The sequence below is a fragment of the Streptococcus minor DSM 17118 genome, from assembly GCF_000377005.1.
Taxonomy (GTDB): domain Bacteria; phylum Bacillota; class Bacilli; order Lactobacillales; family Streptococcaceae; genus Streptococcus; species Streptococcus minor.
This window is the reverse complement of sequence record NZ_AQYB01000030.1, coordinates 57,672-108,596: the sequence shown is the minus strand read 5'-3', so window position 1 is coordinate 108,596 and position 50,925 is coordinate 57,672. Positions and strand designations below refer to the sequence as shown.

Genomic DNA, 50,925 nt, shown 5'->3' with positions numbered 1-50,925 from the left:
GGTTTAGGATTAGGTTTAGGATTGGGTTTAGGATCAGGCTTAGGATCGGGTTTTGGAGTGAATGCCCATCTGCCCACAAAGCGGATGTTGTCATTTTCGATACTTATCTTTTCCTTATCGTATCCAACAAATGTCCAGCTTCCATCTGCTAAAGTGATTGCTTTTGTACTTGGTTGTTTGGCTACGATTACTTGACCACTAGAGTAGGTCTTGGTATCGTTTGGTAAGAGTTGACTAACTTCTTTTGGTAATTTCTTATTGCTATCTTGGCTGATAAATTGGTAGCTGACTTTGTAAGTTGGAGTTGGTTTACTACCTTTGTAGATGATTTTCTTCTTCATCGGGGTTTTGATGACTTCAGTAGTTGTTGGCTGTCCGACTGGTTGTCCCTTGAAAGTTTTCTGGGTGTAGGTGATAACCTTTTTGCCAGGGAATCCCTCTACGATACGTATCTTGCCAATTTCCAATTGAGGATCAACTCTTTCCTCACTACTGATTGGAATGGGGAGGGTTTCAGTCCAAGTTTTTTGACCATGGACTGGCTTTTTACCATGATAGACAATGCGAGGCTTCATGTCTTGAAGGACGGTCTCAGTGACAGTTGGTTGGCCAATCTTGACACCATCCTCAGTCTGCCAAGTACGGCTAATCTTCTTTTGCCCTTCTGTACCAGGCGTAATTCTGGTCTCTCCTTCCCAGAGGGTGGGATCGTCTTGATGGTTATCGGTGATGGGAATTGGAAGGAGCTCTTCTTCAGTAACTTGGCTCATTAAGGGCTGATAGATGGAGTTGCGAAAATCGTTTGTCTCCTGAAGATAGGACTGGAAAATGTGTAATTTTAGATTGTCCACAGCACTGACACCTTCAGCAAGAGGGCGTTGGTTTTTTTGATTGATCTTCATCTTTGCCAAATCTTCCTCTACTGCCTGAATCATCGCTTGCTCTATCTCGTTAAAGTTAGCAAATCCTGTGATTGGCTTGAGGCGATTAGCTTGGTCGATTCTTCGCTGGAACATGCCTTGCTTGAAAGAGACGAGGTTACCGTTGAATTCTCCTGCTAGGATGGCTGTTAAGGCTGCTTGATCCGTACCCCCGTATTGGTTGGAGAGGTAGGCTACCATACCGTTTTTATAACCATACTCCCCTAGCAAATCATAAGCATTTCTTCGGAAACTAATATCCCCCACAGAGCCAGCATTGTTTTGTAGGGCAGCATAGATGGGTTGAAAAAGAGGGATTGTATAATACCCATTCGGTTCAACTGTACCAGTTGCTTTGATGCCTTGGAAGGTGAAGCGACTGGAAATCATACCTTGTGCGATGAGGTCATGGACGGTATGAAGTGTCTCAGCTTGCTCTGGACTTATGACTTGGATAGAATCCTTGACCTGATTGCTAGCGCGTCTAGGATTATTATCTGGAATCAAGGACATTTGATAGTAGAGTAAGGCCTTATCACTGGCAGGTTTAGTCAAGCTAGCTTTAGCTTCTGCATAATCTAAAGTGTAGATAACATCTAAGACGCCTTGCATGTAAGTTTGCAGGTCTGCTTCTGTTTCAAAGCGACTAGGAGAAGCATTCTGGACACGAGAGTCACCTAGTTCGTAGGCGAAGTTAAGGTTGAATATAGGTTTGTAGCTGCTAGCACCGATACTAACATCTTGGCTCTCAAACAAACCTCTGGCAAAGACTTCAGGTCCTTGACCGGTCCGCGTTCCCAGCCCATTGAACCAGACAGTTTTATCCAATAGATGGGTTACTTCATGAGTAAAGGTTTCTTGGCCTTCTTGGGTCAAGGCCTTATGTATAAAATAGGAAAAGCTTTGACTACTGGTTGAGGCTTCAGCCGCTACTTGAAAGTAGCTACGATAAAAATTGAGTGGAGTTATAAATTCTCGAACCCCTCTTAAGGCTTTCTCCCCTGTTGAGGGTGACCAGAGAGTCCGCGCACTTTGACCAGGCTGCCCAAGGGCTTGCAGGCTATCAATGACAATGATGGAGCTAGCTAGCAACTCATCTTTTTTATCTGTTATACGATACCAAGTATCAAAGAACTGTTCTTGCTGTTGGGCGATTTTTTGGAGCTGGGTCTGAAATTTCTCGCCACTTCCAACTTGTGCAGCGTCCATATATGTCCCCACTGCTCCGTAGGTGACAGAGGACATGGTGCTGATAGCATAGACACTATCGGGGCTGACCGTTAAAAGTGCAATTAATTGTCGAGCTAGGCGGGGATTGTACCGCATTTTTTCATATATTCTAGTGTCAGCCCGTAAACTATTTGTTTCCAAAATAACGGCATGGCTCGTTTGTGTAAACCAATTGGCGGGCTCTAGTTGAGGAACGAACATAGCCACCATTCGATCCAGCCAGTTCTGCAATCCTGTGTCAGATGTATAGGGAGCCAATTTTTTACTAAAAGTCTGATTGGCATTACCTAGTTCAAGATCGATATAAGACACTTGTCCCAGTTGGATCAACCGCTCAATAGCTGAGGAATTTACTCCGCCAATAAACTCTGGGTGAAGGAGTAACAGATGTTTAGCACTGATTCCATTAAACTGGAAGGAATATTGTCTCTCCAGATAGGTTAAACCTAGTAAAATTTGTAATTTATGCTGCTCGATTCGTTGGATATCAACTTGTTCCGAACGTTCGAAGACAGCCGTTAAGAGGGAATCAAGGTTATGTTGGACGTTAGTAAAAGCCTCGCGCATGTCCAACTTATCCAGATAATAGCGCCGTAAGCTAGTAGTGATTTCTTCTGGACTTGGTTGTCGTCCCAGTTGTTTCCGTAGTTCAGTTGTGATAGCAAGTCGATCAAAGGACCGTTCTCGTGGTTGAAGGAAGGTATAGGCATCATCATAGCTCACCTGTGCGAAACTACCAAGAACTTGTTGGACTTGTTGCGCTGCTTGTTTATTTTTAGGAATATAGCGATTTTGCTCAGTAGGGCTTGTAATGGTGACTTGTCCATCTTCCCCTAAAAGAGCAATCTGTGCATTGGATTGTTGGCTAGTATTGAGTTGAATATCTCCCTTAGCATCCAGTGGCAGTATAGCGACATATCCCGAATCTATTCGGCTCGTTTCGGAATGCTGTAAACCACTTTCTTGTACTGCCTGGACTTTGGAATCGTGGTTCTCAGCTTGAGTAGAACTTTCCTCAAGAGAGGTTTCTTGGCTACTTTCCTCAACAGTGGCTTGATTGGTGTCTGTATTGTCCTCTTGGGATGGGGTAGTTTCAAGAGATAAGTGTTCACTATCCTCCTCCATTGCCAAGACCAAGTGTGAACCGCTAGTTAAAATGGGGGGCAGACAAAATAAAATCAGAACAAAGAGAGTGAGAAATCGTGAAAAGTAGGCGCGCTGTGGCATGAAGAGACGGTCCTTTCGTCAAAAAATTAGATAATTTGATTGTAGCATAGAAACCTAGCTGATTCTAGAAAAAATACTCAAATGTACTTATTATTTTTTTACTTTTAACAAACAATGTGGTCAGAACAATGTTTATTAAATAGTCTTCTTGATGATGAAAATAGTTTCTCTGCTGCGAATTAGTGTATAATAAGAGTAATCTAGTTCTGAAGGAGAAAATATGAAAATACGTGGTTTTGAGCTGGTTAGCCAGTTTACAGATGAAAATTTATTGCCAAGGCGTGAAACAGCTCATGCGGCGGGCTATGATTTGAAGGTAGCAGTGGAGACAAAGATTGAACCCGGGGAGATTGTCCTTGTTCCGACAGGGGTTAAAGCTTATATGCAAGCGGGAGAAGTTCTCTACCTCTTTGATCGCTCCTCCAATCCCCGTAAAAAGGGCTTAGTGCTTATCAACTCAGTTGGGGTGATTGACGGAGATTATTATGGTAATCCAGATAATGAGGGCCATATCTTTGCCCAGATGAAAAATATCACAGATGAGCCAGTTGTCCTAGAAGTGGGTGAGCGCGTTGTCCAAGGTGTCTTTATGCCTTTCTTGGTGGTTGATGGCGACGATGCAGATGGTGTAAGAACTGGTGGATTTGGATCGACAGGAGATTAGGATATGCGGCTATTCAGTGCTTATCTGCAAGTTTCCTTGCTATGAAACGACTGATTACTGCGAGCTATTTGAAGTAGAATGATAAGGAGAAATACCATAGCTAAGAAAAAAACAACCTTTGTCTGCCAAAATTGTGAATACCATTCGCCCAAGTATCTGGGACGTTGTCCCAACTGTGGCACCTGGTCCTCTTTTGTAGAAGAGATGGAGGTGGCAGAAGTCAAAAATGAACGGATTTCCTTGACAGGCGAGAAAAGCCGTCCTATGAAAATCAATGAAGTATCCTCTATCCAAGTGACCAGAACCAAGACCAATATGGAAGAATTCAACCGCGTCCTTGGTGGAGGTGTTGTACCAGGTAGTCTGGTATTGATTGGTGGAGATCCGGGAATTGGTAAGTCTACCCTACTCTTACAGGTTTCTACCCAGCTCTCTACTATCGGTACAGTCTTATACGTATCAGGAGAAGAGTCTGCTCAGCAAATCAAGTTGCGAGCGGAGCGTTTGGGCCATATTGATAGCGAGTTTTACCTTTATGCAGAAACCAATATGCAGTCTATCCGATCAGAAATTGAGAAGATTCAGCCTGATTTCCTCATTATCGACTCCATCCAGACCATCATGAGCCCGGATATTTCCAGTGTTCAAGGCTCTGTCAGCCAAGTTCGCGAAGTGACTCATGAGCTCATGCAATTGGCTAAGACCAATAATATTGCTACTTTCATCGTGGGACACATGACTAAGGAAGGTACTCTTGCAGGCCCTCGGACTCTGGAACACATGGTGGATACTGTTCTTTATTTCGAGGGGGAGCGTCAGCATACGTTTCGTATCCTTCGTGCGGTCAAAAACCGTTTTGGTTCTACCAATGAAATCGGAATTTTTGAGATGCAGTCTCAGGGTCTGGTCGAAGTTCTCAACCCGAGTCAGGTTTTCTTAGAAGAGCGCTTGGATGGAGCAACAGGTTCGGCCATCGTTGTGACTATGGAGGGAACCCGACCTATTTTAGCAGAGGTACAAGCCTTAGTGACCCCGACTATGTTTGGCAATGCTAAGCGGACGACCACAGGGTTGGATTTCAATCGTGCTAGCCTCATTATGGCTGTTTTAGAAAAACGAGCTGGATTGCTCCTTCAAAATCAGGATGCCTATCTCAAGTCAGCTGGTGGTGTCCGTCTGGATGAGCCAGCTATTGATCTAGCAGTTGCAGTTGCGATTGCCTCCAGCTATAAGGACAAACCAACCAATGCTCAGGACTGTTTTGTCGGTGAAATCGGCCTGACTGGTGAAATCCGCCGGGTTAATCGTATCGAACAGCGCATCAACGAAGCAGCAAAACTGGGATTTACCAAGGTCTACGCCCCTAAAAATTCCTTACAGGGTATTCAAGTACCGAAAGGAATCCAAGTGGTGGGTGTCACAACACTGGCTGAAGTCCTGCAACAAGTCTTTGCCTAGGAGGTAGAAATATGAGTGTTGTCAAGATTAGGTCCCAGGAGCCAAGTGATGGACCTGCCCTCTTTCAACTCTATGCCCAGCAAGGTTGGGACAGTTTCAGTCAAGAACTGCTGGAACAACTTCTAACAGCTTCGCACTGGCTGATGTTGGAGCAAGAAGGAGAAATCATCGGTTCTGCCCGTTATCTGACCGATGGGCTCAGGACAGTTTATCTCTGTGAATTGCTGGTAAAGGCTGAATATTGGCGTCAGGGTTATGGCAGCCAACTAATGGCTGAACTCAGAAGACGCTATCCTGCCCTCCGTATTGATTTAATTTCAGGCGCAGATGCCTTCTATGATAGTTTAAAGATGACGCGCAGAGGAATGGGGTATCGTTCCAAGCCGGAGATTTAGCAGAGTCAGAATTTTGGTTTTATGTGACGGCCGAAAAAACCTGTAGTATCAACTCATTGCCTGATTTGAACCAAACCTTATTATGTTTTTCTCATGACAAAAGCATGGATTTTTGTTAGGATGGTAAACAAGATTGAGATACAAAGGAGCTGTTCATGTCTTATTTTGAAAAGTTTTTAACGACCAACCAAGCCTATGCGGCCTTGCATGGAACGGCTCATTTACCTCTGAAGCCAAAAACTCAGGTAGCCATCGTAACCTGTATGGACTCTAGGCTCCATGTAGCACCAGCCTTGGGTCTCGCCTTAGGGGATGCCCATATCTTGCGCAATGCAGGTGGCCGAGTGACAGAGGATATGATTCGCTCCTTAGTTATTTCCCAGCAGCAAATGGGAACAAGGGAAATTGTCGTTTTGCACCACACTGACTGTGGAGCTCAGACTTTTACCAATGAAGCCTTTGCAGACCATATCCAGCAGGTACTGGGGGTTGATGTAGCTGGTCAGGATTTCTTGCCTTTTACGGATGTGGAAGAGAGTGTCAGAGCAGATATGGCTATTCTCCGCCAATCGGATTTGATTCCGGATGATGTCATTATCAGTGGTGCAGTTTATGATGTGGACACAGGTTTGATGACAGAAGTTAGATAAGTAGTAGATGAGTGTTAGTTGCATTCATCTATTTTTTATTCAAACTTTTTATAAATCCTTGACAAGAAATAGCAAAAGGAGTATACTTGTACTAGTAATATAACACAAAGGAGAAAACTTATGTCAGATAATCGCATGAAATATACTATTGATAGCAATATGCAGTTTCCACTTGTGGAGATTGCTCTTGAGTCTGGGGAAACAGCCTATATCCAACAGGGAAGCATGGTCTACCATACACCAAGTGTTACGTTGAATACCAAGCTGAATGCACGAGGGGGTTCTGGAATCGGCAAACTCATGGGAGCTATCGGTCGCTCTATGGTTTCTGGGGAGTCCATGTTTATTACCCAAGCAGTATCCAATGCTAATGATGGGAAGTTGGCCCTAGCTCCAACAGCACCTGGTCAGGTGATTGCCTTGGAGTTGGGGGCGAAGCAATACCGCCTCAACGACGGTGCCTTCCTAGCTCTAGACGGTTCCGCTCAGTACAGTATGGAGCGCCAATCTATTGGTCGTGCCTTCTTTGGTGGACAGGGTGGACTATTTGTCATGACTACTGAAGGCGAAGGAACTCTCCTAGTTAACAGCTTTGGTTCTATTAAAAAATTAGAGCTTCACAATGACACGATTACCATCGACAATGCTCATGTGGTAGCATGGAGTCGTGAATTGAACTACGATATCCACCTAGAAAATGGCTTCCTACAATCTATCGGTACAGGAGAAGGTGTCGTCAATACTTTCCATGGTACAGGGGAAATCTATGTGCAAAGCCTTAACATTGAAACCTTTGCTCGCGTCATTGGAAGCCATATCGTGACGAGCTCAGGAGATGGAAGTGGTGGATCAATTCTTGGCAATCTCTTTTAAAGAGAGAGTAAATCTAGGCCCAAGCTTGATTTGCCCGGCCATCTTTGTTAAGGAAATACAATCTTGTATGACACTTGCGAGCATTGGCTTTTAGTAAAAAGGACTTGATGAATAGTTAGATGAGCCGTTGACTGCCATCCTACCATCCCAGTCCAAGACTCTACTTAGATGGTTAGAGTTAGATTGGTAGCATTTTCCTTGCTACTAGCTTAAACCAACTAGATCAATTGATTAGAAGAGCTCAGGTAACCTGGGTTCTTTCTTTGACCACTTACGGCCTAAATATGACCACTTGCTGAAAATGCCTTGTAAGTTTTTCAGGGCTTGGTATAATAGGATTAGAAAATATGCTATAAATTGCATCAGTCAAACATGGATCAGGCGCTACGCAAAGAAGATGATTCTTGCATTGTTTTTCACGCCTTTGTATCTTGTTGAAAGGAGGGTGCCATGAAGATTAGGATTGAATTGGATGATAGTTTGAATGATATTGAAGTGGTTATTCGTGCTAGTCATTTGTCGGAAGAGTTAGAACAGATTCAGCAAGCTCTCAGTCAGGTCAGTCGTCCACAACTTATTTTTTATAAGGGAAGTAGTGAATATTTCCTAGATTTGGCGGACATCCTCTTTTTTGAAACGGATGGTACCAGAATTTTTGGTCACACTCGCGATAATGCTTACGAAGTTAAGTTCAAACTCTATGAATTGGAGAACAGCCTACCGAAAACTTTTTGTAGGATTTCCAAATCTAGTATTGTCAACACACGGTCGATCTATTCGTTGGATAAATCCTTCTCAGGTACTAGCACCATCCGCTTTTACGATACCGTTAAGCAAATTCATGTATCGCGCCATTACTATCAATTGCTGAAAGAAAAGCTTAGAGAAACGAGGTAAATATAATGAAAAAATCACTTTTGGGAGCAGGTCTCATCCTGCTGGCAGCTTATATTTTGTTCAAGGATACACTCTTACTACCTGATTTTGGAATTTCTCTTTGGACTCTCCTTTTTGTCCTTGGTTTTGGTTTTTGTTCTCTCCAAAATCTTTTTCGTCGCAATTATACTAGTGCGTACGTCTGCGGAGTTATCGCTCTTATTATCTTAGAACGTCATTACAACTGGCTCAATGTAGGAACTAGCACTCTAGTACTTGCGGCAGTGTTGGTGGGAGTTGGTTTGAGCATGATTTTCAAACCCATTTTGTATCGCTTTGGCGTTCCATTCTCTAATCATGACGAAGACATTTGGGATGATGATTTTATACGTCATAAGGGAAATGATACTATTTTTGGCAATACGACACGTTATATCAATGATGAAAATCTAACTAGAGTAACAGGCGACTTAGTTTTCTCAGGAACCTCTATCTACTTTGCAAATGCAACTATCCTCGGTGATAAGGCCATCTACTCTGGCGATGCTGTCTTTTCCAATATCAAACTCTACGTGCCAAAAGACTGGTATGTTGAATTCGCAGGAGATAAGGTGTTCAGTTCTATCAAAACTCATCCTATCCATCACCCAAGTGGTAAGACCTTGGTCATTACAGGCGACTATGTTTTTAGTCACTTAGAAGTTTTTTATATTTAAGATTGGGGCGGATAACCGCCCTAAAATGAGCGTAAAAATATCTGAATTTTCTGTAAATGAGAGGTAAAGATGAAAAAACTATTACAAAACAAACTCTTTATGCTCAGTTTTATCAGTGATATGCTGTCCAATTTTGGAGATATTTTGTATTACTTAGCTCTGATAGCCTATGTGTTGCAACTACCAGATGCCAAGTTAGCTGTCTCTCTAGTCAGTGTATCAGAGACTTTACCTATTTTAACTAGTTTTGCGATGGGTTATTTTGCGGATCGTACAGCTGACAAGGTCCAAACGATAATCCAGACCCTAATCTTTCGTGTGCTTCTTTATATCCTAGTCGGCTTTATCATGGGCTTTGAGCCGGGACTTTGGGTAGTTTTGGTAGCCAGTTTCATCAACTTTCTATCAGATATTGCTGGTCAGTATGAGAATGGTCTCTTCACGCCCCTTCATTTGCGTATCGTAACCAATGAAGAGCGCTCAGATAGTTTGGCTTTTCGACAGGCTGTAGGTTCTATTCTCTATATCGGTTTTCAGTCCATCGGTGCTTTTCTTGTCACCGTTATGAGCTATCAGGCTTTAGCTTTTTTTAACGCAGCTACCTTTGCACTTTCTGCCCTCATTATTTTCCTTATCAGATCCAAGCTACAACAACTCTTTGTCGAACGACCTCTCCAACTAGACAAAAAGCCGACAAGCCTTAGTCTCTTAAAGGACATGTGGGCTAGCATGCAGCAGTCTATCAAGGAGTGTATAAAGATACCGGAAATTCGCAAGTCCCTAGTGATTGTACCCGTACTCAATGGCATTTTTAGCACTATTTCGATTTTGATAACGGTAACAATCAGTCAGGACAAAGGGTTTGTCATCCTCAACCCAGTCACTACGATTGCCCTTCTCATCACTTGTCAATTAATCGGGGGCATCATCGGTAGCATTTTGGCCATGAACTTGCTTAAAGGGATAGATATTCTAGCGGCTATTCGATTGACTGCTATCTTTGTTCCTATCTTCTTTTTCTTTCTTTCCATTCATAATATTTATGGTGTATTTTGCCTTATTTTTCTCACCATGATTCTAGCAGGAGCTATCAATCCCAAACTCAATGCTTTGATTATGAACAGCTTGCCTGAAAAAAAACTAGCCATGATTGAGGGGGGAATTTCCAGCTACTTCCAGTTGGGGACTCTTCTACTGCGTCTCTTAGTTTCAGGGCTGATTCTCTTTCTTTCAGCAGAGATTATCAGTCTGATTTTTTTGGCACTAGGGCTCTGTTTGATTTGTTATGTCTTTGGTGGGAGAAAATAGTCGGTTAGTTGATTCTTTAATGAAAAAACTTATCTAGTTCATTAAACCATGGTATACTAAGTAGAGAAAAGGAGAAAAAATGAAAAAAGTAATGTTCGGTTTGGGTTTGATTCTGGCGGCGGTATTTTTATTGTTTAAGGACTCTATCGCACTGCCGATGGTAGATATACCTCTATGGATTTTAATCTGTAGTGCAGTTTTTATCTTCGGAGCTATTTCCAGTTTATCTGAAAAAAATTACCAAGGAGCAATTGGGAGTCTAGCGATTTTGTTTATCATCCTCAATTCTTACTATGAGTGGATTGGCATTGCGACTGGTAGTTGGATTGTGGCCTTTATTCTAGGCGCTATCGGCTTACAACTACTTTTTCAAAAGGATAAAAAAGACTAGAATAGTGTATGCGAGCTAGACCCTTTGCTGAAAAAGTATGGTCAGCTTTCTTTTTTTACATTTAGTGCTATAATAGAAACAATGCAACTTTTATATAACGGAGTAAGTTATGACTAAACCTATTCGTGTGCGTTATGCACCAAGTCCAACTGGACTACTACACATCGGAAATGCGCGGACTGCGCTCTTTAATTATCTCTATGCTCGTCATCATGGGGGCACTTTCATCATCCGTATCGAAGATACGGATCGCAAGCGCCATGTCGAAGACGGTGAGCGTTCACAGTTAGAAAATCTGCGCTGGTTGGGAATAGACTGGGATGAAAGCCCAGAAACTCACGAAAATTACCGGCAATCTGAGCGCTTGGAGCTCTATCAAAAATATATTGATGAACTTTTAGCATCTGGTAAGGCCTATAAGTCTTATGTGACTGAGGAGGAATTAGCAGCGGAGCGCGAGCGTCAGGAAGCAGCAGGTGAAACACCACGCTATGTCAATGAGTTTCTAGGGATGACGGCTGAAGAAAAAGCTGCCTATATTGCAGAGCGGGAGGCGGCAGGTATCGTTCCAACGGTCCGTCTAGCTGTCAACGAAGCAGGTATTTACAAGTGGACCGATATGGTTAAAGGTGATATCGAGTTTGAAGGTGGCAATATTGGTGGAGACTGGGTCATCCAGAAAAAAGATGGCTATCCCACGTACAATTTTGCGGTTGTGATTGATGACCATGATATGCAAATTTCTCATGTCATTCGTGGAGACGACCACATTGCCAATACACCTAAACAGCTCATGGTCTATGAAGCTCTGGGGTGGGAAGCTCCAGAATTTGGCCATATGACCTTGATCATCAACTCTGAGACTGGTAAAAAATTGTCCAAGAGAGATACCAATACCCTACAATTTATTGAAGACTATCGTAAAAAAGGCTACATGCCAGAAGCAGTCTTTAACTTTATTGCTCTCCTTGGCTGGAACCCTGGCGGTGAAGAAGAAATTTTCTCCCGCGATGAACTAATCCAACTTTTTGATGAAAACCGCTTGAGCAAGTCGCCAGCAGCTTTTGACCAGAAGAAGCTGGACTGGATGAGCAACGACTATCTGAAGAATGCTCATTTTGAAACGGTCTTTGCCCTCTGCAAACCCTTTTTGGAAGAAGCGGGTCGTTTGACCGAAAAGGCAGAGAAGCTGGTGGAACTCTATCAGCCTCAGCTGAAGTCGGCAGATGAAATTGTACCATTGACGGACCTCTTTTTTGCGGATTTCCCTAGCTTAACTGATGCTGAAAAGGAAGTGATGGCGGGGGAAACTGTGCCAACGGTCCTTGAAGCTTTCAAAGCTAAATTGGAAGCCTTGTCGGATGCTGATTTTGTGACAGAAAATATCTTCCCACAAATCAAGGCGGTCCAAAAAGAAACAGGTATCAAGGGAAAAAATCTTTTCATGCCAATCCGTATCGCAGTCTCAGGAGAAATGCATGGTCCAGAATTACCAGATACTATCTATCTCCTCGGACGTGAAAAATCACTTCAACACATTGAGAACATGCTAGAAAAGATTAAATAATATACAGAAACAGCCCAAATAAGGGCTGCTTTTTATTGTTTTTCTTAATAAACAAGGTCTGTTTTTACATAAAAATTCAAAGAAGGCAATAAAAATCTTGACACGTGTATATTTATACACTATAATACTCCTTATATAGCAAAATAAGGATATAGATTTATAGGAAGAGGGTTTTATTATGACAAAAGAAAAATTAATTTTGGCCTATTCTGGCGGTCTTGACACCTCTGTTGCCATTGCTTGGCTCAAAAAAAACTATGATGTAATTGCAGTCTGTTTGGATGTTGGAGAAGGAAAAGACCTTGATTTTATTCATGATAAGGCCCTGTCTATTGGTGCTATTGAATCACATGTCTTGGATGTTAAGGATGAGTTTGCAGAGGAATATGTTCTTCTTGCTCTTCAAGGACATGCTTACTATGAGCAAAAATATCCTTTGGTATCTGCTTTGAGCCGTCCCTTGATTTCCAAAAAATTGGTAGAGATGGCCCATAAGACAGGTGCAACAGCCATTGCTCACGGCTGTACCGGTAAGGGAAATGATCAGGTTCGCTTCGAGGTAGCTATCTCGGCCTTGGACCCTTCTTTGAAGGTGATAGCACCAGTCCGTGAGTGGAAGTGGGCGCGTGAGGAGGAAATCAAGTTTGCTATCGAACATGGTGTGCCAGTTCCAGCTAATCTAGATAGCCCCTACTCAGTGGATCAAAATCTCTGGGGTCGCGCTAATGAATGTGGTGTATTGGAAAATCCTTGGAATGAAGCACCAGAGGATGCTTTTGGCATCACCGTTGCAGTAGAAGATGCTCCAGATACACCTGAGTATGTAGAGATTGAGTTCAAAGAAGGCAAGCCAATAGCCATCAATGGCCAAGAAATGAAGCTGGCAGCCCTGATTCAGAAGCTCAATGCCATAGCAGGAGCTCACGGAGTAGGGCGGATTGACCACGTTGAAAACCGTTTGGTTGGCATCAAATCGCGTGAAATCTATGAATGTCCAGGTGCAGTGACTCTCTTGGTAGCCCACAAAGAGATTGAAGATTTGACCTTGGTACGTGAAGTTTCACATTTCAAGCCAATCATTGAAAATGAATTGTCAAATCTAATATACAATGCCCTTTGGTTTAGTCCAGCGACTAAGGCAATCATGGCCTACATCAAAGAAACCCAAAAAGTAGTCAATGGTACTGCCAAGGTTAAACTCTATAAGGGCTCAGCAAGAGTTGTCGCGCGGAAATCACCAAATTCTCTCTATGATGAAAACTTGGCTACTTACACCGCCGCAGACAGTTTTGATCAAGATGCGGCCGTCGGATTTATCAAGCTTTGGGGGTTACCAACACAAGTGAATAGTCAGGTCAACAATAAATAATGTCTTTGACGGGGCTCTAGCTGACCTGAAACCACCATCAGTAGTATTTCTGGTTTGCTGTCTACTTTCAGGAAAATAGCCAATCTGACAATACTAAAATCTGCAGTTCAAAAAAGAGATAGACATGGGGGAAGTCATTGTAGGATACTTCAAGCGATGCATTTTTCGGATAAAAATCCAGATTCTCGTAGCCAACAAACTGTATCTGAATAAATAATTGTGAAGGTGTCCAAAGAGGCGTGCAAGCTTAAATGTAGTTTCTCTGTGTGGAAATTTTGAGAAATAATGCCCAGTGAGGCCAATAGGAGACTGGACTTCACGTCTAGCCTCTTTTTGTCATTTAAAAGAAAAAATGTTAGAAAGAGAAGTTATGACAAAAGTAAATCAAAAACTATGGGGTGGTCGCTTTGAGGCGGGATTGGAGAAATGGGTAGAGGAATTTGGAGCCTCTATCTCCTTTGACCAAAAGATGGCAGAATTTGACATCAAGGGTTCCATTGCCCACGTGACTATGTTGGGACAAACTGGCATCATCAGTCAGGAAGAAGCAACTCAAATTAAGGTTGGCCTAGAAGAATTGCTGACTGAGTACCAGGCAGGGGACTTGGAGTTTGATGTGTCCAACGAGGACATTCATATGAATGTAGAAAGTCTTCTAACGGCAAAAATTGGTTCAGTTGCCGGTAAGCTCCACACAGCACGTTCGCGGAATGATCAGGTGGCAACTGACATGCATCTCTACCTCAAAGCGAAATTGATAGAAGTGATAGAGAAATTACATCATCTCCGCTCTACTCTGGTAGATTTAGCAGAAGAACATATAGAGACCATCATGCCAGGTTACACCCATCTACAACATGCTCAGCCAATCTCTTTTGGACATCACCTCATGGCATACTACAATATGTTTACCCGAGATAGTGAGCGTTTTTCCTTTAACATAGAGCATACGGACATATCGCCTCTTGGAGCGGCTGCTTTAGCTGGGACGACTTTCCCTATTGACCGGGACCTCACGGCAGAACTGATGGGATTTGCCAAACCCTACAGCAACTCACTAGATGCAGTGTCAGATCGGGATTTTATCCTTGAGTTTTTAGCTAACAGTTCTATCCTTATGATGCATATGAGTCGGATTTGTGAGGAAATCATCAATTGGTGCTCCAATGAGTTCCAATTTGTCAGCTTATCAGATACTTTTTCTACGGGTTCCTCTATCATGCCTCAGAAAAAAAATCCGGATATGGCCGAGCTCATCCGTGGTAAAGCTGGTCGAGTTTATGGCAATCTTTTTGGACTTTTGACGGTCATGAAATCTCTTCCTCTAGCTTACAACAAGGACCTTCAAGAAGACAAGGAAGGTATGTTTGACACAGCAGAGACTATCACGGTAGCCATAGACATCCTAGCCGGTATGCTCAAAACCATGACTGTCAATAAGGAGCATATGGCGGCTTCTACAGAGAAGGATTTTTCCAATGCAACTGAGTTAGCAGACTACCTAGCCAACAAGGGGATACCTTTCCGTGAGGCCCATGAAATTGTTGGTAAAATGGTATTGGAATGTACCAAGGCTGGTTGCTTCCTTCAGGATGTCCCTTTAGCGCGATACCAGGAGGTTTCAGACTTGATTGAGGAAGACATTTATCTTACCCTCCAATCCAAGACAGCAGTGGAACGTCGCAATTCTCTTGGCGGAACGGGATTTTCCCAGGTTCTCTGGCAAATTAAAGAGGCTAAAAAAGACTTATGACTCCTTACAATATAGAAGTAAAGCTGGTAAACTGAGAGTTTATTGGCTTTTTTGAAAATTATGGTATAATAATAGTAATTTTGAAAGATGGAGTAACATTTTGAAAAAAAGCTATCGCGTCAAGCGTGAGCAGGATTTTAGCCAAATTTTTTCACAGGGTAAAAACGTAGCCAATCGCAAGTTTGTAGTCTATCATTTGCCCAAGGAACAGGAGCACTTTCGAGTAGGCCTGTCTGTCAGTAAAAAGCTGGGAAATGCTGTGACACGCAACGCTATCAAACGGAAAATTCGACATGTTTTGATAGAATGCCGATCCCAACTTGTACCAGATGACTTTGTCATCATTGCTAGAAAAGGTGTGGAAGAGCTGACCTACCGTGAAATAAAGCAAAACCTACTCCATGTTTTAAAGTTAGCCAAACTATACCAGGAAGGTGTACCTCTTGAAAAAGAAACTTAAATGGGCAGTACTCCTGTCCCTCTCTCTCGTCTTTCTCTCTGCCTGTGGAACTAGTCCGGTTACTAGCGAATCAACAGGACAGTGGGAACAGCTGATTTATTGGTTCGGTAGAATCATTCAATTTTTGTCCATAAACGGTCAAATTGGCGTAGGGATCATCCTCTTTACCATTTTGATTCGAGCTCTCCTACTCCCTCTTTTCCAGATGCAGATGAAGTCAACGCGTAAGATGCAAGAACTTCAACCACAGCTGAAAGAATTGCAGGAGCGCTACTCGGGGACGGATTTGGAAAGTCGCCAACTTTTAAATGATGCGACACGTCAGCTCTATAAGGACAATGACGTCAAAATGTCGGCTTCCTTTATTCCCATCTTTATCCAACTCCCGATTTTGATGGCCCTCTTTCAGGCCCTGACCCGTATTGACACCCTTAAGGTTGGTCAATTTCTCTGGCTCAATCTGGGAGAAAAGGACCCTTATTATATCCTTCCGATTCTAGCGGCCCTCTTTACCTATCTAAGCATGTGGCTGACCAATAAAGCGGCTCTGGAAAAAAACATGGCCACGACTGTTATGTCCTACCTCATGCCCCTCATGATTTTCTGGTTTGCAGTTAATGCAGCCAGCGGGGTTGCTCTTTACTGGGTCGTATCCAATGCTTTTCAGGTTTTCCAAACCTTGTTGTTAAACAATCCCTTTAAAATTGTAGCGGAGCGTCAGGCTAAAATCGAAGCTGAGAAAGAACGTCAAGCCAAGATTCGCCGCGCCCAGAAAAAAGCTCGTAAGAGAAAATAGGAGAAATCGTTATGAAATTTACAGGAAAAACAGTTGAAGAAGCTATTCAGAATGGTTTGAATGAATTGAATATCCCCCGTAAAAAAGCTCATATCACCGTTTTAGCACGTGAAAAGAAGGGCTTCCTCGGTTTTGGAAAAAAACCAGCTCAAGTAGAGATTGATGTTATCAATGAGACGACCGTGGTGAAGGCCAATCAAAAGGCTGTCCGTGGAGTACCTAGTGAAATCAATGAACTCAACGAGCCTGTGAAGAGTGTCTCAGAAGCAACAATTGACCTCGGCCGTGTGGTATCAGCTGTTAAGGAATTTGAAAAATCTGGGCAAGTTCTGGATGAAAGTATCAAGGCTAAAATTTTAAAAAATGACCAAGAAGCTAAAACTATATTGGAAGAAACAGGTCGTATTGAAATCCTCAAAGATGAAGATGTCAAACCAAGCAGTGAGACTTTTTCTGACCTAGACATCAAGGTGGAACCAAGTTATGATATCAACCAAGTTGTAGTAGCAGTCTCTGACTATGTACAGGAAATTTTGGATGATATGGATGTGGAAGCACGCATCGAAACGTCCCACAACCGTCGTACCATCAATATCCAAGTAGATACTAATGAGCCAGGTCGTGTCATTGGCTATCACGGTAAGGTCTTGAAAGCCTTGCAGCTCCTAGCTCAAAACTTCCTATATAATAGCTATGAGCGTAATTTTTATATCACTATCAATGTCAATGATTACGTAGAGCATCGTGCAGAAGTGCTCCAAGGCTACGCCCAAAAATTGGCAGAACGTGTCTTAGAAGATCAAGAAGCCTACCATACAGACCCTATGTCTAGCAGTGAACGTAAGATTATCCACCGCATTATTTCCAAAATGCCAGGTCTCACCAGCTATTCAGAAGGCAGCGAGCCAAACCGTTATGTCGTTGTAGATATTGAAGGTAGCAACGACTAAGTTTAATCTATAACTAAAATGCAACTAGAACTCCCAGACCGTGCATATGACATCTAATGATTGATGTACAGTTCACAGGATGTTAGTTGCATTTTTTATCGCGCAGAAATGAAAGCACTGCTGATAGCCATTTAGAACTTATTTTTAGTCTCTGTTAACCGTTGATTGATTGCTATATTTCTCATATTGATCATCTTTCTAACCTGCCAAAAGTTAGATAAAATCAATGAAAAATTACAGGAGAAGAAAGATTTGCTTGACAAAGTCTGGTAGTTGTTATAGAATAGTTGGGTATGTTTAGTAACTGATCAAACTAGCCGGCTAAACGAATACGAAAATCTATGAGGAGGTATTCATTGTGAAACGTACTTTTCAACCAAGTAAAATCCGTCGCGCGCGTAAACACGGATTCCGTAACCGTATGTCCACTAAAAACGGCCGTCGCGTCTTAGCAGCTCGTCGTCGTAAGGGACGCAAAGTGCTTGCGGTAGCATAATCTAGAAAAAGTCAACGGAAACTCGAGTCTGTTGTCTTTTTTTGTTCTCTCAAACGAGAAGCGTATTTTGTGTTTTGTAAAGTAAAATGTTCTTTACAAATACTATATATTGTGTTATCATCCTATATCGGAGGTGATTGAGATAGTGATTATTTTGGCAGGGATGATTGGAGTCGGAAAGACTACCTATACCACTCGTTTAGCAGAAGCTTTGGGGACAGAAGCTTTCTTTGAGCCAGTTGATGATAACCCTATTTTAGATAAGTATTATGAAGATCCGGCCCGTTATGGCTTTGTTTTGCAGATTTATTTTTTAAATAAGCGTTTTAAGTCTATCAAAGAGGCCTATCTGGCAGAAAACAATATTTTAGATCGATCTATCTATGAGGATGCTCTTTTTACCTATATCAATACTATTCAGGGAAGTATCAGCAAAGAAGAATACGCCATCTATCTGGAACTCTTGGATAATATGATGGAAGAAATCGAAGCTCTCCCTAAGAAGGCACCTGATTTACTGATTTATCTGGATGGTAGCTTTGAAACCATCATGGAAAACATCCAAAAGCGTGGACGCAGTTATGAGCAAGTGGATGATAATCCTGAACTGTTAGCCTACTATAAACTGCTTCATCAGCATTATGGTCAGTGGTATGAAGACTATCACTACGGACCAAAGATGAAGATCTCTACAGATGATTTAGATATTTCCCAAGAGGCTGATTGGCAAAAAGCTTTCGGTTTGATTGAGCAGGAAATGAAGACTTTGGGTCTAAGATAAGAATAAGGGCATTCGTGCTCTTGTTTTTCATTGGACAACAAAGAAGAAAAAAATGTTACTCTGTCTTTACAAGTGTGTTACAGAATGGTTTTTGCTTGCGTAAATCCTGAAAAGTAGATAAACTATAATAAAGTGACAGAAGGAGGAACTTTTATGAAATTGAAAAAAATTGTTTTGAGTGTGTTTGCCCTACTTGGCGCAGTGGTGCTAGTGGCCTGCGGTACATCTGCTACAAAAAATACAGCCGATTTCCAACTACTGGTGCCGGGTCAAAGTGATATTCGAAATCACATTGAATATCAGGGTGATAAGATGACCTTACTAAAATCGACAACTACTGTTCTTTATTCCGCTTTGGGTGCTAATTCTGAAGAAGATGCCAAAAAGGTGATGGAAGAGCATGGTAGTGCTGATTGGGATGGTATCAAAGGTATCACCCATGAGGTGGTGTACAAGGACGATCGTTTCATTGAAACAACATCTGTTGATTTGAACAAGGTGGATTTTGATAAATTAGGTGAGTTGATACCACTGCAGACTTCTAATGGCGAACAGGCGAAATACCTTAGCTACAAGCTAACGAAAGATAATTTCATTACTCAAGGATTTAAAGAAATCAAAGACGGTAAGTTTGAAGAATTGGAATAAAAAAAGAGGCATCGAACAAGGTTCGGTGCTTTTTCGTATCGGAAGAGTTGGATGGAATGTGTTATAATAGGTAGGAAAAATAAGAAAGATTGAGAATCATGCTAGAAATCTTTGATACTCATACTCACCTCAATGTGGAAACCTTTGATGGGCGAGTGGAAGAAGAGTTGGCCTTGGCCAAGGAAATGGGTGTGATTACCCATAATGTGGTAGGGTTTGACCGTCCAACTATTGAAAAAGCTTTGGAATTGGCAGACCAACACCCTGAAATTTATGCCACTATCGGTTGGCACCCAACCGAGGCGGGTTCTTATAGTCAGGAAGTAGAGGACTGGTTAGTCAGTCAGCTCTCCCATCCCAAGGTCTTAGCTTTGGGTGAAATCGGCTTAGATTATTACTGGATGGAAGACCCCAAAGAAGTCCAAATAGAGGTTTTCCAGCGGCAAATTCAGCTCTCTAAGGACCATGATTTACCCTTTGTTGTCCATACTAGGGATGCCTTGAAGGATACCTATGCGGTCATCAAGGAAGCTGGGGTTGGACCTCGTGGTGGTATCATGCATTCTTTCTCTGGGACTTTAGCTGAGGCGCAGGCCTTTGTGGACTTAGGTATGATGATTTCTTTCTCTGGTGTGGTCACTTTTAAAAAATCAACAGACCTACAAGAAGCAGTCAAACATCTTCCTTTAGAAAACATCTTAGTGGAAACGGATGCTCCTTATCTAGCCCCTGTGCCCAAACGTGGCCGGGAAAACCGCACTGCCTACACCCGTTATGTAGTAGATATGCTAGCTGATTTACGCGGTCTCACCGTGGAGGAAATAGCCGTAGCGACGACACAGAATGCAAAGAGGTTATTTAGAGTTGACTGAAAAAATCAAAATACAAGAAGTACTTGTAGTTGAAGGGAAGGATGACACAGCCAATCTGCATCGATTTTACGAAGTGGATACCTACGAAACAAGAGGATCCGCCATCAATGAGGATGATCTAGAGCGTATCGCTAAGCTCAATGATTTGCGTGGGGTTATCGTATTTACCGATCCAGATTACAATGGTGAGCGTATCCGCAAGATCATCATGCAGGCTGTCCCCACTGCAAAACATGCCTTTTTAAAGCAGGAGGAAGCGACTCCCAAGTCCAAGAGCAGAGGGCGCTCCTTGGGCATTGAGCATGCTAGTTTTGAGGATTTGCAAAAAGCCCTGTCAAGCATCCTTGGCACCTACGACGACGAAAACAACTTCGACATCACTAAGTCCGACCTCATCCGCCTAGGCCTCCTCATGGGTAGCGACAGCCGCAAACGCCGCGAATATCTGGGAGAGCGCTTGCGCATCGGCTACTGCAATGGCAAGCAGTTGCTCAAACGCCTAGACTTGTTTGGGATTAGTTTGGCAGAAGTTGAGGAAGTGATGGGGGAGGATGAATAAGGCGGGAACTGTCAGTTGGTTTCTGCTTTTTTGAAAATTGCCAGCAGCGTCTATTTGTGCTACAATATAGAAAACTAGGAGGTGGACTAGATTGATAACTATAAACAAAGATGCTCAAGTAAATTTCAAAACTGATTCCAGACTCTTGGAGAAAGCCAAGGAAGTGTTTGCCATGAATCAGCTGGATTTGACTGCTGGCTTCAATCTCTTCTTACAAAACATTGCTGTAAAAAATGAACTGCCTCTTCTTACGGAAGAAGAATTGGAAAGGGAAGAGTTGTTTTTGCAGCTTCAGAAGGAAATCCAGGAAAACCAACAGGCGATTGAGGCAGGTCAAGGGATTAGCCTAGAAAGTGTCAAAGAGAAGTATGGAATTTGAGTCTTATTCAGTGATACTTGCTCCAGCAGTGGAGAAGGAATTGGCAGATATTTACGCCTATTTCTCGGAACAGTTCTCAGAAGAAATTGCCAAAAGACGAATTGGTATGATTGTCCAAGCTTTGGAGAGTTTGCAAATTTTTCCTGAACGTGGTTTTAACGCCGATAACCGTTTTGGTAAGCAGATAGACCCGCCTCATCTGACCCGAGGTTACGTTATTGGAAAAGATTACATTGCCCTTTATCGCGTGGTGAAAAATGAAGTTCGAGTCGGCCATCTTTTTGCAACCAAGAGTGATTATGTCAAGTTGTTGAAGTGAGGGGGGAATATAGTGAACAAAAAGGAAGGAAATGCTCTTTTAGGACTCATAGGTTTGGCAACGGTCGGATATATACTGTATGTACTATCTACTTGGTTGTTAGAAGTGCTGTCTATTTTGAAAACATATGATGCTGTGATTGTTGTAGCAATTATTACAGGTTTTGTAACAATTACTACAACGACTCTTAAAGCAATTTGGGATATAAAGCAAAGTAGATTGCATTATCTAACACAAAAACGAGAAGTGGCTTACTTCCATTTTGTTGAAATGATTTACAAAATAAATCAATCAACTAAGGACGGAGCAGATTATTCATCCGAAGAACAAATTGCAGATTTAATAAAATTTAGTAAGGAAATAACATTGTGGGGTTCAAAGAAAGTAGTAGAGCATTGGATGGAGTTTCGTAAGGAAGCAGTAACTAAGTCAGATGGTAAAAAACTATTAAAAATATCTGAACAACTTATGAATGAGATGAGAAATGATTTAGGTGTACAGAAAGTTAAAGAAAAAGCCCTGCTTTCATTTTTTATAAATGATATTGAAAATTTAGATTAGGGGGAGTATGAGTAGGACGGAGAAAGTTATTCTAACAAACATGTGCATGATTACAGACGGTCAGCGGGTATTGGTGCAAGATAGAAAATCAGTCAAGTGGCCTGGAGTCACGTTTCCTGGTGGCCATGTTGAACACGGAGAGAGTATTATTTTCTCTGCCATTCGCGAGGTCAAAGAAGAAACGGGTTAAACGGTATCTAATCTTGAACTGTGTGGCATCCAAAACTGGAGCGACTCTAGTGACGACTATCGTTATCTGGTTTTTTGCTACAAAACAAGTCATTTCTCAGGCTCTATACAGGCATCTGCTGAGGGCGAGGTTTTCTGGATTGACCGTGCAGATTTGAGGAATATGCAGCTGGTATACAGATTTGCAAGGTTCTGCGAATGTATATGCCATTAAATGACGTTCGAAAAGTTCTTTGAGTGGGAGGAGTGATGAGATGTTGTCTAGAGGATTTCAAAATATTTTATTGTTGTTGCTTGACTAAGCTTGTTTATCAAGTAATATTAATTTTGAAAGAGGATACATGTTGATTTTTAAGTCTATTTTGGTATTTTTAATACTAATTCCATTGCTTATTTTTTGGATAATATATCCGATTGTTCTAATTTGGATTCCAATCAAAAAAGTCTTATTCGAAACAATTAACTTTATTCTGAAACTATTGCCTAATAAAATTTTAAAAGTACGGTTATTAAAAAGCACTTTATTACATTTAAGGAAGTTATTAAATTGTAAGAATAAAAAGTTATTTAAATCATTTCTTAATATACCAATAATCCAATATCCAAATATGATATTTGTCTCGGTTTTGTGGTATAGAATTTTACCAATTCCATTAGACTTTATTGAAGGATTTGGTTTTGCCACTGAACTTAGAATATTAACTACCATGGAATTCTTGACATTGGTGAACTATGTGGATATCATCATAGTTCATTGGGGGTATGGAAATGGCAGTAATCGTGGAGAATCCATAATTAACAATATTTTGACGGATTTTGATGTTCATATCGATTTGCTGAAGAAAATCATTGGCCCAGCCTCTTTAATTGGTATTGTTTCAGCGATATTGAGTATGAGTAATATGTTTTTCCCAGAATATTTGAAGAAGAATATGGAAGTTGTAGGAGAAAATATTAATCAAGGAACCGTGACATTATTTGTATTTTTAGGGATGCTTATATTATATTCTTCTGTGAATTACTTTATAATACTCCTGATAACACATATCGTTAAATATTCTCAGAATTATCTTAGCTGGTACGAATTTACAGTAAAAAAATTTTTTAGATGGATAAATATTTTTTAGAAAGAAACAATTATCATGCATATCGCAGACAAAAACGTTACCCGCGCTGTTCTTGAGCGCCATGGGTTTACCTTTAAGAAATCTTTTGGTCAGAACTTTTTGACCGATACCAATATTTTGCAGAAAATTGTGGACACGGCGGAGATTGACCAGAATGTCAATGTCATTGAGATTGGTCCAGGTATTGGGGCTCTCACAGAGTTTTTAGCAGAAAATGCAGCTGAGGTCATGGCCTTTGAAATAGACGACCGGCTAGTGCCGATTTTGGCGGATACTTTGAAGGATTTTGACAATGTGACCGTCATCAATGAGGATATTTTAAAGACAGACTTGCAGACTCAGATTCAGAACTTTAAGAATCCAGATTTGCCTATCAAGGTTGTGGCCAATCTGCCTTACTATATCACCACCCCCATCCTCATGCACCTGATTGAGAGCAAGATTCCTTTCAGTGAGTTTGTAGTTATGATGCAGCGAGAGGTAGCCGACCGTATTTCCGCTGAGCCCAATACCAAGGCCTATGGGAGCCTCTCTATTGCAGTTCAGTATTATATGACCGCCAAGGTGGCTTTTATCGTGCCTCGCACCGTCTTTGTGCCGGCACCAAATGTGGACTCCGCCATCCTCAAAATGGTTCGGCGCGAACAACCCTTGGTCGCAGTCCGTGACGAAGATTTCTTCTTTCGGGTGTCCAAGGCCAGCTTTGTCCATCGTCGCAAGACCCTCTGGAACAATTTAACTAGTCATTTCGGTAAATCAGAGGAGACCAAGGAAAAACTAGATAAAGCACTGGAACTAGCTGGTATTAACCCATCTATTCGCGGGGAAGCCCTCTCCATTGCAGATTTTGCCCAGTTGGCGGATAGTCTGAAAGAAGTGGGATTCTAAAAGTATGTTGCTCTACCCGAAAGGGTAGAGTTTTTTGCAGAAAAATCGATAGTTGTGAATTAGGTCAGCAAATTTTTTTCCTCCAGTAAAAAGTGTGTCTTAATTATTCTGAGAAAGCGTTTTATACTAGACTTGTCAATCAATAGATTACAAAAGGAGGACAAAAATGGCAGATTGGTTAAATATTGCTGGTAAAACAGTGGTGGTCACAGGGGCTTCCTCGGGTATCGGGAAGGCCATAGTAGATGAACTGCTGGAATTGGGCCTTAAGGTGGCTAATTTTGACATTGCGGACAATGGAGAAAGTCATGAAAACCTCTTCTTTCAGAAGGTCGATGTGACCTCCAGAGAGCAGGTAGAGGCGGCTGTTTCAGCCACGGTGGAGCGTTTTGGAACCATTGATGCGGTTGTCAATAATGCGGGAATCAACATTCCCAGACTTTTAGTGGATCCCAAGAATCCCCATGGTCCATATGAATTGGATGATGCGACATTTGAGAAAATCACCATGATCAACCAAAAGGGGCTCTACTTGGTCAGCCAGGCCGTTGGCCGGATTTTAGTTGAAAAGGGCAAGGGAGTCATCATCAATATGGCTTCGGAAGCTGGTCTGGAAGGTTCGGAAGGCCAGAGTGCCTATGCAGCCACAAAGGCTGCGGTCTATAGTTATACCCGCTCTTGGGCAAAAGAGTTGGGCAAGTACAATGTCCGCGTCGTGGGTGTTGCACCAGGCATCATGGAAGCAACAGGTTTGCGGACCCTTGCCTATGAGGAGGCGCTGGGCTATACTAGAGGAAAGACAGTAGATGAGATACGGGCAGGCTATGCCTCCACCAGCACGACTCCCCTGGGTCGCAGCGGGCAGTTGCGTGAGGTGGCAGACCTGGTGGCCTATTACATCTCGGATCGGTCTAGTTATATCACAGGAATTACAACAAATGTAGCGGGTGGCAAAACCCGAGGATAAAAGTTGAGGTAGAAAAGTGGCAGTAGTCAATCGTTGGTATCGTATCTTAGAACTCTTAGTGACCCAGCAGCGTCTGACCCTGGAAGAGTTGCGCTCAGATTTGAATATCAGCCTGTCTACCCTGCAAAAAAGCATCGAACAGCTCAACGAACTGTTGGATTCAGACCTGCAAATCAAACAGGAAGGTCAGCTGGTCAGCCTGGAAGTCTATGATTATCGGAGGCTAGAAGATATCCTCGCAGGGAGTTTGCGCAAGGGAAGTGATTTTAATTCCTCCAGCAAACGGACTTCCTACTTAATCAGACGGCTGGTTCGCAGTTCCCAACCACTGCTGATTGATGACTTAGCAGAAGAAATTGGGGTGAGTCGAACCACCATCAACAAGGATTTGCGGCAGGTCAAGGACTTGGCAGCAGCCTATCAGGTGAACATCCTAGGAAGACCCAATCGAGGACTAGAAGTTTCTGGTTCAGAACTGAACTTGCGGCTCTTCTATATCCACCATGTCTATGCCTACTTTGACTCGGACAGTTTGACGGAGGAAAGCCAGTGCTTCTTAGAGGGCTTGTACCAGACCTTCAAGCTGCCCAAGAAGACCCAGGACTTGCTCACAAAGGCGATTGCCATTACGATTGCTCGCCTGCGGAGGCGGCAGCAGCTGCAGCAACCCCTTGCCTATTATACCAATGAACTGGCTGATTCAGACCTGGTGCACCAGTTGGTCTACCATATCGAGATGACCTACCACCTCTCCCTCAGCCAGTATGAGCAGGACTTTATTAGTTTTCCCCTCCATATCCAGTATATCGATGGGCTGCCCTATCGTCCCCGTCCGAGCAGAGAACTCTTGGCCCTTTTCCAAAAAATGGTCAAAAAGGTGAAGGAAACCCTGCTAGTGACCTTTAACGAGGAAAACTTGTATGTAGAAATGCACCGGCACTTGAAGTTTCTTCTCCATCGCCTCATCTTTCATGCGCAGGCCAAGGATATTTTCCATGGGGACATTCCCAACAAATACCCCTTGGCCTTTGAGATGGCCAAGGTTGCTGCCCAAGAATTGCAGCAATCCGTTGGCTATCAACTGGCCCTCTCTGAGTTGAGCTATCTGGCCCTCTATTTTGAATTGGCCTTGCGAGAAGAAGAGTCGGACAAGCAGTTGCGAACACGAAAGATTGCGGTGGTTTGTACGACCGGTCGGGGAACTGCCAACATGATTTGCCGGCAACTGAGGCGGGTTCTGGGTCAGGGAATTAGCATCTCCCAGTATTCAGAGGAAGAATTTAATCCGCTAGAGGATGATGATTATTTCGCCATTTTTACGACCATCCCCCTCAAACTGACGGGATTGAAATCCCCGGTAGTCCATCTGACCAAGCTCTTTGATGATCAGTGGTTAGAGGATGAGTGGCAGCGGGTGAATCGTTACCATCAGAAAAACCTGGAGACCATCACCTTGAAATTTGCCCGTCTTTCTGAGGAAGCCAGCTATCAGGCTTATTTGGAGAAGATGGTGGCTAGTCTGGAAAGGGAGGGTCTGGTGGACAGTCAGTTTCTGGACCGGACCCTAAATCGGGAGTTGCAGCAGTCCACTATCTTTGGAAATGCGATTGGCTTTCCCCACACCATCAATCAAAAAGAGGGCCAGACCATTCTCATGTTGGGGATCTTGGATCAGCCTCTTCAAGATGAGCTAGGGCTGGTGGAGTTGATCTTTTTGGTCGCCATTCCCCAACAAGTCCAAGACCAGATGGAAACGGAGTTGCTGGAATTGTACGATGACATTTTCAGGATTGCGAGTGATGCCTCTCTCAAAGGGGACCTGAAAAAGGTGACAACAGAGGCAGAGTTCCTTGCATTTACACGAAGTAAAGGAGTCTTTTAAATGAACAGCATGATACTGTTTGGAGCATTTTGCGCGGCAGCCTATGTCCTGCAGATCCTCCTTGGCTTGAAACAGCTCAAAAACTTCAATGTCACCTATGGTCAGCTGAGGGAACTGGGCCGGGTTGCCATCGGACGGCGTTCTGGCAAGATTCAGTCTGGCACTATTGTCCTCTTTGCCCTGGATAGGGAGGGAAAAGTGCTGGCTGCGAAAAAGATGCAGGGAGTGACCATCCTGGCTCGTTTCAAGGACATGCCGGCCTATATCGGGCAGGACATCCACTATCTGGATCGCTACAATCCCTTGGTACGCCAGGAAAATAAGTTGCTTCAGATAGCCATAGAGGATGCGCGTGAGGTCTTTCTCCGCGTGGAAGCTGGTAACTATCAGGATGTTCCAAAATATGGCTCGGCCTTGGATGTGACGACCAATGCCAAGTACTTACTGTCGCGTTTCAAATATCATTTCAAAAAATCTTAAGACAATCGAGGAAAGCTCGAAGAAAAGGAGTTTAGTATGGATTTCATTATTAACTTTGCGGAAGGCTTTATGCGCCTCTTCCAACTGGGAGGAGACACCTTTATTTCCTGGATGACAGGCATTGTACCAGTCGTCCTCATGCTCTTGGTGGCCATGAACGCCCTCATTGCCATTCTTGGGGAAGAAAAGGTCAATAAGCTGGCCCAGGTGTCCGCTAAGAACCCCATCAGCCGTTACATGATTTTGCCCTTCATTTCAGCCTTTATGCTGGGAAATCCCATGGCCATTTCAATGGGGCGCTTTATGCCCGAATTTTACAAGCCAAGCTATGTTGCCTCCCAGATGCAGTTTTGCCACACCTCTAACGGGGTATTTCCCCATATCAATCCAGGGGAGCTCTTTGTTTGGCTTGGGATCGCATCAGGCATTGAAACCCTGGGCCTGAGCACCATGGATTTGGCCATTCGCTATCTCTTGGTGGGCTTGGTCATGAACTTCTTTGCAGGCTGGATAACAGACTTTACGACTGCCTGGGTCTGCAAGCAACAGGGCGTGACCCTCAGCAAAACATTGAACTAGAAAAGGACGAAGGAGAACAATCATGGCATATCAAAGCATCAAAGTTGTCAAAGGTAGCGGTGGATTTGGCGGTCCTCTCGTGATTACCCCAACGGAAGAAAAACATAAGTTTATTTATATTACTGGCGGCGGTGAAAAGCCTGAGATTGTGGATAAGATTGCCGCTTTGACTGGGATGGAAGCCGTCAATGGCTTCAAGACATCTATTCCAGATGAAGAAATTGCCCTAGCCATCGTAGACTGTGGAGGCACTCTTCGTTGTGGCATCTATCCGAAAAAAGGGATTCCGACCATCAACATCGTAGCGACTGGCAAGTCTGGCCCCCTGGCCCAATACATCACGGAGGATATTTATGTATCAGCTGTCGGTGTGGACCAGATTTCAGCAACTGGTGAATCCGCAGTCGAAGCAAGGCTAGTGGCAGAAGAGCCAAAGGTTGGGACCTATGACACCAGCAAGAAAATTACCGAACAACGAGCAGAATCCAGTTTTGTAGCCCGCATCGGGATGGGGGCTGGTAAGGTTGTTGCCATCTTTAACCAGGCAGCCCGCGATGCCATCCAAACCATGCTCAATACCATCCTGCCCTTCATGGCTTTTGTTTCCCTCTTGATTGGGGTTATCAATGGCTCTGGCGTGGGGAATTGGATTGCCAAACTCATGGTTCCCCTGGCAGGAAATGTGTGGGGCCTCATCATCATCGGCTTCATCTGTTCGCTGCCCTTCCTTTCACCCCTGCTTGGACCTGGTGCGGTCATCTCTCAAATCATCGGAACCCTGATCGGTGTGGAAATCGGCAAGGGCAATATCCCGCCACAAATGGCTCTCCCTGCCCTCTTTGCCATCAATACGCAAAATGGTTGTGACTTTATCCCAGTTGCCCTAGGTTTATCAGAAGCAGAAGCGGAGACTGTTGAAGTTGGGGTTCCCTCTGTTCTCTACTCTCGCTTCTTGAGTGGTGTTCCCCGTGTCGTAGCGGCTTGGATTGCCTCCATCGGTCTCTACCAATAAGATTCCCTTCTTTCAAAAAGAAAGGAAAAGAGTATAATAGAGGTGAAGAAAAGGGAGCGGGTTTCCTTGAGGAACCCACTCCTACCCTCACCAGCCAATGACAGAAAAAAGAGGAAAGACATGTCAGTAATTTTTGAAACTAGAGTGGTCGCCATTGGACCAGAAGCGCTCGGGATGATTGAAGGGGCAAATATGCTGATCCTCTTCGGCGAGGGGGCCCCTGCAGACCTTGCAGAATTTTGTTTTACCATTGATAACAAAGACCTAAGAGGTAGCATCCCGGTTGGGGGGAAACTGCGGATAGACCAGCAGGAGTTTGTGATTACAGCTGTTGGTAACGTAGTGGAGAAGAATCTTCGCAACCTCGGCCATATCAGTATTCATTTTGATGGTTCCAGTGCAGGAAGCCTTCCGGGCACCCTCCATGTTGAGGGGGAAAGCCTTCCAAGCTTACAGGATGGGACAGTGATTCAGCTCTTGGCTTAGCCAATCCCAAATATGCTAGAAAAGCAAAACCCAAGCCAGTAATCTGACTTGGGTTTCTTGTCTACAATGCGGAGGAAGGGATTTGAACCCTCACACCCGATGGGCACATGCGCCTGAAGCATGCGTGTCTGCCGTTCCACCACCTCCGCATGGGATGATATTATCATACACAATTTTTTCCCAAAAAACAAGTTTCTCTTTTTGTTTATTAAAGAATTTATCAATGGTCTGACTGACTAAGCCGCATCCTGTTGAAAATTTTGGTATAATAGGGGTAATTAAGTAATTTTGACAGTACATAAAAAAGGAGTTTATTTGCAAGGTAGAATTATCAAATCCTTGGCAGGTTTCTACTATGTAGAAGCAGATGGCCAAGTGTATCAGACGCGGGCACGCGGGAATTTTCGAAAAAAAGGTCAGACTCCCTATGTAGGGGATTTTGTAGACTTTTCTGCAGAGGACAATTCCGAAGGCTATATCTTAAATATTCATGAACGCAAAAACAGTCTAGTACGACCACCCATTGTCAATATCGATCAGGCAGTAGTCATCATGTCTGCAAGGGAGCCAGATTTCAACGCTAATTTGTTGGATCGTTTTCTGGTGCTTTTGGAGCAAAAAACAATCGAGCCCATTATCTATATTAGTAAACTAGATCTAGTTGATGATCTTGCACAACTGGATCGTTTTAAGGCTATTTATGAAAACATCGGCTATGCTTTCCTTTATAGGCTAGAAGAGTTGCTGCCCTATTTGGAAAATAAGGTGACTGTCTTTATGGGCCAGACGGGGGTTGGCAAGTCCACCCTGCTCAACAAAATCGCCCCAGATTTAGCCTTGGAAACAGGGAACATTTCAGATAGTCTAGGTCGTGGTCGCCATACGACGCGGGCAGTGAGCTTTTACAATGTCAATGGCGGAAAGATTGCGGATACACCAGGTTTTTCTTCTCTGGACTATGAAGTGAAGGAAGCTGAGCTCCTCAATGATTGCTTTCCTGAGTTGGCCGACGTCAGCCAGGGATGTAAATTCCGGACCTGTACCCATACCCATGAGCCAAATTGCGCAGTCAAGCTAGCCCTAGAAACTGATCTGGTGTCTCAAAGCCGCTATGATAACTACCTGCAATTTCTAAGTGAAATCGAGCAGACTCGTGAAGTTTACAAAAAAGTGAGTAAGAAAAATTCCTAATAGAAAATAGAAAGTTGGTACCTATGTCTCGTTACAAAATCGCTCCCTCTATCCTAGCGGCAGATTATGCCAATTTTGAAAAAGAACTAAAACGTCTGGAAGAAACAGGTGTAGATTATGTCCACATTGATGTGATGGATGGCCATTTTGTGCCCAATATTTCCTTTGGTGCAGATGTGGTTGCTAGCATGCGTCCCCATAGCAAGTTGGTGTTTGATTGCCATCTCATGGTTTCTAATCCAGAAAATCATATTGACACCTTTGCACGTGCGGGTGCAGATATTTTGACTATTCATGCCGAAGCAACCGTTCATATCCACGGAGCCCTACAAAAAATAAAGGCTGCTGGCATGAAGGCTGGTGTCGTTATCAATCCAGGAACGCCTCTAGCTACCATTGAGCACGTCCTCAACTTAGCTGATCAAGTTCTCATCATGACTGTCAATCCAGGTTTTGGTGGTCAAGCTTACATTCCTGAGATGGCAGATAAGATTGCAAATTTGGTAGCTTTACGTGAGGCCAAGGGTCTGAGTTTTGACATTGAAGTTGACGGTGGCATCGATGATCAAACGATTTATTCAGCAAAGGCAGCAGGAGCCAATGTCTTTGTAGCAGGATCCTATCTGTTCAAGGGTGACCTCCAAGCTAGAGTAGATAGTTTGAAGGCAGCTCTTCATGATTAGAATTGCTTTCTTTGCAGGTGGAGATTTGGATGTGTTGGAGACAGACTTTGATGTCTTTGTAGGAGTGGATGCAGGTTCTCTTTTTCTACTAAAGCACGGTCTTCCGTTGGATATGGCTATTGGTGATTTTGATTCGGTTAGTCCCTCGGATTTTCAACAGATTAAGCAAGTAGCTACAGAGCTCATTCAGGCGCCAGCTGAAAAAAATGATACGGATTTGGAATTGGCTTTAAAGACGATTTTTGAGCGCCACCCTCAGGCTCATGCTACAGTTTTTGGAGCCTTAGGTGGGAGGATTGATCATTTACTTTCCAATCTATTCTTAGCAAGCGAGCCTGATTTGGCACCTTTTATGCAACAAATAGAGTTGGTAGGTGCAACCAACCGTATCCTCTTTCGCCCAGCAGGTCAGCACCGCTTGTCACCCAAGAAGGGCATGACCTATATTTCTTTTATGCCTGCAGATGGTAGCCGTTTGACCATCGAAAATGCGAAATACCCATTGAAGGAAGAAAATTTCTTTTTTAAAAAATGTTATTCAAGCAATGAATTTCTTGAAGGAGATATACAAATAAGCCTCGATACCGGCTATGTCGTCATCATTTACAGTAAGGATAGGAGTTAGAATGGAGATTGTCATTGTTATCCTCTTGGTCTTCATGTTACTGGGTGTCTTGGCCCTCTGGATGAAGACTCAGGCTATGAGTCAGCAGCTATCAAGGGAATCAGAGGCTACAGCCGATCAGCTATCCGACCAGTTGACCTATCAGTTGGAAACTAATAGTCAGAAACTGTTGCAACAACAGGGGCTCGTCAATCAAGAGCTAACTGAACTACGCCGAGAACTTTACCAGCACCTGACAGAAATTCGCCAAGACGTGAACCAGAGCCTGTTGCAAAATCGAGATGCGACCGATCAGCGCCTACAAGCCTTGCAGACTTCTAATGAAAAACGCCTAGAAGAGATGCGACAAACTGTGGAGGAGAAGCTAGAGAAAACCTTACAGACCCGCCTTCAGGCTTCCTTCGAGACGGTTTCCAAGCAATTAGAATCAGTCAACCGTGGTTTAGGCGAAATGCAAAATGTAGCTCGTGATGTCGGTACCCTCAACAAAGTTCTCTCCAATACGAAGACTCGGGGAATCATGGGGGAATTGCAGCTGGGCCAGATTATCGAAGATATACTAACTCCCAGTCAGTATGAGCGAGAATTTGCCACTGTGTCAGGCTCCAGTGAGCGGGTGGAATATGCTGTCAAGATGCCTGGTCAGACTACAGATGATTATGTCTACCTCCCCATTGATTCCAAATTTCCACTGGCAGATTATTATCGTTTAGAAGAAGCGTATGATGAGGGAGATAAGGGGCAGATCGAGTTTTATCGAAAAACGCTGTTGGCCTCCATTAAACGTTTTGCTAAAGATATTTCAACCAAGTACCTCAATCCACCTGAAACTACTAATTTTGGGATTTTGTTTTTACCGACAGAAGGTCTTTATTCTGAGGTTGTCCGCAATCCGGAGTTTTTTGATGGTCTGCGTCGCAATGAGCATATCGTGGTTGCAGGCCCGTCCACCTTATCGGCCTTACTTAACTCCCTATCGGTAGGCTTTAAAACGCTGAACATCCAAAAATCTGCCAATGATATCAGCAAGATTTTGGGGAATGTCAAGGGAGAATTTGGCAAGTTTGGTGGTATTTTGGCCAAGGCCCAAAAGCACCTCAGCAATGCCAGCAGTAACCTAGATGAGCTTTTAAATCGTAGAACATCTGCTATTGAGCGAACACTTCGGACAATCGAACTCTATGAGGATGACCAAACCAGACATCTCCTACAAATAAATGAAGAAGAGAGAATAGATGAAAATTAATCAAATGAAAAAGGATGAATTCTTTGAAGGGTTCTACTTAATCAAGTCAGCGGAAGTCCGCCAAACTCGGGCTGGAAAAGACTATCTAGCTTTGACATTTCAAGATGATACAGGTGAAATTTCAGGCAATGTCTGGGATGCTCAGCCAGGGAAAATCAAGGATTTTACAGCGGGAGTTGTAGTTCATATGCAAGGTCGTCGTGAGGTCTACAATAACATGCCCCAGGTCAATCAAATCACCCTGCGTCTGCCTCGCTTTGATGAGCCCAATGACCCTGCAGATTTTAAGGAAAAACCGCCAGTAGATGTCAAGGATACTAAGGAATACTTGAGTCAGATAGTCTTCCGAATTGAAAATGCTACTTGGCAGCGTATCGTACGTGCTCTGTACAGCAAGTATGAAAAAGAGTTCTATTCCTACCCAGCAGCCAAGACCAACCACCATGCTTTCTACTCTGGTTTGTCCTATCACACAGCAACTATGATTCGTCTGGCAGATGCCATTGGTGACATCTATCCCCAGCTAAACAAGAGCCTCCTCTTTGCAGGTATCCTACTCCATGATTTAGCGAAGGTCATTGAGTTGACTGGTCCAGATAATACTTCCTATACCGTTCGTGGCAATTTGATTGGTCATATCTCCCTTATTGACGAAGAAATCACGAAGGTCCTAATGGAGTTAGGTATAGATGATGAGAAAGAAGATGTGATTGTTTTGCGTCATGTGATTTTAAGTCACCATGGCCAGTTGGAGTATGGTAGTCCTGTTCGTCCGCAAATCATGGAAGCAGAGATCCTACACATGATTGACAATATTGATGCGGAAATGATGATGATGATAACAGCTCTTGATAAGGTTAGCGAGGGTGAGATGACCAACCGTATCTTCGCCATGGACAACCGCGCCTTCTATAAGCCGAATATTAGCAAATAAAAAACGATGAAACGAACACTTTTTAAGGTAAAAGGTTCGTTTTTTCTATTTATTGTGGTATAATGAAAAAAAATAAAGAAGGACAACAAGTATGAAACTTAGAAGAAGCGAACGGATGGTGGTTATTTCTAATTATTTGATCAACCATCCCTACGAATTGACTAGCCTCAATACATTTGCTGAAAAGTACCAGTCAGCTAAATCATCGATTTCTGAAGATATTGCCATCATTAAGAAGGCTTTTGAAGAGAGTTCGATTGGCCATATTGAAACAATCACCGGGGCTAGTGGTGGTGTTGTTTTCACTCCTTCTATCTCTGATGCGGAATCATTAGCCATTGCTGAGGATTTGAAAGTCAAAATGGCAGAAAGCAACCGGATTTTGCCGGGTGGCTATATCTACTCATCTGACCTACTGTCCACTCCCCATATTTTAAAAAATGTTGGCCGAATCATTGCGAACGCTTTTATGCATGAAAATATTGATGCAGTGATGACTGTTGCGACCAAGGGTGTACCTCTGGCAAATGCTGTAGCCAATGTTCTCAATGTACCCTTTGTGATCGTTCGTCGCGATTTAAAGATTACTGAAGGTTCTACCGTATCCGTCAATTATGTATCAGGTTCGAGTGATCGTATCGAAAAGATGTTTCTATCCAAACGTAGCCTGCCTGCTGGAAGCCGTGTTCTTATCGTGGATGACTTTCTCAAAAATGGTGGTACGATTAACGGTATGATTAGCCTCCTATCAGAATTTGATAGTAGTCTGGCTGGAGTTGCTGTCTTTGCTGAAAACCAAAGTGGGGCTCGTAGTGTAGCCAACTACAAGTCTCTCCTAGCAGTGACAAATATTGATGTTAAAGAAGGAAAGGTCCAAGTTGAATTGGGGAATCTCTTCAATAAATAAGTAAAAAGCGAGGATTAGGCCTCGCTTTTCATGTGCTCGATATAGTGTTCAAAACTAGCGGATCTTGCAGTAACACGGATGTCTTCTAGCGTGAAAGGATGAGTCAAGCTCAATTTTTGTGCATGCAACATGAGCCTCGGAGCAGTTTTTTGACTGTAAAGTGGGTCGCCAAGTAGCGCATGGCCCTCATAGGCTAGATGAACGCGAATCTGATGGGTACGACCTGTTTCCAGTTGACAGGCTACCATGCTATTGGGCCCGATTTTTTCAAGAAGGCGAACATGGGTGATAGCCGCCTTCCCTTTTCGGGAATCTACAATCCGTTTTCTCCTGTCATGGCGATCACGGCCTAGTTTGTGGCGGACAGTCATGTTATCCTGTTTCGGATGACCTTGGCAGAGGGCAAGGTATTCGCGGGAAATGCGTTTATCTTCCAGTAGTCGGTTGAGAATAGGAAGGATAAAAGGATTTTTGGCAAAGAGAATGGCCCCGCTTGTCTCCATATCCAATCTGTGAACCACATAGCAGGTCTGTCCCACATAGCTGGAGACATGGTTCAACAGAGCAATTTCTGTTGGCTCATTGCCATGAGTTTTCATGCCTTCTGGCTTATTGACGATAATCAGGTGATCATCTTGATAGAGTTCTTCCACTAAGGTAGCGTCTCCGAGAGGAAGCCTTTTTTCAGGATAATCTTCTGTATCAAAACGCAATTCCAACAAATCACCTGCCACAATCGGACTCTGCCAGTTGACAGTCTGATTGTTGACGCGGACATGCTTTTTGGTACGGAGAAAGTGCCTGATTTTTCGTGGAATGAGAAAATAATCCTCCAGCGCTTCTTTGACAGTCATGGCTGGAAAGTTTTTGGGTATAGAGATAGTAAACTGCATATTAAAGGCTCGTTGAGTGTTTGGGTTGGACCCGTTCGGTTGGGTTGATAAAGTGCATGGCATTGTTCACAGCGGTAGGAGCTTCCCCAAAACCTGTCGCAATCAAATCCACTTTGCCCTCATAGAAGCAACAATCTCCCACGGCATAAATACCTGAAAGAGACGTTTCCTGCTTTTGGTTGACGATGATGCGGTTGCGTTTGAGTTCGAGACCCCATTCTTTGAGCGTTCCGATAGAGGATTTAAAGCCGTAGTTGACAAAGAGATGGTCAAAGGGAAGAGTCAACGTTTCCTCACTTTTGACTTTTTTGATGGTTAATTCTTTGCCTAGTCCTTCTTGCCCAGACAGTTGGTGGGGAATATAAGGCGTCAAGATTTTTACATCGGATGCTTCCAAGTCTGCCACACTGTGTTCTAAGGCGCGAAAGGCCTCACGGCGATGGACGATAGTGGTGTTCTTTGCGATTTTATCAAAGGCTAGAGACCAGTCCACAGCAGAGTCCCCACCCCCAAGGATGATGATGTCTTGGTCTGCATATTGTTGTATGTTGGTCACGTGGTAATGGATGTTTTGAAACTGCTCTGCTTCTTCAATATCCAATGGTCGTGGCTTAAAGGCGCCTCCTCCCATGGCGATAATCACTGTTTTGCTAGTATGAGTTCCTTTGTTAGTAGTGATTTCAATCACTTCATCCGTCTTTACATCTATCACAGTTTCGTTGAGGCAGATGGTGGTGTTAAACGATTTTAACTGGTCTAGTAGGTGCTCTGTCAATTCTTGACCGGTTAGTTGACGGTGAGCTGGAATATCCAAAATTGTTTTTTCTGGATAAAGAATAGCTGGTTGGCCACCTAGTTGCGGGAGAGAGTCGATGATTTTAACCTTGGCGTGGCGGAGATGGGCATAAAAAGCTGTAAAGAGTCCAACAGGCCCGCCGCCAATGATGGTAATATCATAGATGTCAGTCATAAGAGTATCCTTTTGTGTCATAATACCCTATTTTATCATAAAGCAGTTTATTTTTCCGTCTTGAGACTGATTTTATGGGCTGTCACAAGGTTTGAAAGGGATTTGAGGCTGAAAAAAATAAGCCATTGTAGTATAATGTTAAAAACTAGAAAGGGAACACCCATGAGCGAGCATTACGATTTTAATGAAGAACAAGCATTTTCACGCAGGGCCAGTCGCTCCAGAAGTCGAAAAACAGAAAAGGACCAGGACTACAAGTCTAAGAAGAAATCTCGGATACCAGAGCCTATCCGACGCTTTTGGCGTCGCTACCAGCTGACTAAGATTTTACTCATTACGATTGGAGTAATGGTCTTGACAGTAGGTGGCTATCTTTTTTACCTAGCCAAGACTGCCAATGTTAGTGATCTACAGGCTGCCCTTAAAACTACGACTGTTATTTATGATAAGGATGGTGTGGAAGCAGGGACTTTATCTGGACAAAAAGGGACTTATGTAGAGCTAGATGCTATTTCAGATTACCTAGAGCAGGCCGTCATTGCAACGGAAGATCGTTCATTCTACAAAAACTCAGGAATTAACTACCAACGGACCATTCTAGCTATCCTTACACTAGGTCGTTCAGGTGGTGGTTCAACGATTACCCAGCAATTAGCAAAAAATGCCTTCTTGACACAAGAGCAAACCATTACTCGAAAAGCCAAGGAATTTTTCTTGGCGCTGGAAATAAACAAAAAATACAGCAAGAATGAAATCCTCACCATGTATCTAAACCATGCTTATTTTGGTAATGGAGTATGGGGAGTGGAGGATGCCAGCCAAAAGTACTTTGCTATTAGTGCAGCGGAACTCAATTTAGAACAGGCTGCCACCCTTGCTGGTATGCTAAAAGGACCAGAGATTTACAATCCGTATTATTCGATAGAAAATGCAACTAATCGCCGCAACACAGTCCTTCAAGCGATGGTCAATGCTCAGTATATTGACCAAGCGACTGCGGATGCCGGAGCCCAGGTCAACATGAGCAACTATCTTTATGATAACTATGCTGGAAAACAAGGTAACTATAGTTATCCTTCTTATTTTGATGCAGTTATTGCTGAAGCCATTGACCGCTACGGACTAAAAGAAAGTGACATTATCAATAATGGTTATCGTATCTATACGGAGATGGATCAGGCTTCTCAGGCCAATATGCAGGTCATCTATAATGATGAAAGCCTATTTCCGGTCTCTGCTTTTGATGGGCAATCAGCCCAGGCAGCCAGTGTGGCATTGGATCCTAAAACAGGAGCAGTCCGTGCTCTAGTCGGTCGCATCAATAGCTCTGAAGATGTAGCTTTTCGGACTTTTAATTTTGCGACCCAATCTCAGCGTAGCCCAGGTTCGGCTATTAAGCCCTTAGTTGCTTATGCACCAGCTGTAGCAGCAGGTTGGTCCATCAATAAGGAACTGGACAACCAAACTACAAACTATAATGGCTATAGTCTAGAAAATTATATCGGGACCACATCAGGGCCTGTTCCGATGTATCAAGCTCTAGCTCAGTCCCTTAATCTACCAGCTGTCTATACGGTCAATGAACTAGGCATCAATCGAGCCTTTGAATATGGAAAGAAATTCGGCCTCGATATGGATTCGGTTGACCGCGTTTTGGGTGTAGCTATCGGAAGTGGCATCTCCACCAATCCCCTGCAAATGGCCCAAGCTTATTCGGCCTTTGCCAATGGGGGTGTCATGCAGGATGCCCATCTCATCAGCCGTATCGAAACAGCCAATGGCAAAGTACTAGTTAGTCACAAGGGTAGCAGTAAGCGAGTCATCGACCAGGCAGTTGCTGATAAAATGACTTCCATGATGCTGGGTACCTTTACCAACGGAACTGGTTATAATGCAGATGTCTATGGCTATGATATTGCTGGTAAGACAGGAACAACAGAAACCAGCTTTGATGTTAACCTCATCAATGACCAGTGGATTATTGGTTATACACCAGATTTGGTTATCAGTCAGTGGGTTGGTTATGAAAAAACGGATGAAAACCACTATATTGATGGTTCTAATTCTTGGATGGCTCCAGTCGTTTTTCAGACAGTAGCTAGCAGCATCCTACCACAGACTCAAGGAACAGCCTTTACTGTGGAAAATGCCTATGCCTTAAATGGTCTTGATACGACCAATACAGTAACCCCGCAGATTCCAGTCAATGAGATTGAAGATAAGGTTAACTATTGGACAGACCGTGCTCAAGAGCTGTTAGATCAAACACAAAAAAATATCACCGAAGCCGATCTGCCCAATCGGGCCAAATCACTCTGGGATTCCTTCCTAGGTCTGTTTCAATAGTTGTCAAAAGGAAAAAAACGTGATAGAATGATGAGGATGGAGGGCTTATGGCATTAAAAAAAGCAAGCCTAGCGTGCACAGTTTGTGGTTCTAGAAATTATTCCATAAAACTATCCAGTACCCCAAAACCGACACGCTTAGAAGTAAATAAATATTGTAAACACTGTGGACAGTACACCGTCCACAAAGAAACCAGATAGGAGCAAAACGTGAATTTTTTCAAGGATACTATTCAAATTTTAAAAGGAACAACTTGGCCAAGTAAAGAGCAGGGTTGGAAAGATTTTGTTTCCGTACTGCAGTACTCAGCTTTCTTTGTGATTCTCATTTACCTTTTTGACCTCATCTTATCAAAAGGATTGTTGGGAATCCTCAATATTTTCTAGTTATCGCTTGCAATTTTGAAAATTGTAATGCTATAATAAATGAAAGCGAAAGCCTTCGGGCTTTTTTTAGCGTCTAAAAATGCGGGCTTCACAGAAAGGAAACAGCTATGTACGATAGTTTTGATAAAGGTTGGTTTGTACTCCAAACCTACTCTGGTTATGAGAATAAGGTAAAAGAAAACCTTCTTCAACGTGCCCATACTTACAATATGTTGGAAAACATCTTGCGCGTGGAAATTCCGACACAAACCGTCAAGGTCGAGAAGAATGGGGAAGTCAAGGAAGTTGAAGAAAATCGCTTCCCAGGTTATGTGTTAGTCGAAATGGTCATGACGGATGAAGCCTGGTTTGTAGTTCGGAATACACCAAATGTTACCGGTTTTGTTGGCTCTCACGGGAACCGCTCTAAGCCAACTCCACTCTTGGAAGAAGAAATTCGCCAAATCTTAATTTCTATGGGACAAACAGTTGAAAACTTTGACATCCATGTTCAAGTTGGGGATACTGTTCGTATCATTGATGGTGCCTTCTCTGGTTATGAAGGTAAGGTTTCTGAGATTGATAATCACAAGGTCAAGATGATTATTTCCATGTTTGGAAATGACACAGTGGCAGAAGTGAACCTCAGCCAAATTGCAGAATTATAATGACAACATCGCCCTCTTTTATGTAGGGGCGATTTTGAATGTCGTAAAAAAACAAAAAGCACCCAGAGGATGCTTTGTTATAAAAAAGGCGGTAGACGGATTTGAACCGACGATCAAGCTTTTGCAGAGCCGTGCCTTACCACTTGGCTATACCGCCATAACAGAAACTATTCTACCGAAAAAAAAGTCGTAAGTCAAGAAAAATCATAGTGACGATTTGTGACTGATAACAAACCTATAAAACAGTTGCGAAAACATAGGAGAATACGACGAAAAAGACAGGAGTATTTTTGAGTGTTGGTGGCTAGCAGATTCCTCTTTCTTTGAGAGAAAAAGCGTGAAGCAAAAGGAACCAAGAAACATTGTGGGTAAGTGAATTCATTTCTACCGCAAGGAGCCTCAAAGGAGAAAAAAATCGGCAATGCAATAGCGCATTTTAAGTCGGTCTAGGAGCATCTAGGCATCTTATTTTTTCTAAATAAAGATTAGTCCGAGAAGAACTTTCTATTTAAAATAGTTATTTTTATTTTGTGGTAGATTACAAAGATAAGCTAGCCACTTGATTAACTGAAAAAATGTGGGAACATGATATAATAAATTGAGTAAGGGATTAAAAAATAGATAGGATGACAAGCAGTGTTTCTTACAAATTTTCATATAAAACATAGATGCTTTGTCGCTCAGATAGGAGAAAATCATGATTGTTTTAATAACGGGGGCATCCCACACAGGGAAGACTGTGCTAGCTCAAAAATTACTTGAAAAATATCACTATCCTTATTTATCAATAGACCATTTGAAAATGGGGTTAATTCGTAGCGGCAATACTAAACTTTCAGTCGAAGAAGATGATAAACTTACAGCATATCTATGGCCTATTGTTCGTGAAATGATTAAAACTGCCATAGAAAATGAGCAAAACCTTATTGTTGAAGGGAGCTATATCCCTTTTGATTGGGCAAACGACTTTGCAACAGCCTACCTTGACCATATCAGGTATTACTGTCTTGTGATGAGTGAAAACTATATTCAGAAACACTTTGGAAACATAAAGAAATATGCACGTCTTATAGAAAATCGTATAGATGATGAATGGTGTACGATGGAAAGTGTTTTAGAAGAAAATGCTCGATTTTTTAGAAGGGCGAAAAAATATGGTGCAAACATCCTGTGGATTGATGAGAGTTATGAGATAGAGATTGATTTATGATAAAGAGGCATTGTATCTCAGTTTGTCTAAGGAATACTACTAAGAGGACGTAACACCAGATAGGCGCTACTTCCTTTTTATTTCTAAGAAATAGAAAATAGAATGGATGAAGTTAAAAATCATAAAAACAGTAGTCACATAAAGAGAGACATATCCTCTCCTATGAGCTTGGTATAATGTAGATATTCGTGTACTGAAATACTTGCTTTTCACCTGAAACTTTGGTATACTTACTAAGTTGTCTAAACAACAAATACTCATCTCAAACCAATCGTGGTCCTGTTGCCTGCGGGTTGGTCTGCGAGCTTGACGTTTGGGAGAGGAAAAAACATAAAGGAGAAATACTCATGGCAGTAATTTCAATGAAACAACTTCTTGAGGCGGGTGTGCACTTCGGTCACCAAACTCGTCGTTGGAACCCTAAGATGGCGAAGTACATCTTCACAGAGCGTAACGGTATCCACGTTATCGATTTGCAACAAACTGTAAAGTTGGCTGATCAAGCTTATGACTTTATCCGTGATGCAGCAGCAAACGAAGCAGTTATTTTGTTCGTAGGTACTAAAAAACAAGCAGCTGAAGCTGTGAAAGACGAAGCGCTCCGTGCAGGTCAATACTTCATCAACCACCGTTGGTTGGGTGGTACTCTTACTAACTGGGGTACAATCCAAAAACGTATTGCTCGTTTGAAAGAAATCAAACGTATGGAAGAAGAAGGTGTCTTTGAAGTCCTTCCTAAGAAAGAAGTAGCTTTGTTGAACAAACAACGCGCTCGTCTTGAAAAATTCTTGGGCGGTATCGAAGAAATGCCACGCATTCCAGATGTAATGTATGTTGTTGACCCACATAAAGAGCAAATCGCTGTTAAAGAAGCTAAGAAATTGGGTATCCCAGTTGTGGCTATGGTTGACACAAACACAGATCCAGATGACATCGATGTCATTATCCCAGCGAACGACGATGCTATCCGTGCTGTAAAATTGATCACAGCTAAAATGGCTGATGCCATCATCGAAGGCAACCAAGGTGAAGACAGCGTAGCAGCAGTAGAAGCTGAATTGGCAGCTGAGCCAGCATCTGCAGAATCAATCGAAGAATTGGTTGAAGTTGTAGAAGGCGACAACGCTTAATAAATCAGAACAATCCTAGAAGGGCAGGGCTGAGCCCGGTCCTTCTATTTTTATAAAAAAACAAGGAGAATAGACATGGCAGAAATTACAGCAAAGCTTGTAAAAGAATTGCGTGAAAAATCAGGTGCAGGCGTTATGGACGCGAAGAAAGCCTTGGTTGAAACAGAAGGTGATATCGAAAAAGCGATTGAATTACTTCGTGAAAAAGGTATGGCTAAGGCAGCTAAAAAAGCTGACCGTGTAGCAGCTGAAGGTTTGACAGGTGTTTATGTTGCTGGGAACTTTGCAGCAGTTGTGGAGGTCAATGCTGAAACAGACTTCGTTGCAAAGAACGCTCAATTTGTTGACTTAGTAAACGAAACAGCTAAAGTGATTGCTGAAGGTAAACCTGCTAACAACGAAGAAGCACTTGCTTTGACTATGGGCTCAGGTGAAACTCTGGAAGCATCTTATGTGAATGCAACTGCGACTATCGGAGAAAAAATCTCTTTCCGTCGTTTTGCTCTTCTTGAAAAAACAGATAATCAAGTTTTTGGTGCTTACCAACACAATGGTGGTCGTATCGGAGTTATCTCTGTGATTGAAGGTGGAGACGAAAGTCTTGCAAAACAAGTTTCTATGCACATTGCAGCGATGAAACCGACTGTTCTCTCATACACAGAATTGGATGAGCAATTTGTCAAAGATGAGTTGGCTCAACTAAACCACAAGATTGAACAAGACAATGAAAGCCGTGCGATGGTTAATAAACCAGCCCTACCATTCTTGCAATATGGTTCAAAAGCACAGCTGACTGATGAAGTGATTGCAGCAGCTGAAGAAGCTATCAAGGCAGAATTAGCAGCAGAAGGTAAACCAGAAAAAATCTGGGACAAAATTATCCCAGGTAAGATGGATCGCTTCATGTTGGACAACACTCAAGTTGACCAAGCCTACACTCTTCTTGCACAGGTTTATATCATGGATGACAGCAAGACAGTTGAAGCTTATCTTGATAGTGTAAATGCAAAAGCAATTGAATTTGCTCGCTTTGAAGTAGGTGAGGGAATTGAAAAAGCTTCAAATGATTTTGAAGCAGAAGTAGCTGCAACTATGGCTGCAGCTCTTGGAAAATAATATTTTTTCATAAAAGATAAAAACGCCAGAACACTCTGTTCTGGCGTTTTTTGTTATCTTGTATGAAAATCATTCCTGTATGAAAGCCACAATCTCCTCTTCTGACATAGAGCTGTCGCAGCGGACTTGGATTCCGCTAGGCTTAGCATGAAGAAGGCCAGGCACAGTTGGAACTTTGTACTCTTCTCTGAGCTGGGCAATTTCCTGATCAGAATAAGCTGGGTTTTGGGTATGAAGGAAGTAAACTGTCCACCCTTGCGTCTTAGCTGCAGTGGCTAATTTGGGTGCGAATCGGCGACAGTAAGGACATGTTTCACGTCCAAGGAAGAGAATGGCGCCATCCTTTGCTTCCAAAAGCTCACGGGCTTCCTGTGGAGATACAGCTTGGAAATCTTGTATATCTTCGTTAAATGTATTGGTAAACAACATGGTGTTCTCCTTTAGAATCTATTTATGGTTAGTATAATAAAAGCTGGTATTGAAAGCAAGAATTTGCTACGGGTACTTGCATCTTAGAATGGCAATTTCTTGAAAAGCTGGGTTTAGAATGCTATAATAGTCAATAATAGTCAGTAAGAAAGGGATGATTATATGGTTATGAAAAATACATCCGATTATATTGAAGAACACATCAAATCCATCTTGGAAAGGGTTAGCGTAGCCGAGCTCAAGCGTAGTGAGTTAGCCAGCCGTTTTGAAGTTGTTCCAAGCCAGATTAACTATGTCATCAAGACCCGTTTCACTGCCAGTCGCGGCTATATTGTGGAGAGTAAGCGTGGTGGCGGTGGTTATATTCGCATCGGCCGGATTACTTTCTCAGATAAGCATGAGCTGATTCACGACTTGTTGAAAAATATGGGAGAAGACCTGTCTTGGGTCGTTTATTCGGATATTTTACAGCTCTTGTTTGATGAGGATTTGATGACGGAAAGAGAGGGAAATCTGACTCTTGCTATGGGAACAGATGAGATTTTGGGAGCGGAAGCCAGTAGGATTCGGGCTCGGATGATGAGACAGATTTTGAGAAGATTGGACAGGAAAGAGGATTAGAATGGAATTTTCGAGTGGATTAAGGCGGGTATTTGAGGATGCCCAGCTGATTGCTCAGCGTTATGATTGTCCCTATTTGGAAAGTTGGCATGTCCTGCTTTCTTTTGTCATCAATCATGATACGGTAGCTGGTTCAGCTCTTGCTGAGTTTCCAGTAGACATTGATGAGTATGAACAGGCGACTTTTGTTGTGACTGAAAGGGAATACCGTGAGGAGATTGAGCTGACGACTATATTACCAGCCTCCAAACGATTGGTAGAAGTGGAAGAATTGGCAGAGAAAATTGCCAACATCACAAAGGCTAAGGCTTTGGGGACAGAGCATGTTTTTCTAGCTATGCTTTTGGACCGTCGTTCTGTTGCAGCCCATATCTTGGATAAGGCTGGTTTTCGTTTGAATGGTTCTGAGGAAAGTTTACGCTATGTTGATATCCGAAAAAGTTTAGAGCTTAAGGCCGGTTTCACTAAGGAAGAACTCAAGGCTATCCGCAATCTACTCAAGGGTAATGGAAGTAAAAGTCCGTCAATGGCTAGTATGATGGGGGGCATGCCTCAGCCACAGAGCGGTGGTTTAGAGGATTATTCAAGAGATTTGACAGCCCAAGCTAAAGCTGGTTTATTGGAGCCAGTTATCGGTCGTGAGGAAGAAATTTCCCGTATGATTCAGATTCTTTCACGTAAGAGTAAGAATAATCCTGTTCTGGTTGGGGATGCTGGTGTTGGCAAAACAGCTCTAGCTCTAGGGCTAGCCCAGAGGGTTGCTGCTGGTCAGGTACCCGCTAGTCTAGCAGGCATGAGAGTGCTAGAATTGGATTTGATGAGTGTGGTAGCAGGAACACGTTTTCGTGGAGATTTCGAGGAGCGAATGAATAATATCATCAATGATATTGAAGAAGATGGCAAGGTCATTCTCTTTATTGATGAACTACACACTATCATGGGATCTGGTTCAGGTATTGATTCAACCTTAGATGCAGCGAATATCTTGAAGCCTGCCCTGTCTCGTGGGACTCTTCATATGGTTGGTGCAACGACTCAGGAAGAATACCAAAAGCATATCGAAAAAGATGCTGCCTTGGTACGCCGTTTTGCTAAGGTGACTATCGAAGAGCCGAGTGTGGAGCACTCTATCGCCATTCTTCAAGGGTTGAAAAGTACCTATGAACAGCACCATCGAGTGGCGATTTCTGACGAAGCTATTGTGACAGCAGTGACTTATGCCAAACGCTATCTGACTAGTAAAAACTTGCCAGATTCGGCGATTGATTTGTTAGATGAAGCCAGTGCGACCGTGCAAAATGCATCCAAGAGAGTCTCAGAAAATGAAGATGATAGTCTTGAGCAAGCTCTTCTCAAAGGGCAATACAAAAAAGTAGGTCAGCTTCTGCGCCAGATGGAAGATAGTCAAGAACAAGCACCTGATTATGGTATAACTGTGACGGCGGATGCGATTTTAGAAACACTTAGTCGCTTATCTGGGATTCCTGTGACCAAGCTGACCAAGTCAGATGCCAAGAAGTACCTAAACTTGGAAGCAGAATTGCACAAACGAGTGATAGGTCAAGAGCAGGCGATTTCGGCAGTCAGTCGGGCTATTCGTCGTAATCAATCGGGCATTCGAACTGGCAAACGTCCAATTGGTTCCTTTATGTTTCTAGGACCTACTGGCGTTGGGAAGACCGAGTTGGCTAAGGCTTTGGCCGAAGTTCTCTTTGATGACGAGTCTGCCCTGATTCGCTTTGACATGTCCGAATATATGGAAAAATTTGCAGCTAGCCGACTCAATGGTGCTCCCCCTGGCTATGTAGGCTACGAGGAGGGGGGAGAACTGACAGAGAAGGTTCGCAACAAACCCTATTCTGTCCTCCTCTTTGATGAAGTCGAAAAGGCTCATCCAGATATATTTAATGTTCTCCTACAGGTTTTGGATGATGGAACCTTAACGGATAGTAAGGGTCGGAAAATTGACTTTTCCAATACCCTCATCATCATGACTTCTAACTTAGGAGCGACTGCTCTTCGGGATGATAAGACTGTTGGGTTTGGAGCCTTGGACTTATCTCGTAGCCAGGAACATGTAGAAAAACGGATTTTCGAGGAACTAAAGAAATCCTACCGTCCCGAGTTCATCAATCGAATTGATGAGAAGGTTGTTTTCCATAGTTTGTCAGATCAAGATATGCAGGAAGTTGTCAAGGTTATGATTAAGCCACTGGTAGCCATTACAGCTGAAAAAGGCATTGTCCTCAAGTTCCAGCCAGCTGCTCTGAAACTCTTAGCCAAGGAAGGCTATGACCCGGACATGGGGGCACGTCCGCTTCGTAGGCTGATTCAAACTAAGGTCGAAGATCGTTTGGCTGAGATGCTTCTGCGTGAAGAAATCAAGGCTGGCGACTATCTGAAAGTCGGTGTATCTGCTGGACAACTGAAATTTGATGTTGGAGGTGTGAAGTGACACAAATTGTCAAAATAGGCCTGGAAAGTGTTGAAGCTTTGCGGGAAATTAGTTGCGAGACTTACTATGATACCTTTAAGGAGTCTATCGTCAATCCTCAGGATATGGAGGACTTTCTTAGAGAGGCCTATAGCATCGAAACTCTGAGCCAGGAGCTGAATAATCCAGAATCAGACTTTTTCTTCCTCTATCAGGACAATCGTCTAGTAGGCTATCTCAAACTCAATGTAGGACAAGCTCAGACGGAGCAGGGTGTTGCAGAGAACACACTGGAAATTCAACGTATCTATGTGCGCCCCAGTGAGAAACGCCAAGGCTTTGGTACTGTCCTGATGGATTTTGCTATGCAATATGCCAAGGAGTCTGGCTATGATTCGGTTTGGCTGGGTGTTTGGGAGCACAATGATGCAGCTCAGGCATTTTATAAGGGTCATGGCTTTGTGCGCGTTGGGGAACATGTGTATTGGACGGGGAATCAGGCCGATACAGACCATATCTTATTGAAAAGGATTTAAAAGAAGTTAGAGTCATCTGGCTTCTTTTTGAAAAGAAAGCAAAGGGTTTGAAAACGATTTCAAAAAATGATATAATAAAGTATCAACTAAAAAGGAGGACATATTTATGTCAGAAAAGTTTGATGCAAAGTTGGAACAGGTAAAAGGTTCTGTCAAAGAAGGTTTTGGCAAGTTGACAGGAGATAAGAAGACAGAAATAGAAGGCATGACAGAAAAATTGGCTGGTAAGGCGAAGGAAGTCGTGCAAGATGTGAAAGATGGTGTCGAAGGCCTTGTTGATGGAGTAAAAAAATCCTTAGATAAGGACAAATAATCAGACACTCGAAGCCTGAAAGCTCTCAAGAATCAAAAAAGAGCTTCCTGACAAGTCTTCGTGTCTTGCTATTGAGTTAAAGTGGGATATGCCACAGCTCGTTTTATTTACTTCTCACAGGTTTTAACAGTTGGGGAGATAGTGGATAACAACATCAAAAGAGCCTGATTTTCAGGCTCTTTCATTTTTTATCTCTTCAAGGCTTGTTCGAAAAGTGCTTCGACTTCGGCGATGCTTTCAGCCTTGGCAACGGCTCCGCGAATCTTGGCAGCACCAGCGGTTCCTCTCAGATAGTGAGGAGCAAGGCCACGGAATTCACGGACTGCAACGGCTTCACCCTTGAGGTTGGCTAGACGAGTCAAATGGTCATGAGCTACCTTGAGTTTGTCTGCAAAAGTCAAATCCGGTAGGATTTCTCCAGTGGCTAGGTAGTGGTTGATTTGGTTGAAAATATAAGGGTTCCCCATAGCTGTCCGTCCTACCATAACTGCATCTGCACCGACTTCTTCAATACGATGGCGGGCATCTTCGACATTACGGATATCGCCGTTTGCGATGAAAGGAATCTTGGTTAAACTAGTAGCCACTCGTTTTAAGGTTTCAATATCCACGGTGCCTGTATACATTTGCTCACGGGTTCGACCGTGCATTGCTAGGGCAGCCACTCCACCGCTTTCTGCTGCGAGAGCATTTTCTACGGCCAGATCTGTATTGTTCCACCCGGTCCGCATTTTGACCGTCAATGGAATATCTAAAACCGAGGTCACTTCCTTGATGATATGGTAGATTTTATCAGGGTCTTTGAGCCATTTAGCACCAGCCTCGTTCTTAATAACCTTGTTGACCGGGCAGCCCATATTGATGTCTACGATGTCTGCTTTGGTATTGTTTTGGATAAAGTCAGCAGCTCGTTTGAGCCCTTCGGCATCTCCCCCAAAGAGTTGGATAGACATAGGAAATTCATTCTCCTCAATATGGAGCATGTGTAGAGTTTTTTCATTGTTATAGAGTAGGCCCTTCTCGGAAATCATTTCCATCACGACTAGGCCAGCTCCCATTTCCTTGGCAATAGTCCGAAAGGCTGAATTGGTCACACCAGCCATGGGAGCTAGGACGGTGCGATTGGGAATTTCAATGTCGCCAATCATAAAAGGGGTATTAAGATTTGTCACGGATGAGTTCCTCCAAATTTTCGGCTGTAAAATGATAGTGTTGACGGCAAAACTGACAGGTAATATCGCAACCTTGATCCTCTGCAATCATCTCCTCAATATCTGACGTAGGTAGGCTAGCCAGCGCGTCTAGAAAGCGTTCTTCCGAGCAGTCACAATGAAAACTGAGCCTTTCTTCCGAGAGAATCTTATAGGATTCTTCGCCATAAATAGCAGATAAGAGCGCCTCGATATGGGAATCAGATGCTAACAGACTAGAGATCGCAGGCATGGCTTGGATACGTTTTTCAAAGCGAGAAATTTCTTCTTCCGACGCATCGGGTAAGGCCTGTACCATAAATCCACCTGCAACTTGCACCTTGTCCGCTTCATCTAGCAGGACATTGAGACCAACGGCTGAGGGTGTTTGCTGACTTTCTGTTAGATAGTAGGCCAAGTCTTCTCCGATTTCTCCGGAGATGAGTGGGGTCATAGAATGATAAGGATGGCCAATACCGTAGTCGGTAATGACCAAGAACTGGCCTTGTCCAACGAGAGGTCCGACGATGACCTCTCCAGTTGCAGTTTTCTTGTAGTCCAAATCAGGATTTTGGATATAGCCTTTCACTTGCCCTTTATTATTGGCTACGCTAATGATAGCGCCCGTTGCACCTTCACCTAAGATTTTTAAGGTAATTTTGGTGTTTCCTTTTTCATTGGCAGCTAGAAGTTGATTGGCAATGAAAGCACGCCCTAGGGCTACAGTTGATGATGCCATACTATCATGTTTTTTTTGAGCAGCTCGGATAGTCTCTGTACTATCCAATACAAAGGCCCGAAAATGGCCATTTTCTGAGATTGTTTTAATAATTTTATCCATAGTGACTCTATTTTAACACAAAAAAGAAGACAAGTAAGCTAAAACTACTTGCCTTCTTTTGGTGAAAGGGTGGGAGATTTTTTCTAAATGTCTGTTCCACTGTCAGTTTCAACTTTAGCTTGGGCTTGTCGTCCTTCGTTCAGTAGAGCTGCGATAATCTTTTGATCTCGTAGCTTGATAGAGTTATTGATGGTTTCAGCGGATTTGACGATAGTAGTCTCTAATTGGGCTCTTTGTTGGCGTCCACTTTCGATAGCGGCAATGATCCCATTGTTTTGTGCCACTAGACTTTCAGCTAGGGCTGTGACAGATTGGATAGAGACAGTTGGACTTTGAGCAGTCCGCTCTAAGGCTGGTATGGCCTCCTTACTGGTTTCTGCCAACATTTGCAGGGCAGCATTGTTGGCATTAACGATGGCATCAGCTGTCACACCCGACTTGACAGACTG

At 43.1% G+C, this 50,925-nt stretch carries 56 protein-coding genes and 2 tRNA genes (1 of these 58 cut by a window edge); 49 read left to right on the top strand and 9 right to left on the bottom strand.

The window, feature by feature from the left end; translation table 11 throughout:
- The coding region (locus tag F602_RS0104160) for a ZmpA/ZmpB/ZmpC family metallo-endopeptidase (RefSeq protein ID WP_018166705.1) at positions 1-3,377 on the bottom strand (3,377 nt) is incomplete at its 3' end.
- A gap of 220 nt (positions 3,378-3,597) precedes the next feature.
- Between F602_RS0104160 and F602_RS0104155 the strand changes: the two genes are divergently transcribed.
- The 32 genes from F602_RS0104155 to F602_RS0104005 all read left to right on the top strand — a co-directional run bounded on the left by F602_RS0104155 (position 3,598) and on the right by F602_RS0104005 (position 29,828).
- A complete protein-coding gene (locus F602_RS0104155; RefSeq protein WP_018166704.1) occupies positions 3,598-4,041 on the top strand; it encodes a dUTP diphosphatase in 444 nt (147 codons plus the stop codon).
- A 78-nt stretch (positions 4,042-4,119) separates the two neighbouring features.
- Entirely contained in the window at positions 4,120-5,499 is a 1,380-nt protein-coding gene (gene radA, locus F602_RS0104150; protein ID WP_026183297.1) for a DNA repair protein RadA, read from the top strand.
- Between the two features lie 11 nt (positions 5,500-5,510).
- The gene (locus F602_RS0104145; RefSeq protein WP_018166702.1) at positions 5,511-5,894 is read left to right on the top strand and encodes a GNAT family N-acetyltransferase; all 384 of its coding nucleotides are present in this window, start codon (positions 5,511-5,513) and stop codon (positions 5,892-5,894) included.
- A gap of 155 nt (positions 5,895-6,049) precedes the next feature.
- The gene (locus tag F602_RS0104140; RefSeq protein ID WP_018166701.1) at positions 6,050-6,544 is read left to right on the top strand and encodes a beta-class carbonic anhydrase; all 495 of its coding nucleotides are present in this window, start codon (positions 6,050-6,052) and stop codon (positions 6,542-6,544) included.
- A 120-nt stretch (positions 6,545-6,664) separates the two neighbouring features.
- Positions 6,665-7,417 (top strand): TIGR00266 family protein, encoded by a 753-nt coding sequence (locus F602_RS0104135; RefSeq protein WP_018166700.1) that lies wholly within the window; start codon positions 6,665-6,667, stop codon positions 7,415-7,417.
- Between the two features lie 450 nt (positions 7,418-7,867).
- Positions 7,868-8,314: a LytTR family DNA-binding domain-containing protein gene (locus F602_RS0104130; protein WP_018166699.1), complete on the top strand. Its 447-nt coding sequence runs from the start codon at positions 7,868-7,870 to the stop codon at positions 8,312-8,314.
- Positions 8,315-8,319: 5 nt separating this feature from the next.
- Positions 8,320-9,009: a LiaF transmembrane domain-containing protein gene (locus F602_RS0104125; protein WP_018166698.1), complete on the top strand. Its 690-nt coding sequence runs from the start codon at positions 8,320-8,322 to the stop codon at positions 9,007-9,009.
- Between the two features lie 69 nt (positions 9,010-9,078).
- Entirely contained in the window at positions 9,079-10,317 is a 1,239-nt protein-coding gene (locus F602_RS0104120; protein ID WP_018166697.1) for an MFS transporter, read from the top strand.
- A 79-nt stretch (positions 10,318-10,396) separates the two neighbouring features.
- A complete protein-coding gene (locus F602_RS0104115; RefSeq protein ID WP_018166696.1) occupies positions 10,397-10,708 on the top strand; it encodes a LiaF transmembrane domain-containing protein in 312 nt (103 codons plus the stop codon).
- 109 nt (positions 10,709-10,817) lie between these two features.
- Entirely contained in the window at positions 10,818-12,275 is a 1,458-nt protein-coding gene (gene gltX, locus F602_RS0104110) for a glutamate--tRNA ligase (protein WP_018166695.1), read from the top strand.
- A 178-nt stretch (positions 12,276-12,453) separates the two neighbouring features.
- Positions 12,454-13,644, top strand: a complete 1,191-nt coding sequence (locus tag F602_RS0104105) for an argininosuccinate synthase (RefSeq protein WP_018166694.1) — start codon at positions 12,454-12,456, stop codon at positions 13,642-13,644.
- Between the two features lie 370 nt (positions 13,645-14,014).
- Positions 14,015-15,397 (top strand): argininosuccinate lyase, encoded by a 1,383-nt coding sequence (gene argH / locus F602_RS0104100; protein ID WP_018166693.1) that lies wholly within the window; start codon positions 14,015-14,017, stop codon positions 15,395-15,397.
- A gap of 100 nt (positions 15,398-15,497) precedes the next feature.
- Positions 15,498-15,857, top strand: a complete 360-nt coding sequence (rnpA, locus tag F602_RS0104095) for a ribonuclease P protein component (protein WP_018166692.1) — start codon at positions 15,498-15,500, stop codon at positions 15,855-15,857.
- Positions 15,841-16,653 (top strand): YidC/Oxa1 family membrane protein insertase, encoded by an 813-nt coding sequence (locus F602_RS0104090; RefSeq protein ID WP_018166691.1) that lies wholly within the window; start codon positions 15,841-15,843, stop codon positions 16,651-16,653. Before rnpA ends, F602_RS0104090 begins: the two co-directional genes overlap by 17 nt.
- An 11-nt stretch (positions 16,654-16,664) precedes the next feature.
- Complete coding sequence (gene jag / locus F602_RS0104085; protein ID WP_018166690.1) at positions 16,665-17,603, top strand: RNA-binding cell elongation regulator Jag/EloR; 939 nt, start codon at positions 16,665-16,667, stop codon at positions 17,601-17,603.
- A gap of 358 nt (positions 17,604-17,961) precedes the next feature.
- Positions 17,962-18,099 carry a 50S ribosomal protein L34 gene (rpmH, locus tag F602_RS10720; protein ID WP_018368178.1) on the top strand — a complete coding sequence of 46 codons (138 nt, stop codon included), beginning with the start codon at positions 17,962-17,964 and terminating at the stop codon, positions 18,097-18,099.
- A gap of 145 nt (positions 18,100-18,244) precedes the next feature.
- On the top strand, positions 18,245-18,880 hold the full coding sequence (locus F602_RS0104080) for a deoxynucleoside kinase (protein ID WP_026183296.1): 636 nt from the start codon (positions 18,245-18,247) through the stop codon (positions 18,878-18,880).
- A gap of 153 nt (positions 18,881-19,033) precedes the next feature.
- On the top strand, positions 19,034-19,528 hold the full coding sequence (locus tag F602_RS0104075) for a DUF1307 domain-containing protein (protein ID WP_018166688.1): 495 nt from the start codon (positions 19,034-19,036) through the stop codon (positions 19,526-19,528).
- A gap of 98 nt (positions 19,529-19,626) precedes the next feature.
- Positions 19,627-20,400 carry a TatD family hydrolase gene (locus F602_RS0104070; RefSeq protein ID WP_018166687.1) on the top strand — a complete coding sequence of 258 codons (774 nt, stop codon included), beginning with the start codon at positions 19,627-19,629 and terminating at the stop codon, positions 20,398-20,400.
- Complete coding sequence (rnmV, locus tag F602_RS0104065; protein ID WP_026183295.1) at positions 20,393-20,959, top strand: ribonuclease M5; 567 nt, start codon at positions 20,393-20,395, stop codon at positions 20,957-20,959. The genes F602_RS0104070 and rnmV overlap by 8 nt, the downstream gene beginning before the upstream one ends.
- 91 nt (positions 20,960-21,050) lie before the next feature.
- On the top strand, positions 21,051-21,338 hold the full coding sequence (gene relB / locus F602_RS0104060) for a type II toxin-antitoxin system RelB/ParD family antitoxin (protein WP_018166685.1): 288 nt from the start codon (positions 21,051-21,053) through the stop codon (positions 21,336-21,338).
- A complete protein-coding gene (locus F602_RS0104055; RefSeq protein WP_018166684.1) occupies positions 21,328-21,657 on the top strand; it encodes a type II toxin-antitoxin system RelE/ParE family toxin in 330 nt (109 codons plus the stop codon). Before relB ends, F602_RS0104055 begins: the two co-directional genes overlap by 11 nt.
- Positions 21,658-21,669: 12 nt before the next feature.
- Entirely contained in the window at positions 21,670-22,218 is a 549-nt protein-coding gene (locus tag F602_RS0104050) for a hypothetical protein (RefSeq protein ID WP_018166683.1), read from the top strand.
- Between the two features lie 7 nt (positions 22,219-22,225).
- Positions 22,226-22,408, top strand: a complete 183-nt coding sequence (locus F602_RS11190) for an NUDIX domain-containing protein (protein WP_018166682.1) — start codon at positions 22,226-22,228, stop codon at positions 22,406-22,408.
- Between the two features lie 340 nt (positions 22,409-22,748).
- On the top strand, positions 22,749-23,534 hold the full coding sequence (locus F602_RS0104040) for a hypothetical protein (RefSeq protein ID WP_018166681.1): 786 nt from the start codon (positions 22,749-22,751) through the stop codon (positions 23,532-23,534).
- Positions 23,535-23,549: 15 nt separating this feature from the next.
- Positions 23,550-24,422, top strand: coding sequence for a 16S rRNA (adenine(1518)-N(6)/adenine(1519)-N(6))-dimethyltransferase RsmA (gene rsmA / locus F602_RS0104035; RefSeq protein WP_018166680.1), 873 nt, complete (start codon positions 23,550-23,552; stop codon positions 24,420-24,422).
- A gap of 166 nt (positions 24,423-24,588) precedes the next feature.
- Positions 24,589-25,389: an SDR family oxidoreductase gene (locus F602_RS0104030; protein WP_018166679.1), complete on the top strand. Its 801-nt coding sequence runs from the start codon at positions 24,589-24,591 to the stop codon at positions 25,387-25,389.
- Between the two features lie 16 nt (positions 25,390-25,405).
- Positions 25,406-27,271 carry a BglG family transcription antiterminator gene (locus F602_RS0104025; protein WP_018166678.1) on the top strand — a complete coding sequence of 622 codons (1,866 nt, stop codon included), beginning with the start codon at positions 25,406-25,408 and terminating at the stop codon, positions 27,269-27,271.
- Positions 27,272-27,751, top strand: a complete 480-nt coding sequence (locus tag F602_RS0104020) for a transcriptional regulator GutM (protein ID WP_018166677.1) — start codon at positions 27,272-27,274, stop codon at positions 27,749-27,751. It begins immediately after the preceding gene.
- A gap of 36 nt (positions 27,752-27,787) precedes the next feature.
- Positions 27,788-28,330, top strand: coding sequence for a PTS glucitol/sorbitol transporter subunit IIC (gene srlA / locus F602_RS0104015; RefSeq protein WP_018166676.1), 543 nt, complete (start codon positions 27,788-27,790; stop codon positions 28,328-28,330).
- Positions 28,331-28,352: 22 nt separating this feature from the next.
- The gene (srlE, locus tag F602_RS0104010; RefSeq protein WP_018166675.1) at positions 28,353-29,342 is read left to right on the top strand and encodes a PTS glucitol/sorbitol transporter subunit IIB; all 990 of its coding nucleotides are present in this window, start codon (positions 28,353-28,355) and stop codon (positions 29,340-29,342) included.
- Positions 29,343-29,462: 120 nt separating this feature from the next.
- Entirely contained in the window at positions 29,463-29,828 is a 366-nt protein-coding gene (locus F602_RS0104005; protein WP_018166674.1) for a PTS glucitol/sorbitol transporter subunit IIA, read from the top strand.
- Positions 29,829-29,895: 67 nt separating this feature from the next.
- On the opposite strand, the gene F602_RS0104000 is transcribed toward F602_RS0104005, so the two are convergent.
- A tRNA-Leu gene (locus F602_RS0104000) sits at positions 29,896-29,977 on the bottom strand.
- Between the two features lie 166 nt (positions 29,978-30,143).
- On the opposite strand from F602_RS0104000, the gene rsgA reads away from it, so the two are divergent.
- From rsgA to purR, 6 genes are all read left to right on the top strand, one after another.
- Positions 30,144-31,019, top strand: a complete 876-nt coding sequence (rsgA, locus tag F602_RS0103995) for a ribosome small subunit-dependent GTPase A (protein ID WP_018166673.1) — start codon at positions 30,144-30,146, stop codon at positions 31,017-31,019.
- A 23-nt stretch (positions 31,020-31,042) separates the two neighbouring features.
- Positions 31,043-31,702 carry a ribulose-phosphate 3-epimerase gene (rpe, locus tag F602_RS0103990; protein WP_018166672.1) on the top strand — a complete coding sequence of 220 codons (660 nt, stop codon included), beginning with the start codon at positions 31,043-31,045 and terminating at the stop codon, positions 31,700-31,702.
- Positions 31,695-32,327 (top strand): thiamine diphosphokinase, encoded by a 633-nt coding sequence (locus tag F602_RS0103985; protein WP_018166671.1) that lies wholly within the window; start codon positions 31,695-31,697, stop codon positions 32,325-32,327. The genes rpe and F602_RS0103985 overlap by 8 nt, the downstream gene beginning before the upstream one ends.
- A 1-nt stretch (position 32,328) precedes the next feature.
- Entirely contained in the window at positions 32,329-33,573 is a 1,245-nt protein-coding gene (locus F602_RS0103980) for a DNA recombination protein RmuC (protein ID WP_018166670.1), read from the top strand.
- On the top strand, positions 33,563-34,507 hold the full coding sequence (locus F602_RS0103975) for a 3'-5' exoribonuclease YhaM family protein (protein ID WP_018166669.1): 945 nt from the start codon (positions 33,563-33,565) through the stop codon (positions 34,505-34,507). Before F602_RS0103980 ends, F602_RS0103975 begins: the two co-directional genes overlap by 11 nt.
- A 91-nt stretch (positions 34,508-34,598) precedes the next feature.
- A complete protein-coding gene (gene purR, locus F602_RS0103970; RefSeq protein WP_026183294.1) occupies positions 34,599-35,414 on the top strand; it encodes a pur operon repressor in 816 nt (271 codons plus the stop codon).
- A 14-nt stretch (positions 35,415-35,428) separates the two neighbouring features.
- On the opposite strand, the gene F602_RS0103965 is transcribed toward purR, so the two are convergent.
- Positions 35,429-36,307, bottom strand: coding sequence for an RluA family pseudouridine synthase (locus tag F602_RS0103965; protein WP_018166667.1), 879 nt, complete (start codon positions 36,305-36,307; stop codon positions 35,429-35,431).
- A 1-nt stretch (position 36,308) separates the two neighbouring features.
- Positions 36,309-37,277, bottom strand: coding sequence for an NAD(P)/FAD-dependent oxidoreductase (locus tag F602_RS0103960; protein ID WP_018166666.1), 969 nt, complete (start codon positions 37,275-37,277; stop codon positions 36,309-36,311).
- Positions 37,278-37,412: 135 nt separating this feature from the next.
- On the opposite strand from F602_RS0103960, the gene pbp2a reads away from it, so the two are divergent.
- The 4 genes from pbp2a (at position 37,413) to nusG (ending at position 40,656) form a co-directional block, all read left to right on the top strand.
- Positions 37,413-39,623: a penicillin-binding protein PBP2A gene (gene pbp2a, locus F602_RS0103955; protein WP_051070658.1), complete on the top strand. Its 2,211-nt coding sequence runs from the start codon at positions 37,413-37,415 to the stop codon at positions 39,621-39,623.
- Positions 39,624-39,670: 47 nt separating this feature from the next.
- The gene (gene rpmG / locus F602_RS10715) at positions 39,671-39,823 is read left to right on the top strand and encodes a 50S ribosomal protein L33 (protein WP_083915237.1); all 153 of its coding nucleotides are present in this window, start codon (positions 39,671-39,673) and stop codon (positions 39,821-39,823) included.
- Positions 39,824-39,832: 9 nt separating this feature from the next.
- Entirely contained in the window at positions 39,833-40,009 is a 177-nt protein-coding gene (secE, locus tag F602_RS0103950; protein ID WP_018166664.1) for a preprotein translocase subunit SecE, read from the top strand.
- 107 nt (positions 40,010-40,116) lie between these two features.
- Positions 40,117-40,656, top strand: a complete 540-nt coding sequence (gene nusG / locus F602_RS0103945; RefSeq protein WP_018166663.1) for a transcription termination/antitermination protein NusG — start codon at positions 40,117-40,119, stop codon at positions 40,654-40,656.
- Between the two features lie 86 nt (positions 40,657-40,742).
- Here the strand turns inward: nusG and F602_RS0103940 are convergent.
- A tRNA-Cys gene (locus F602_RS0103940) sits at positions 40,743-40,813 on the bottom strand.
- A gap of 540 nt (positions 40,814-41,353) precedes the next feature.
- On the opposite strand from F602_RS0103940, the gene F602_RS0103935 reads away from it, so the two are divergent.
- The 3 genes from F602_RS0103935 to tsf all read left to right on the top strand — a co-directional run bounded on the left by F602_RS0103935 (position 41,354) and on the right by tsf (position 44,112).
- Positions 41,354-41,866: a P-loop nucleotide/nucleoside kinase family protein gene (locus tag F602_RS0103935; protein WP_018166662.1), complete on the top strand. Its 513-nt coding sequence runs from the start codon at positions 41,354-41,356 to the stop codon at positions 41,864-41,866.
- Between the two features lie 347 nt (positions 41,867-42,213).
- On the top strand, positions 42,214-42,996 hold the full coding sequence (rpsB, locus tag F602_RS0103930) for a 30S ribosomal protein S2 (protein ID WP_018166661.1): 783 nt from the start codon (positions 42,214-42,216) through the stop codon (positions 42,994-42,996).
- Positions 42,997-43,071: 75 nt separating this feature from the next.
- A complete protein-coding gene (tsf, locus tag F602_RS0103925; RefSeq protein WP_018166660.1) occupies positions 43,072-44,112 on the top strand; it encodes a translation elongation factor Ts in 1,041 nt (346 codons plus the stop codon).
- A 69-nt stretch (positions 44,113-44,181) separates the two neighbouring features.
- Here the strand turns inward: tsf and F602_RS0103920 are convergent, their stop codons facing one another.
- Complete coding sequence (locus F602_RS0103920; protein ID WP_018166659.1) at positions 44,182-44,541, bottom strand: DUF6568 family protein; 360 nt, start codon at positions 44,539-44,541, stop codon at positions 44,182-44,184.
- A gap of 162 nt (positions 44,542-44,703) precedes the next feature.
- On the opposite strand from F602_RS0103920, the gene F602_RS0103915 reads away from it, so the two are divergent.
- The 4 genes from F602_RS0103915 to F602_RS0103900 all read left to right on the top strand — a co-directional run bounded on the left by F602_RS0103915 (position 44,704) and on the right by F602_RS0103900 (position 48,445).
- Complete coding sequence (locus F602_RS0103915) at positions 44,704-45,162, top strand: CtsR family transcriptional regulator (RefSeq protein ID WP_018166658.1); 459 nt, start codon at positions 44,704-44,706, stop codon at positions 45,160-45,162.
- Between the two features lies 1 nt (position 45,163).
- Positions 45,164-47,617 carry an ATP-dependent Clp protease ATP-binding subunit gene (locus F602_RS0103910; protein WP_018166657.1) on the top strand — a complete coding sequence of 818 codons (2,454 nt, stop codon included), beginning with the start codon at positions 45,164-45,166 and terminating at the stop codon, positions 47,615-47,617.
- Positions 47,614-48,132: a GNAT family N-acetyltransferase gene (locus F602_RS0103905; protein WP_018166656.1), complete on the top strand. Its 519-nt coding sequence runs from the start codon at positions 47,614-47,616 to the stop codon at positions 48,130-48,132. The genes F602_RS0103910 and F602_RS0103905 overlap by 4 nt, the downstream gene beginning before the upstream one ends.
- Before the next feature lie 106 nt (positions 48,133-48,238).
- Positions 48,239-48,445 (top strand): CsbD family protein, encoded by a 207-nt coding sequence (locus F602_RS0103900; RefSeq protein WP_018166655.1) that lies wholly within the window; start codon positions 48,239-48,241, stop codon positions 48,443-48,445.
- A gap of 188 nt (positions 48,446-48,633) precedes the next feature.
- Here the strand turns inward: F602_RS0103900 and dusB are convergent, their stop codons facing one another.
- The 3 genes from dusB to F602_RS0103885 form a co-directional block, all read right to left on the bottom strand.
- Positions 48,634-49,617: a tRNA dihydrouridine synthase DusB gene (gene dusB / locus F602_RS0103895; protein ID WP_018166654.1), complete on the bottom strand. Its 984-nt coding sequence runs from the start codon at positions 49,615-49,617 to the stop codon at positions 48,634-48,636.
- Positions 49,604-50,476: an Hsp33 family molecular chaperone HslO gene (gene hslO, locus F602_RS0103890; protein ID WP_018166653.1), complete on the bottom strand. Its 873-nt coding sequence runs from the start codon at positions 50,474-50,476 to the stop codon at positions 49,604-49,606. Before hslO ends, dusB begins: the two co-directional genes overlap by 14 nt.
- A gap of 83 nt (positions 50,477-50,559) precedes the next feature.
- Positions 50,560-50,925, bottom strand: the 3' portion of a protein-coding gene (locus tag F602_RS0103885; protein ID WP_018166652.1) for a toxic anion resistance protein. The gene runs 906 nt beyond the window's last position; the window shows 366 of its 1,272 coding nt (coding positions 907-1,272); its start codon lies off the right edge, out of view — the gene reads right to left on this strand; its stop codon occupies positions 50,560-50,562.

Coding starts and splice junctions, on each gene's coding strand:
- F602_RS0103915 (WP_018166658.1), top strand. CDS start 44,704: ATGGTTATGAAAAATACATCCGATTATATTGAAGAACACATCAAATCC.
- nusG (WP_018166663.1), top strand. CDS start 40,117: ATGTACGATAGTTTTGATAAAGGTTGGTTTGTACTCCAAACCTACTCT.
- F602_RS0104055 (WP_018166684.1), top strand. CDS start 21,328: ATGGAATTTGAGTCTTATTCAGTGATACTTGCTCCAGCAGTGGAGAAG.
- F602_RS0104105 (WP_018166694.1), top strand. CDS start 12,454: ATGACAAAAGAAAAATTAATTTTGGCCTATTCTGGCGGTCTTGACACC.
- F602_RS0104005 (WP_018166674.1), top strand. CDS start 29,463: ATGTCAGTAATTTTTGAAACTAGAGTGGTCGCCATTGGACCAGAAGCG.
- srlE (WP_018166675.1), top strand. CDS start 28,353: ATGGCATATCAAAGCATCAAAGTTGTCAAAGGTAGCGGTGGATTTGGC.
- argH (WP_018166693.1), top strand. CDS start 14,015: ATGACAAAAGTAAATCAAAAACTATGGGGTGGTCGCTTTGAGGCGGGA.
- F602_RS0104140 (WP_018166701.1), top strand. CDS start 6,050: ATGTCTTATTTTGAAAAGTTTTTAACGACCAACCAAGCCTATGCGGCC.
- tsf (WP_018166660.1), top strand. CDS start 43,072: ATGGCAGAAATTACAGCAAAGCTTGTAAAAGAATTGCGTGAAAAATCA.
- F602_RS0104120 (WP_018166697.1), top strand. CDS start 9,079: ATGAAAAAACTATTACAAAACAAACTCTTTATGCTCAGTTTTATCAGT.
- F602_RS0103935 (WP_018166662.1), top strand. CDS start 41,354: ATGATTGTTTTAATAACGGGGGCATCCCACACAGGGAAGACTGTGCTA.
- F602_RS0104040 (WP_018166681.1), top strand. CDS start 22,749: ATGTTGATTTTTAAGTCTATTTTGGTATTTTTAATACTAATTCCATTG.
- F602_RS0103960 (WP_018166666.1), bottom strand. CDS start 37,277: ATGACTGACATCTATGATATTACCATCATTGGCGGCGGGCCTGTTGGA.
- F602_RS0103980 (WP_018166670.1), top strand. CDS start 32,329: ATGGAGATTGTCATTGTTATCCTCTTGGTCTTCATGTTACTGGGTGTC.
- F602_RS0104075 (WP_018166688.1), top strand. CDS start 19,034: ATGAAATTGAAAAAAATTGTTTTGAGTGTGTTTGCCCTACTTGGCGCA.
- F602_RS0103965 (WP_018166667.1), bottom strand. CDS start 36,307: ATGCAGTTTACTATCTCTATACCCAAAAACTTTCCAGCCATGACTGTC.
- F602_RS0104125 (WP_018166698.1), top strand. CDS start 8,320: ATGAAAAAATCACTTTTGGGAGCAGGTCTCATCCTGCTGGCAGCTTAT.
- F602_RS0103975 (WP_018166669.1), top strand. CDS start 33,563: ATGAAAATTAATCAAATGAAAAAGGATGAATTCTTTGAAGGGTTCTAC.
- gltX (WP_018166695.1), top strand. CDS start 10,818: ATGACTAAACCTATTCGTGTGCGTTATGCACCAAGTCCAACTGGACTA.
- jag (WP_018166690.1), top strand. CDS start 16,665: ATGAAATTTACAGGAAAAACAGTTGAAGAAGCTATTCAGAATGGTTTG.
- srlA (WP_018166676.1), top strand. CDS start 27,788: ATGGATTTCATTATTAACTTTGCGGAAGGCTTTATGCGCCTCTTCCAA.
- F602_RS0104020 (WP_018166677.1), top strand. CDS start 27,272: ATGAACAGCATGATACTGTTTGGAGCATTTTGCGCGGCAGCCTATGTC.
- F602_RS0103900 (WP_018166655.1), top strand. CDS start 48,239: ATGTCAGAAAAGTTTGATGCAAAGTTGGAACAGGTAAAAGGTTCTGTC.
- F602_RS0104155 (WP_018166704.1), top strand. CDS start 3,598: ATGAAAATACGTGGTTTTGAGCTGGTTAGCCAGTTTACAGATGAAAAT.
- F602_RS0104135 (WP_018166700.1), top strand. CDS start 6,665: ATGTCAGATAATCGCATGAAATATACTATTGATAGCAATATGCAGTTT.
- F602_RS0104130 (WP_018166699.1), top strand. CDS start 7,868: ATGAAGATTAGGATTGAATTGGATGATAGTTTGAATGATATTGAAGTG.
- F602_RS0103910 (WP_018166657.1), top strand. CDS start 45,164: ATGGAATTTTCGAGTGGATTAAGGCGGGTATTTGAGGATGCCCAGCTG.
- pbp2a (WP_051070658.1), top strand. CDS start 37,413: ATGTTAAAAACTAGAAAGGGAACACCCATGAGCGAGCATTACGATTTT.
- rpmG (WP_083915237.1), top strand. CDS start 39,671: ATGGCATTAAAAAAAGCAAGCCTAGCGTGCACAGTTTGTGGTTCTAGA.
- F602_RS0104070 (WP_018166687.1), top strand. CDS start 19,627: ATGCTAGAAATCTTTGATACTCATACTCACCTCAATGTGGAAACCTTT.
- F602_RS11190 (WP_018166682.1), top strand. CDS start 22,226: ATGAGTAGGACGGAGAAAGTTATTCTAACAAACATGTGCATGATTACA.
- F602_RS0104115 (WP_018166696.1), top strand. CDS start 10,397: ATGAAAAAAGTAATGTTCGGTTTGGGTTTGATTCTGGCGGCGGTATTT.
- F602_RS0104030 (WP_018166679.1), top strand. CDS start 24,589: ATGGCAGATTGGTTAAATATTGCTGGTAAAACAGTGGTGGTCACAGGG.
- hslO (WP_018166653.1), bottom strand. CDS start 50,476: ATGGATAAAATTATTAAAACAATCTCAGAAAATGGCCATTTTCGGGCC.
- F602_RS0104145 (WP_018166702.1), top strand. CDS start 5,511: ATGAGTGTTGTCAAGATTAGGTCCCAGGAGCCAAGTGATGGACCTGCC.
- rsmA (WP_018166680.1), top strand. CDS start 23,550: ATGCATATCGCAGACAAAAACGTTACCCGCGCTGTTCTTGAGCGCCAT.
- rpe (WP_018166672.1), top strand. CDS start 31,043: ATGTCTCGTTACAAAATCGCTCCCTCTATCCTAGCGGCAGATTATGCC.
- F602_RS0103920 (WP_018166659.1), bottom strand. CDS start 44,541: ATGTTGTTTACCAATACATTTAACGAAGATATACAAGATTTCCAAGCT.
- purR (WP_026183294.1), top strand. CDS start 34,599: ATGAAACTTAGAAGAAGCGAACGGATGGTGGTTATTTCTAATTATTTG.
- radA (WP_026183297.1), top strand. CDS start 4,120: ATGATAAGGAGAAATACCATAGCTAAGAAAAAAACAACCTTTGTCTGC.
- rpsB (WP_018166661.1), top strand. CDS start 42,214: ATGGCAGTAATTTCAATGAAACAACTTCTTGAGGCGGGTGTGCACTTC.
- F602_RS0103985 (WP_018166671.1), top strand. CDS start 31,695: ATGATTAGAATTGCTTTCTTTGCAGGTGGAGATTTGGATGTGTTGGAG.